Raw genomic sequence first — 46,712 nt, 5'->3', positions numbered from 1 at the left:
AGCGTGAGGGAAACGCCCGGTTACATTTCGAACCCGGAAGCTAAGCCTTACAGCGCCGATGGTACTGCAGGGGGGACCCTGTGGGAGAGTAGGACACCGCCGAACAAATCTTGAGAGAGAGCCCCAACTCCGGGTGGATACCCGTGAGTTGGGGCTCTTTCGCGTTCAAGCCATAGTCATGTCCATGTCGTCCAGGGGCTTCCCGGGTGTCAACTCTGCGTGTCACTGTCGTGACTCATGGTCCTGAAACGCAGAAGCAGACGCCGAGTTGTCACTGTGCTGGCTGGCACCGCAGTCCTCGCCACCGGAGCCGCCGTCGCCCTGGCCGCGGCCGGCGGACAGGGCACCGCAGGGTCGAAGGGGGACGGGACGGCCGTCACGCCGGTCGGATACAAGGTCACCCCGGCCGGGAAGCAGGCCCAGTTGGGCAATCTGCCCCTCAACGCGGTGCTGTCGCCCGACGCAAGCATGCTCCTGGTGGTCAACGCGGGACAGGGCACCCAGTCCCTCCAGGTGGTCGATCCCGGGAACTCGCAGGTCGTGCAGACGATCTCGTATCCGAGCCCGCAGGCCGTGTTCACCGGGCTGGCCTTCAGCCCCGACGGCAAGCGTGCCTACGCCAGCGGGGGCGGGCGCGAGATCATCCACACGTACGACGTGAGCGACGGGCGGCTGACCGAGACCAGCCCGATCAAGCTGCCCACGAGGAATCCCGACGGCAAGCCCGTGAACATGTACCCGTCCGGGATCGCCGTCACCCCGGACGGAGAGCGGCTCGTCGTCGCCGACCGGCTCGCCGACGCGGTGACCGTCGTCGACCTCGGCGACTCGTCGATGGCCACCGTGGCCGTCGGGCACGCTCCGTACGGCGTCGCCCTCGCCGACGACGGGAAGACCGCCTTCGTCACGAACCAGGGCGGCGACACCGTCAGCGTGCTCGACATCAGCGGCCCGGCGCCCGTCCAGCAGGCCGCCATCAAGGTCGGCACCCATCCCAACGCCGTCATCACCGACCCGGCGCGGCGGACCCTGTACGTGGCGGACGGCGACAGCGACCAGGTCAGCGTCATCGACGCGAGCAGCCGGAAGGTCACCCGCACTCTCGGTCTCGCGCCCTACCGGAACGCTCCCGTCGGCAGCAACCCCGACGCCCTCGCGCTCTCCGAGGACGGGCGCCGGCTCTACGTCGCGAACTCCGGGAACAACGATGTCGCGGTCGTCACCCTGAAGAGCGGGCGCATGGCCGGGCTCATCCCCACCGCCTGGTATCCGACGGCCGTCGTCCCGCACGACGGGAAGCTGTACGTCACCAACGCCAAGGGGCTCGGCGCCGGGCCCAACAACGGCCCCGGCTACCCGAATCCCACCTCCACCGCGCCCCAGTCCCCCGACCAGTACTCGGGGTCGATGATGAAGGGCACCCTGTCGACCATCCCGCTCGGCGGCGGAGACAGGCAGCTGCGACGCTGGACGTGGGCCGTCGTCGCCGACAACGGGTTCGGCGGGGGTGACGGTCCCCGGGCCACCGGAGCGGTCATACCGCGGCGCATCGGTGAGAGGTCGCCGATCGAGCACGTCATCTACGTCGTCAAGGAGAACCGGACCTACGACCAGGAGTTCGGTTCGCTGGGCAAGGGCAACGGGGACGCCTCGCTCAATCTGTTCGGGGACGACTCCGCGCCCAACGCCCGAGCGCTGCAGCGGCAGTTCGTGACCCTGGACAACTTCTACGCCGACGCCGAGGTGAGCGCGCAGGGCTGGAACTGGACGGTCGCGGCCAACTCCAACCCGTACAGCGAGGAGGGCTGGCCCGCCAACTACTCCGGCCGCAACCACAGCTACCCGTCGGAGAACCACGACCCGGCGATCGCGCCCAACAAGGACCCCGACCACGCCTACATCTGGCAGCGGCTCGCGGACAGGGGCGTGACCTTCCGCAACTACGGCTTCTATGCGAACGCCGACGCGCAGGGCGGCGCCCACGCCGACGACCCGGTCCTGGAGGCCGGCACCGACCACGACTTCGGGCCGTACGACCTGAGCTGCCCGGACTCGGCGAACACCTTCCCCGCCCGCGCCACGACCTGCGGCGGGCCGCGGATCGAGGAGTGGAAGAAGGAGTTCGCCCGGTACGAGAACGGCGGCGGGCTGCCCGCCTTCGAGATGGTGCGGCTGCCCAACGACCACACCTCCGGGACCAAGGCCGGCATGCCGACCCCGCAGGCGTACGTGGCCGACAACGACTGGGCGCTCGGGCAGCTCGTCGACACCGTCTCCCACTCGAGGTTCTGGAAGTCCACCGTGATCTTCGTGACCGAGGACGACGCCCAGAACGGCCCGGACCACGTGGACGCGCACCGGACGATCTCGCAGGTCATCAGCCCGTACACGCGGACCGGGCGGGTCGACTCCACCTTCTACAGCACCGCCTCCATGCTCCGCACGATGGAGCTGCTGCTGGGCCTGAAGCCGCTGACGCAGTTCGACGCGTACGCGACGCCGATGGTGAACTCCTTCACCGCGTGGCCGGACGCGAAGCCGTACGACGCGCTGAGGCCGACGTACGACATGACGGCCGTGAACACGGCGAAGTCGCCCCTGGCGGGGGTGTCGGCGAAGCAGGACCTCACCAAGGAGGACCAGATCGACGAACGCACCTTCAACGAGGCGATCTGGAAGAGCGTGCGCGGGGCGAAGAGCGTGATGCCCGAGCCGAAGCACGATCTGTACGGGGCGGTGCCCAACGACCAGGCGGAGAAATTGGACGACGGCGACTGAGCCCCATGTCGTACGGTGGCGGCCATGAGCAGCCCCGACAGCGATGAGAAGTACCTGGTCCGTGCCATACGGGCCGAGGAGTGGCCCGCCGCGAAGGCGTTGCGGCTCCTCGCGCTCCAGGACCCGGTGGCGCACCTGGCGTTCCTGCAGACGTACGACGATGCCGTGGCCGAGCCGGACTCCTTCTGGCAGGACCGGGCGGCCGGGTCCGCCGAGGGCGCGACCGGCGGACGGCAGTTCGTCGCCCAGGCGCCGGACGGCGAATGGGTCGGGACGGTCACCGTACTGGTGGAAGAGGCCGGTACGACGGACTGGGCCGGGTCCCCGGTCGAACGGCGGCAGGGTCATGTCGTCGGTGTGTTCGTGCGGCCGGAGCACCGGGGGTGCGGGCTGACCGAGGTGCTGTTCGAGGAGGCCCTGGACTGGGCCTGGGGGATCGGTGTGGAGCGGGTGCGGCTGATCGTGCACGAGGACAACGGGCGGGCGCAGCGCTTCTACCGCAGGGTGGGTTTCCTGCCGAGCGGTGTGACCGTGCCTCTCCCAGTGCCTGAACGGCCTGGGGGGACCCCCAAGGGCGGCTCGGCGGAGTCGGAGCTGGAGTACGTGCTCGAGCGTCCCTGAGCGTCCCTGAGCTGGTACCCGGTCTCAGACGGGGAGTTCGTCGTGCGGCCAGCGGGCGCGGCCCTGTTCCCTCGAGCGGAGCAGGGCCAGTGTGGGCAGGCCGCGGCCGGCTCCGGTGGCGAGCAGGGCGGGGAGCTGGGGGAGCGGAGCCACGGCGGCCACGTCGTCCAGGACGAGGGCGAGTGGTGGGTCGAGCCGACCGGAGGATGACCGTTCGGCCATGCGCCGGCCGCGCTCGACCACGCTTGAGGCGAGTCCCGTCAGGAGGGGCATCGCGCCCGGGTTGGTCCGGGGGTCCTCGATGGATTCCCCGACCACGTAAAGCGTGCCCCCTTCGTCCACGAAGGAATCCAGGGCGAGTGCATCAGTTCGGTTTGGAGTGCAGGCTTCGCGGATGTTGACCGTGAACAGCGAGGCCAGCGCGCGGCTTGTCAACTCCTGTGCGATGTCGCGGCGTTCGGGGTGCGAGGTGAGAGCGGCCTCGAGTTCGCCGGCCGCGCCCGCGGCGGCCTTGGGACTGGTGCGCAGGATACGTACGGCCTCCTGGACCTGGGTGCCCTGGGACCAGCGGTGGACGTGGCGGATCGTACGGCCGTCGACGGCGGCGGCGTGCAGGTAGCTGCGCAGGAGGGTTTCCGCGGTGTCGCTCATCGCCTGGTCGATCTTGGCGGTGGGGCGGACCGGGGCGAGGAGGGCGGCGGCCCGGTCCGCCGCCCTCTGCTTGTCCTCGCAGCCGGTGGTGGGGGACCAGTGGAGGCGGGCCGGGGTGTCGCAGAGGTGGGCGGGGTCGTAGAGGAGTACCGGGCCCAGTTTGGCCCTGGCGTCCTTGGTGTCCTGCCAGAGGGCGGGGTTGGAGGTGACCACGAGGGCGGGGCCCGCCGCGTCCTGGACGGCCTGGGCGGCGGCTGTCCGGCGGTCTTCCCTCGGGGCGACGAGCACTCTGGGCCGCTGGGCGGCCGGGAAGGGCTGCGGGGCTCCGGGGCCGGGCCGCTCGGCCGCCGCCAGGGGCTGTTCGGGCTCCGGGGCGGTCCGCTGGGTGGGGACCTCGTGGTGGGCGGGGACCTCGTGGTGGGCGGGGGGCTGCTCGTGCCGGGCCGGCGCCGGCATCTCCTCGGGTTCGGGCGACTGCTGGGGTCCGCAGACCCGCTGTGGCTCGGGCGCCTGCCGTGGCCCGGTGGCCGTCTCCCGCTCCGGGGCCAGCGCCGCTGCGCCCGCCGTGGCCACCGCCTGGGCCCGTCTTCCGGCTCTTCCCGCCCGCCATCTGGCCACCGTGCCCATCACGAACACGGTCAGCACGAACAGCACCATCAGCTGGCCGATGAACAGGCCCCAGAACAGCCCGTACCCGGAGAGCTGGGCGGACGGTGTGTCCGGCCAGGCTCCGGGGACGTCGTGCGGCCGGCCGATGAGGTGGCGCATGGCCAGGGGCGTACGGGTGAAGGTGACGCCGGACGGCCAGGAGCCGTGGGCGAACAGTCCGGCCAGCCCGGTGGCCGTCCACACCAGCAGGGTCATGCCGAGGAGGAAGGCGAGGATGCCGATCAGCAGGCCGTCGGGGATACCGCCCTGGCCCTCCCGACGGATCGCTCCGCCGTGCCCGCCCTGTCCGTGCCCGCCCTGCCCGTGGCTGCGGATGTCGTCCGGTCTCACGCGCGCCGTCTCCTAGGCCACCGTCGACTCGGACGAGTCGTTCAGGTCGGGGATGTGCTGCTCGACGAAGGCCGCCGCCCGTTCCTCGGCCTCCAGTTCGGCGGCGCGCAGGGCGTCGTCGGAGACGAGGTCGGCCGAGGACTCCGTCATGGCACGGTCGGTGAAGACCAGCGGGCGTTCGGTCTCGGTGACCAGGTGTTTGACCACCTGGACGTTGCCGTTGACGTCCCAGACCGCGATGCCCGGGGTGAGCGTCGGAATGATCTCCACCGCCCACCTGGGCAGGCCGAGCACCCGGCCGGTGGCCCTCGCCTCGTCCGCCTTCTGGGCGTAGATGGTCCTGGTGGAGGCCATCTTCAGGATCGCCGCCGCCTCCTTGGCCGCCGCTCCGTCCACCACGTCGGACAGGTGGTGGACGACGGCCACGAAGGACAGACCCAGTCGGCGGCCGAACTTCAGCAGCCGCTGGAACAGCTGTGCCACGAAGGGGCTGTTGATGATGTGCCAGGCCTCCTCGACCAGGAAGATGCGCTTCTTGCGGTCGGGGCGGATCCAGGTGTGCTCCAGCCACACGCCGACGATCGCCATGAGGATCGGCATGGCGATGGAGTTGCGGTCGATGTGGGACAGGTCGAAGACGATGAGCGGCGCGTCCAGGTCGATGCCCACGGTCGTGGGGCCGTCGAACATGCCGCGCAGGTCACCGTCGACCAGACGGTCCAGGACCAGCGCCACGTCCAGGCCCCAGGCCCGTACGTCGTCTATGGCGACGTTCATCGCCTCGGCCGACTCCGGTTCGGGGTGGCGCAGTTGCTCGACGATGTCGGACAGGACCGGCTGTCGTTCGACGATCGTCTCGTTGACGTAGGCGTGCGCGACCTTCAGCGCGAAGCCGGAGCGCTCGTCGAGGCCGTGTCCCATGGCGACCTCGATGATCGTCCGGAGCAGGGCGAGCTGCCCGGTCGTCGTGATCGCCGGGTCCAGCGGGTTGAGGCGGATGCCGTGGTTCAGGGCCGCCGTCGGGTCGAGCCGGATGGGAGTTATCCCCAGCTCCTCCGCGATCAGGTTCCACTCGCCGACCCCGTCCTCGCCCTGGGCGTCCAGGACGACCACCTGACGGTCGCGGAAGCGGAGCTGGCGCAGGACGTAGGTCTTCTCCAGGGCGGACTTGCCGTTGCCGGACTCGCCGAGGACCAGCCAGTGGGGCGCGGGGAGCTGCTGGCCGTACAGCTGGAAGGGGTCGTAGATGTAGCCCTTCCCGGAGTACACCTCGCGGCCGATGATGACGCCCGAGTCGCCGAGGCCGGGCGCGGCGGTCGGCAGGTAGACCGCCTGGGCCTGGCCCGTGGAGGTGCGCACCGGCAGCCGGGTCGTCTCGACCTTCCCGAACAGGAAGGACGTGAAGGCGTCCGTGAGCGCGGTCAGCGGGTCCCGCATCAGAGCATCAGCCCCTACCGTCGGATTCCGGTGGCGAACGGCAGCGTGTTGACGAACGCGCGGTGGTGCTCGCGGTCGCACCACTCCAGTTTCAGGTACGACTTTCCGGCCGACGCTCTTATCGTCCGCTTGTCGCGGGCCAGGGCCTCGGGGGTGCGGGAGGAGACGGTGATGTAGCCGACCAGGTTGACGCCGGCCGCGCCGCTGGCGAGGTCCTCGCCGCGCTGGTCGAGACGGGTGTGCGCGGCCACGTCGCGCGGGTCCACGGTGCGGTTCATCTTGGCGGCGCGGCTGGCCTCGGCGACGTCGTTGGTCTTCTCGGTCAGCATCCGCTCGATGGCGATCTCGGTGGGTTCGAGGTCCATCGTCACGGCGACGGTGCGGATGACGTCCGGGGTGTGGACGAGCAGGGGCGCGAGGAAGTTCACGCCCACCGGGGTCATCGGCCACTCCTTGACCCAGGCGGTGGCGTGGCACCACGGCTCGCGGGTGGACGACTCGCGGGTCTTGGCCTGGAGGTAGGTGGGTTCCATGGCGTCCAGCTCGGCCGGCCAGGCGTTGCGTTTGGTCATCGCCTGGATGTGGTCGATCGGGTGGTCCGGGTCGTACATGGAGTGGATCAGCGAGGCCAGCCGTCCCTGACCGAGCGGTTGCCGTACGCGGATGTCGGCCTCCTGGAGCCGGGAGCAGATGTCGGTCAGCTCACGGGCCATGACGACCGCGAGACCGGCGTCCCGGTCGATCCTGCGCCCCGCCTGGGGCCGGGTGGCCCGCGCCATGGCCTGGGCCTCGGCGGCCAGTTCGCGCGAGAAGTGCATGCAGGCGACGAGGTAGGCGCGGTGCTGCTCGCTGCTGGTGGACACCATGGACTGAAGCTGGTCGTACGAGCGCTGCAGCCACGCCGGTGCGCGCTCGTCCCCGCGCTGGGTGACGTCCTTGGCGTGGGCGTCGGGGTCGGCGGGAAGGGTGCGGGCGAGCATCTGCAGGCGGGTGACGAAGCCGTCGCCGTTGGCCACGTGCTTGAGCAGGGTGCCGAACCGGTCGACGAGGGCTTCCTGGTCCTCGGAGTCGCGCAGGCCGACCCCGGGGCCCTCGATCTCGATGGCGGCGGTGACCGTCTTGCGGTCGGCGTGCAGCAGTACGGCGATCTCGTCCGGGCCGAAGGGCGCGGCGAGCCAGGTGATCCGGCCGATGCCGGGCGGCGGCCCGATCTCGATCTCCCGGCCCTCGATGCGGGTGCCGGCCTCCATGACGCCCGAGCGGTACAGGGCGCCGCGCTTGACCGTGCGTTTGTAGGAGCGGTTGATCTCGAACCACTTGTAGAAGGTCCGGCGCCGGTAGGGCACGTAGACCGCGGCCAGGGCGAGCAGTGGAAAGCCGGTCAGCAGCACGATGCGCAGGGACAGCACGGGGACGAGGAGCCCGCACATCATGCCGATGAACGCGCCCGCGATGATCAGGGCGATCTCGCCGGTCTCGCGGTTGCGGCCGACGATCGCGTTCGGCCGGGCGCGGCCGATCAGATATGTCCGGCGGGGCGTGACCGTATGGGACATGTGGGACTCGGTCGTCAACGCCCTTCACCTCCCGTGCGGTTGGTACTGCTGTTGCGGGTGCTGCTGGCATGGGGAGTGTTCACCGGGCTGGGTGCGCGGGGAGCGGGTGCGGCGGAGGGGACGACTCCGCCGCCACCGTCCGGGACGCGCGCGCTGTGCGCGGCGACGCCACCGGAGGCGGGGTTGGCCGGGCGGGCGGACGACTGGCTGCCGCCGCCTGCTTGGCCGTTGCTGTCGGCGCGGGTGCTGTGGGTCTTGATGCCCTGGGCGACCAGGGTCGCCGGGGAGCTGATGACGGCGGCGGCCTTGCCCTCGGCGCCCTGCATGATGCGGTTGTTGCGGCCGGCCGCGATCTCGTCGCCGAAGCCGGGGACGAAGCGGTAGATCATCGCGCTGGCGAAGATCGCGAGCAGGATGATGGCGAGGCCGGAGACGACCGCGGAGAACGCGCCGGGGCCGTTGTCGCCGGAGGACAGTGCGCCGGCGAGGCCGAGCACGATCACGATGACCGGTTTCACCAGGATCACGGCGATCATGATCCCGGCCCAGCGGCGGACGTGACCCCACAGGTTCTTGTCGACGAGCCCGGCGTAGACGACGGTGCCGAGCAGCGCGCCCACGTAGAGCAGGGCGGCGCGGATGACCAGCTCCAGCCAGAGCACACCGGCGGCGAGGATGGAGACGAGTGAGACGACGATCAGCATGATCGGGCCGCCGCCGATGTTCTCGCCCTTGCCGAGCGCGGCGGAGAACGTGCCGAAGAACGTGTCCGCCTGGTCGCCGCTCGCCTTCGCGAGAACGTCGGAGACGCCGTCCGTCGCCGACACGACCGTGTAGAGGATCAGCGGTGTGAAGGCGGAGGCGAGCACGGTCAGCCAGAGGAAACCGACCGCCTCCGAGATCGCGGTGGTCAGCGGCACCCCGCGCACGGCCCGCTTGGCCACGGCCAGCAGCCACAGCAGCAGGGTGAGGATGGTCGAGGCGGCGAACACGACGGCGTACTGCTGCAGGAACTTCTGGTTGGTGAAGTCGACGTTCGCGGTCTCCTTCACGGCCTTGCTGAGCTTGCCGATCGTCCAGGACGCGGCGTCGGCGCAGCCCTTGGCCAGGGAGGAGAGGGGGTCGAGGGTGGAGGTGGGGTCGGAGGTGGATCCGTTGGACTTGGAGGAGCCGTTGCCCCGCTCGCAGTACTTCCTGGCCTCGCCGAAGATGAGGTCGCAGTTGTTCTTGCTCGCCGACGGCGAGGGCGTCGGGCTGGGCGTGGGTGTGGGCGCGGCGACGGCACGGGTGGCCAGTAGCACGACCGTCGTCTGCACGGCTGCCACGACACCGGTGAGCCCCAGCACGCGCTGCTTGCTACCGGGCATACGTGAACCCTCCGTACTCTTCGATGGCCTTGCGGATCTCGTCCGAGGTGGCGGCCTTGTCGTCGCCGGGGACCGGGGCGGGGCCGTCCCGCTGCGAGTCGGAGACGATCTTCCAGTCGCCACCCGTCCACTGCAGGTCGAACGTCCACGTCTTCCAGGACGAGGTGACCGGGTCCCTCGAGTTCTGCCCGGACATGCCGATGAGGCCCACGTACCACACCGCGACCTTGGCGCTGCTCTCGCCGTACTGCTGGACCGTGGTGCCCACCGGGGTCACGCGTGAGACGAACGTGTTGCCGGCGGGAGCGTCGCCGTTCGCGTCCAGGCCCATGGTGCTCAGGAAGCCGGTGGAGTAGGCCTGGTCCATCGGGCCCTGGAGTCTCGCTGCCGCGTCGCGGGTGTAGAGGAGGCCGACGATGGCGTGCCGACTGTCCTTCTTGAACATGCCGGTCGAGCCCAGCGTCACGGCGAAGTTCGCGGCCGCGCTCTGCGCGCCCTGCTCGTCGTGCGCGAATCCCGACGGGAGCCCCGCCGTCCTCGTCGTCACCGGCTGCTTCCCCGTCGCCGCAGTCGCTGCCGCCTTCGGCTTGGCGCTGTTGTCCTCCGCGGAGGAGGAGCCGCCGCCGGAGCGGTTCGCGAAGGCGATCGCGGCGATGAGCAGGACGACCACGGCGACCACCGTGACCAGGCCGCGTGAGGACGAGCGGGCGCCGCGCCGGGCACCGCCGTAGGGGTCGCCGGCGCGGTCGGGGAGGCGGGTGCGGGTCTGGCCGCCGCCCCCGTACAGTTCGTCGTCGGCGCGCGCGGAATCGCCGAATCCGTGCTCGTCTCCGAGACTCATGTCCCGTACGCCCCCTCGACCTCGACCTCGTACCGGAACGCGTAGGAGTACGACGGTAGCCGTGCTGGTTCCCGCGCGGGCGCGGTGTGGTGACTCGACATCAGGGAAACGCAACCTCAGCCGGTGGGCACGGTGGGTGGGTGGGGGTAGCGGGGGCACCGGGCGCGTCCGGAGGGGCCGGCCGGCGGCGCGGACGGAGCACCGTGCGCGGCATGCGCGGGTGTGCGCCGGTTACACGGCTTACACGGCCATGCCGTACACGATGGTGAAGAGCGTGCCGAGGGAACCGATGATGAAGACTCCCGTCAGACCTGCGATGATCAGGCCCTTGCCCTGTTCGGCGCTGAACGTGTCGCGCAGGGCGGTCGCGCCGATGCGCTGCTTCGCGGCGCCCCAGACGGCGATGCCCAGGCAGAGCAGGATGGCGACCGCCATCACCACCTCGATCATCACCTTCGCCTCGTTGCCCAGGCTGCCGAAGGGGCCCCAGTCCGGAGCGATCCCGCCGATGATGGTGTTGATGTCTCCCTTGTCGGCCGCAAAGAGCATGTAAGTCACCGCCCCTGGTGGGTTGTTCCGCGTCCCCTGCGGGAGCGCAGAGGTCAGGCCTCATTGTCGCTGACAATGACGTCCACGCATGTCGACTTGACGTCATTGCCTGGCGGGTTTTGTACGTATGGTCACTCTGTGTATCACGGCAGGTTACGCCGGGCAATGAAGTGCGACCGGAACCTGTCGTGTGGTTCCGTCGTTGACCCTTTTTACGTTCTGGCATGGTTTCTGACGGCCAGTCGAGTGAGTGGTCGCGTCGATGGTCTCACGCTTCACCATGCCGAACGGGCCGCGGCCGGCGTGCCGCGGTCCGTTCCCTTGCTGCCGCCCCGCGTCCCCACGTCCGGCGGTGGCGGCATGTTGACGGAGGGCCGGCCGGTGAAGGCGCCGGCCCCCTCCGGGGTGCCCCGGCCGGCCGGGCCGTCGTGGCCGGACCGGGCGGTGCGGAAGTGCGGCGCCGGGCAGCTGCCGTCGCTGCCCGACGATTTCTTGTTGAGTACGCGCCAACAAGGATGCACGGGGGATTCCTGACCCCCGCGTTACTGAAGGCGGCGGGCGGCTTACCCGTCGATGGCGGGAGGATGGTCGGGTGATGGCCCGGGCTTGACCCGTCGCTGCTCAGTGGTGCTGCTCAGTGGTGCGGCTCCGTGGTGCTGCTCGGGGCGCCGTTGGGGGCGCTACTCCGTACGGCCGCCGCGGGTGCCGGTGCGCAGGCGCGGGGCGGGGGGTGCACAGTACGGTGGTTCCGTGTCGGACCGGATCACGGGCGCGGCCGACTGGTACGCCGTCGCGCGGGTATCAGTGCTGGTGGTCGTCGGCTCCTGCCGGCACGGCAAAGACAGACGACGAAAAGGGCGATGCGGGACAAGTCGTGCGGCGAACGGGGGTTTCACGGAAAAATCTCAGTGAAGTCGTAATGCGATTCTCACCTTCATGAGACAAAGTGGGGCCTGATGAAGCGCACCTCAGGTACCAGCAGCCCCGCACATCACGCTCTTCCCCGGGCCGCCACCCGGCAGTACGCGCTGTTCTCGGCCCTGGTGCTGCTGGCCGCCACTTCGGCCTCCGTCGCGGCCGCGGACGACGGGCCGGGCCCGCTCGGGGTCACCGCGGTGGCCGCCTCCACCGCGCAGAGCGAGCGGATCGGGGCGCTGTTCGGGGCGGACAAGACCGGCGACCTCTCCGACAACCACTTCTGCACCGCCTCCGTGGTGGACGGCCCCAACCGGAACCTCATCGTCACCGCCGCCCACTGTCTGAGCGGTGACACCGACCTGGTGTTCGCGCCCGGGTACCGGGACGGCAAGGCGCCCTACGGGCTGTGGAGGGTCAAAAGACGCTTCATGCCGGACGGCTGGTCCAAGGACCAGGACGAGGACAGCGACCTGGGCTTCGGTGTGATCGAACCGCAGGACGGCAAGGGCATCGAGGACGTCGTGGGCGGCAACCGCTTCGTCACCGGCGCGACGACCGGCGCGACCGCCGTGACGCTCACCGGCTACCCGGACACCCGTGACGAGCCCATCGTCTGCACCAACAAGCCGCAGCCGCACAGCAGCACCCAGCAGCGCATCGACTGCCCGGAGTTCGCCGCGGGCACCAGCGGCAGCCCGTGGATCAACGGGGACCACGAGGTCGTCGGAGTGCTCGGCGGGCACGAGGAGGGCGGCCTCACCCCGGACACCTCCTACAGCGTCGTCCTCGGCGCCGAGGCGGCGGAGCTGTACAAGGACGCGGCCGCCGATCCGTGATCCGCGTCCCCGTCCCGGGCCCGGGCGGAGCCGCGGCCGGCGTGTAATCGCCGTGCTGCCGTGCGCCCGTGTGTGATCACCCCAAAAGTTCGAGGGGCGCCCCTAAACTGTCGTGGGCGGACTCCCGGGCGGCGAGGGGCGGTTGACGGTGCGTAAGGCATGGGTCGTGGCGATCGCCGCCGTCGGTTCCGCGCTCACCTTCGTCATGCTGCTCGTCATCGGCGTCTACGTCGTCGCCGGGAACCTCGCGGGCGGGGCGGCCGGAGGAGCCGTCGGACTGGCCAAGGGCGCCGTGCCGGCCGCGTACAAGTCCCTCGTGCAGAAGTGGGGCAATCTCTGCCCCGCCCTCAACCCCGCTCTGCTGGCGGCCCAGTTGTACCAGGAGAGCGGCTTCAACCCGAACGCCAGGTCCCCGGCCGCCGCGGAGGGGATGGCGCAGTTCATCCCGGGCACCTGGGCCACGCACGGCGTCGACGGCAACGGCGACGGCAGGCGCGACGTCTGGGACCCGAACGACGCGATTCCGTCGGCCGCTTCCTACGACTGCGAGCTCGCGAAGTACGTGCGGACCGTGCCCGGGAACGCCACGCACAACATGCTCGCCGCCTACAACGCGGGGGCGGACGCGGTCATCCGGTACGGGGGCGTGCCACCGTACGCGGAGACCCAGAACTACGTGAAGACGATCACCACCCTGGAGAAGAGCTTCGCCGCGCCCGTCACCCGGCTGGACCCCTCCAGGCAGGCCGCCGCGGCCATCTCCTACGCGCAGAGCAAGCTCGGCACGCCCTATCTGTGGGGTGGGGACGGCACCGCCGACCAGGGCGGACGGTTCGACTGCTCGGGGCTGACCAAGGCTGCGTACGAGAACGTGGGTGTCACCCTGCCGCGGGTCGCCAACGACCAGTACAACGCGGGGCCGCACCCCAAGCGGGAGGAACTGCTGCCGGGCGATCTGGTGTTCTTCTCGGACGACCTCACCAACTCGCGGGCCATCCGCCACGTGGGCATCTACGTCGGCGGCGGCTACATGATCGACGCGCCGAGAACGGGGGCCGTGATCCGGTTCGACCCGATAGACACACCGGACTACTTCGGGGCCACCCGGGTCACCGAGGATGGCGCGAAAGCACTCCCCACCGCGGTGTGAACCGAGCGTGAACCCACCCGCTGAGCTGCGGCGATGAGTCTCTCTTCGATAACGTCTGCGTGATCATTCGGTGGAGTGTGGAACGTATGCATCAGGGTCGTGCGTTCCTGTTGACGTAGCCAAGCGGAAGCAAGCGGCCGTCGGACGGAGCGCGTGTCGCACACGCGTGCAGCGGAAGCGGATCTACGACCACGGGGGTGGCAGGAGCGGCGCACACAGGGTGCGCCCGGAACGACACGACGAAGGGGCCGCAGCACCATGGCTGGACTCGCCGAATCCGGGTCGAACCCCGACGTCGACCTCCTTTACGACATCAATGGCCTGGCCAAGGACGCGCCGCACTGGTTCGACCGCGTCATGGAGTACGTCGGTGAGTACGGGCTGCTGCTCGCCATGGTGCTGCTGGTGCTCTGGTGCTGGTGGTCCGTGCGGCGGCGGGGTGGGGAACAGGCCGCGCCGTCGGTCGCCGCGCTGGTGTGGGCGCCGCTCGCGGCCGGCATCGCGGTGCTGGTGAACGTTCCGATACGGGGTTTCGTGCAGCGGCCCCGCCCCTTCCTCGACCATCAGGGCCTGGACGTCCTGGTGTCCGGGAAGACCGACTTCTCGTTCGTGAGCGACCACGCGACGATCACCATGGCGATGGGGGTGGCGCTGTTCGTCGCCGACCGTCGGTTCGGGCTGGTGGGGATCGGGCTGGCGCTGCTCGAAGGGTTCTGCCGGGTGTACATGGGCGTGCACTATCCGACGGACGTGGTCGGAGGGTTCGCGCTGGGGACGGCTGTCGCGCTGCTGCTGTCGCCTTTGGCCATGCTGCTGCTGACGCCGCTGCTGCGCGCCGTCGAGGCCTCCGCGTGGGGTGGGTGGCTGGTTCGGGCACGGGCGGCGCGTACCGGCCGGGACACGGAGGTCTCCTCCGGCCGGGCCGGGAAGCGCGCGTCGGCGCAGGAGCGTGACCTGGCGGCGTAGCCGGCGCCCGTCCTGCCGGCTGCGGCCCACCCGGGCTCCTACAGCCCCTGCGGGTAGGAGAAGAACCGCTCGGGGTCGTACTGCTGCTTCAGCTTGGCCAGGCGGGTCGCCGCGTCGCCGTAGTACGCCGTGCGCCAGTTCTTCAAGGTGGGGTCGGTGTAGTTCTGGTAGGCGGCGCCGGAGGCGTACGGCCGCATCGCGTCGTGGGCCGAGGTGAGCCAGGACTGGGCCGTCGTACCGGTCGTGCCGGCGCCCCAGGACGCTATGTACTGGGCCAGCATCCGTGAGCGGCGGTGCACGAAGGCCGTCGCCGTGGGGGAGACCCGGTTGACCGCCCCGCCCAGCGCGGTGAACGCGATGCTGCCCGCGCCGCCCCGCACCGACCGCATCTGTGCCAGCAGCGTCTGGATGCCGGCCGCCGGGATCGAGCGGTCGAAGAAGTCCGAGCGGGCCGCGTAGGTCTCCCGGCCGAGCCTGCCCTGTGGGGAGCGGCCCGGGGTCGAGCCCGGCAGATGGCACTGGGCGTCCGCCGGGAAGGACGAGCAGCCGGCGTAAGCCTCCATGGCCTCTTCGTAGGTGTGGCGCTTGAGGGACACGCTCGACGCCGCGCCGATCTTCGCGGCCAGGCGGTCCACGGCGTTCTGGAGTTCGCCGTAGGTGCCGAGCGAGAAGGCGGCGACGGACACCGTGGGGGTGCCGCCCGGCGTGTTCGCCAGGTGCAGGGACGACCAGATCTCGTCCGGCTGGCCCGGGCCCCACTCCTGCCAGGCGTTCAGTACCGCGGCCGCCTTCACCCACGGCCAGGTCAGGTACGCCGACACGGCCTGCGGCGCGGGATGGGTCGTGAACCGCAGTTCGGTCACCACGCCGAAGTTGCCGTTGCCGGCGCCGCGCAGTGCCCAGAACAGGTCCTTGTTCTCGGTGGCGTTGGCGATCAGCTGCCTGCCGTCCGCCGTGATGAGGGTGGCCTGGGTCAGGCTGTCGCAGGTCAGGCCGTAGGCGCGGGAGACGACGCCGTGGCCGCCGCCGAGGACCAGGCCGGAGACGCCGACGGTCGGGCAGGAGCCCGCGGGTATCGTCACGCCCTTCGCGGTGAGCGCGCGGTAGACGTCGATCAGCTTGGCGCCGGCGCCGACCACCGCCGAGGTGCCGCTCGCCCGGACCTGGTTGAGTTTGGAGACGTCGACGATCAGGCGGCCGTCGCCGGAGGACCAGCCCGCGTAGGAGTGGCCGCCGTTGCGGATGGCCACGCGGATGCGGTGGGCGCGGGCGTAGGACAGGGCCGTCCGGATGTCGCCGGCGTGCGCCACGTACGCGACCGCCGCGGGTTTCAGCCCGTCGAAGCGGGTGTTGTAGAGCTGGTGGGCCGTCGTCCAGGAGGTGTCGCCGGGGCGGAGCAGGGCGCCGTCCAGCTCGCGGGCGAGCGCGGCCCAGTTGGCGGCGGCCGCGGCGCCGGTGGTCCTCATCGACGTGCCGGAGGACGCCGCGGCGGAGGACGTCCCCGTGGCGGTCGTCCGGGCGGACCCCGACGACACCCCGTTCCCGCCGGCGCTGCACGCGGCCGTCGCGACCGCCGCGATCGCGGCCGCGCCGCCTGCCATGAACGCACGACGTTCCATACCTGCGCCTCCTGTCGGTTCCCGTGGATCGAGACGACCGCCCGGCCCGGCGGGTTCCAAGGGGTCGAAAGTCTGCCAGGGGGGCGAAGGTGTGTTCGGTGTTCGTTCGGCATCCGATCGGCATCCGATCGGCATCCGGTCTGCATCCGGTCTGCATCCGGGAATCCGGACGGCCGTAACCCCCTCGTCGGTACCTGCACGTGCCCTCCCCGTGAGCATTCCGTGACCTCACCGCACCGACGGCAGGGGTTCACCCCGCGTTCACTTCCGGCCATCGGCGGCTTCACCTCTTCTGCCTAATTTCGGCCTTACCCGGTGCTGATGCGCATGTCGGCGCATCGGTGTCGCCCACACTTCGCACGCCGCCGATCAGGACGGCGGCTCCTGGAAGGAACTCCCTCAAGTGAAGCTTCAGCGCAAGAACCGGCGGGCTCTCGCTCTCGGCGCTCTCGCCGTCTCCGGCGCCCTGGCCCTCACGGCGTGCGGCTCCGACAACAACAGCGGCGGCAGCGGGAACGGCGGGGGCAGTTCCTCCGCGGCCGCCGCGCCCGGCTCCATCAAGTGCGACAGCGCCAAGGGCCAGCTGCAGGCGTCCGGTTCCTCCGCGCAGAAGAACGCCATCGACGCGTGGGTCAAGCAGTACAGCCAGGCCTGCAAGGACGTGCAGATCAACTACAACCCGACCGGCTCGGGTGCGGGTATCACCGCCTTCCTGCAGGGTCAGACGGCGTTCGCCGGCTCGGACTCCCCGCTGAAGCCGGAGGAGATCACCCAGTCCGGCAAGGTCTGCTCCGGCGGCCAGGCCATCGACCTGCCCATGGTCGGCGGCCCCATCGCGGTCGGCTTCAACGTGCCGGGCGTGGACAGCCTCACCCTGGACCCGTCCACCATCGCCAAGATCTTCAACGGCAAGATCACCAACTGGAACGACGCGGCGATCAAGAAGCTGAACCCGAGCGCCAAGCTGCCCGACCTCAAGATCCAGGCGTTCCACCGCTCCGACGAGTCCGGCACCACGGACAACTTCACCAAGTACCTGATCGCCACGGCCAAGAGCGACTGGCCGTACTCGGGCGGCAAGGCCTGGCAGGCCAAGGGCGGCCAGTCCGCGCAGGGTTCCTCCGGCCTCGCGGCGCAGGTCAAGCAGACCTCCGGCGCGATCTCCTACTTCGAGCTCTCCTACGCCGCCGACGGCGTCAAGACCGTCGACCTGAAGACGGGCGCCGCCAACCCGGCCAAGGCCACCGTGGAGAACGCCACCAAGGCGATCGCCTCCGCCAAGGTCGTCGGCACCGGCAAGGACCTCGCGCTCAAGCTGAACTACCAGCCGACCGAGGACGGTGCCTACCCGCTGACCCTGGTCACCTACGAGATCGCCTGCGACAAGGGCAACAAGGCCGCCACCCTGCCGGCCGTGAAGTCCTTCCTCACCTACGTCGCGTCCGAGGACGGCCAGAAGCAGCTGACCGGCGCCTCCTACGCGCCGATCCCCGAAGAGATCGTCACCAAGGTCCGCACCACCATCGCGGGCCTGAGCTGATCTGAGCGTGCGGCCCGGTCCCGCCCTGATCGGGACCGGGCCGCACCGTCCGGTGCACCGCCGCCAGGAGCCGTACGCGCGTACGGCTCCGCAGACCGGAGAACCCGATGGACATATCCACACAGCAAACAGACGCTCGCGCGCCCCTCGGCCCGCCGGACCCGGCCGGGCACAGGCGCGCCGCCCGGGGCGCCACCCGACCCGGTGACCGCATCTTCCTCGGCCTGTCCCGCGGGTCGGGCATCGTGCTGCTGGTGATCATGGCCGCGATCGCGGTCTTCCTCACCTACCGTGCCGCCCTCGCCATCAGCAAGGACCACGGGAACTTCCTGACCACCTTCGAGTGGAACACCGGCATCCTGCCGCCCCAGTTCGGCATCGCCGTGCTGGCCTTCGGCACTGTCGTCTCGTCGATCATCGCCATGGCCCTCGCGGTCCCGGTGGCGGTCGGCATCGCGCTGTTCCTCACGCACTACTCCCCGCGCAGGCTCAGCGGCCCGATCGCCTACGTGATCGACCTGCTGGCCGCCGTGCCCTCCATCGTCTACGGCCTGTGGGGCGCCCTGGTCCTCGTGCCGCACCTGAACGGCCTGTACGGCTGGCTGGACGACTACCTCGGCTGGACCGGCATCTTCTCCTGGCAGGGCGGTGCGCCCCGCTCGCTGCTCACCGTGGGCATCCTGCTGGCGATCATGATCCTGCCGATCATCACCAACGTCAGCCGTGAGGTCTTCCGCCAGGTCCCGCGCATGCACGAGGAGGCCGCCCTGGCCCTCGGCGCCACGCGCTGGGAGGTCATCCGCATGTCGGTGCTGCCCTTCGGCCGCTCCGGCGTGATCTCCGCCTCGATGCTCGGCCTCGGCCGCGCGCTCGGCGAGACGATGGCCGTCGCCACCGTGCTCTCCCCGACCTTCGACATCCAGGCCAGCCTGCTCGACCCGGGCGGCGGCACCTTCGCCCAGAACATCGCGAGCAAGTTCAACGAGGCCACCGAGTTCGGCCAGGACGCGCTGATCGCCTCCGGTCTCGTCCTGTTCGTGATCACCCTGCTGGTCAACGGCGCGGCCCGCATGATCATCAACCGCCGCAAGGAGTACTCGGGGGCCAACGCATGACCACGCCAGCCGTCACCCACAAGCGCCGCAGCTCGCTGCGCGGTGCCAGCCTGCCGAAGTGGTTCCCGCTCGCCGTCATCGCGGCCTCGATCGCCGTGGCCGTGGCCATCGGGCTGGGCGCCGGCCTGCAGAGCAAGGTCCAGTGGGGCCTGATCGCGGCCGTCCTCGCCGTCCTCGGCACGTACGTGATCGCGGCCCGCGTCGAGGGCCGCAGGCAGGCCAGGGACCGCATCGCCACCAGCCTGGTCTGGGTCTGCTTCCTCGTCGCCGTCGTCCCGCTGGCCTCCCTGATCTGGGCCACCGCCAAGCGCGGTGCGAAGGTCTTCGACGTCTACTTCCTGAGCCACTCCATGGCGGGTGTCGCCGACACCGAGCCGGGCGGTGGCATCTACCACGCCCTGCTGGGCACCCTGGAGCAGGTGGGCCTGGCCACCCTGATCGCGGTGCCGATCGGGGTGCTCACGGCGATCTACCTGGTCGAGTACGGCCGCGGCCGGCTCGCCAAGGCCGTCACCTTCTTCGTCGACGTCATGACCGGCATTCCGTCGATCGTCGCCGGTCTCTTCGTCCTCAGTTTCTGGATCCTCATCCTCAAGATGGGCTACTCCGGCTTCGCCGGTTCGCTCGCCCTGGCGATCCTGATGATGCCCGTGGTGGTCCGCTCCACCGAGGAGATGCTCAAGCTCGTACCCAACGAGCTGCGCGAGGCCTCCCTCGCGCTCGGCGTCCCGAAGTGGCGCACCATCCTCAAGGTGGTCCTGCCGACATCCATCGGCGGCATCGCCACCGGTGTGATGCTGGCCATCGCGCGCATCACCGGTGAGACCGCTCCCGTGCTGCTGCTGGTCTGGGGTACGAACTTCATCAACAACAACCCCTTCAAGGACCCGCAGGCCTCGCTGCCGCTGTTCATCTACCAGCAGTACGCGAACAGCTCGGGCTCCGGCGCGGCCTACGACCGTGCCTGGGCGGCGGCCCTCACCCTCATCGCCTTCGTGATGATCCTCAACCTGGTGGCCCGCGGCATCGCCCGCTGGAAGGCACCCAAGACAGGTCGCTGACGCGGCCACAGCGACTGAGACGACTGGAAGTGAAGAAGTAGTCATGGCCAAGCGAATCGACGTGAGCGGGCTCACCGCCTACTACGGCTCCCACAAGGCGATCGAGGACATCTCGATGACCGTCGAGCCGCGTTCGGTGACGGCGTTCATCGGCCCCTCCGGCTGCGGCAAGTCGACGTTCCTGCGCACCCTCAACCGGATGCACGAGGTCACCCCGGGCGGCCGGGTCGAGGGCAAGGTGCTGCTCGACGACGAGGACCTGTACGGCACCGGGGTCGACCCGGTCTCCGTCCGCCGCGAGGTGGGCATGGTCTTCCAGCGGCCGAACCCCTTCCCCACCATGTCGATCTTCGACAACGTGGCGGCGGGCCTGCGACTGAACGGCGGCTACAAGAAGAGCGAGCTGAGCGACGTCGTCGAGAAGTCGCTCAAGGGCGCCAACCTCTGGAACGAGGTCAAGGACCGCCTCAACAAGCCGGGCTCCGGCCTCTCCGGCGGTCAGCAGCAGCGGCTGTGCATCGCCCGCGCGATCGCGGTCGAGCCGAAGGTGCTGCTCATGGACGAGCCCTGCTCCGCCCTGGACCCGATCTCGACCCTCGCCATCGAGGACCTGATCGGCGAGCTGAAGGAGCGCTTCACGATCGTCATCGTGACGCACAACATGCAGCAGGCGGCGCGGGTCTCGGACCGTACGGCGTTCTTCAACCTGGCGGCGGTGGGCCAGCCGGGCCGGCTGATCGAGATCGACGACACCGAGCGGATCTTCTCCAACCCGTCCGTCCAGGCGACCGAGGACTACATCTCGGGCCGCTTCGGCTGATCCCCAGGACCCCTCGCGGTGCTGCATGGCGGTGCCACCGCGAGGACGCAGAAGGGCCCGCCCCTGGCTCCCGGGGGCGGGCCCGTGCTGTTCTCTGGTCACGCGGTGGTGCGGTTTTCCTGGTCCCGCGGTGGTGCGGTGGGCCGCTCACTCGGCGACTTCGGTCCGCTCCCACCACCGGTAGACGGTGACCGGGCCCTCCTTGCTGTCCTGGTGGCGCGTGGTGACCTTGTAGTGCTCGTATCCCCCGAGGTGCGGGATCTTCAGTTCCTGCCCCGGAGGAACCACCGGCACCACCGTGCCCGCGAGATCCTCCGGTCCGCCTTCGAGGAGTGCCTTGGTAGTCATGCTTCCAGTGTCACCGCACTGGCCCGGGCGGCTACAGGAGCGCCAGGTTGATCAGCCAGAAGGCGCAGGCCGCGACGATCGCCGCCGCCGGCATGGTGATGAACCAGCCCATCACGATGTTCTTGGCGACGCCCCAGCGCACGGCGTTGACACGCTTGGTCGCGCCCACGCCCATGATCGCCGAGGTGATCACATGGGTGGTGGAGATGGGGGCCTTGAACAGGAACGCCGTCGCGAACATGATCGACGCGCCGGTGGTCTCGGCGGCGAAGCCCTGCGGCGGGTCCAGTTCGATGATCTTGCGGCCCAGGGTGCGCATGATGCGCCAGCCGCCCGCGTAGGTGCCCAGTGACAGCATGAGGGCGGAGATCAGCTTCACCCATACCGGGATCGGGTCGCCGTACTTCTCGACGTCGGCGATGACCAGCGCCATCACCACGACACCCATGGTCTTCTGGGCGTCCTGCAGGCCGTGCCCGAGCGCCATGCCGGCCGCCGACACCGTCTGCGCTATCCGGAAGCCGCGCTTGGCCTTGTGCGGGTTGGCCCGGCGGAAGATCCACATGATCGCCGTCATGACCAGGTAGCCGACGATGATGCCGACGATCGGGGACAGGAACATCGGAGTGACGATCTTGTCCAGCACGCCGGACCAGTACACCGTCGTACCGCCCGCCAGTGCCGCGCCCACCATGCCGCCGAACAGCGCGTGCGAGGAGGACGAGGGAAGGCCGAAGTACCAGGTGACCAGGTTCCAGACGATGGCTCCGAGCAGCGCCGCGAAGAGGATGGCCATCCCCTTGCCGCCGGTGGGCGTCTGGATCAGGCCCTCGCTGACCGTCTTGGCCACCCCGCTGCCCAGGAAGGCGCCGGCGAGGTTCATGACGGCGGCCATCGCCAGCGCGGCCCGCGGGGTGAGCGCGCGCGTCGAGACCGAGGTGGCGATGGCGTTTGCGGAGTCGTGGAAACCGTTGGTGTAGGCGAAGCCGAGTGCGACCAGGATGGTCAGTATCAGAGCGAAGGTGTCCATGGACGCCTCAGGACTCCTTGACCGCGATGGTCTCCACCGTGTTCGCCACGTGCTCGAAGGCGTCCGCCGCCTCCTCCAGTACGTCCACGATCTGCTTCAGCTTCAGCACCTCGATCGCGTCGTACTTGCCGTTGAACAGGTGTGCGAGGAGCTTGCGGTGGATCTGGTCCGCCTGGTTCTCCAGACGGTTCACCTCGATCCAGTACTCGGTGAGGTTGTCCATGGTCCGCAGGTGCGGCATGGCCTCCGCCGTGAGCTCCGCCGCCCGCGCCAGGACCTCGATCTGCTGCTCGACGCCCTTGGGCAGTTCCTCGACGTTGTAGAGGACGACCAGGTCGACGGCCTCCTCCATGAAGTCCATGATGTCGTCGAGGGACGACGCGAGGGAGTAGATGTCCTCGCGGTCGAAGGGCGTGATGAACGAGGAGTTCAGCTGGTGGAAGATCGCGTGCGTGGCGTCGTCACCTGCGTGTTCCGCGGCCCGCATACGCTCTGCGATCTCGGCCCGGGCGGAAGTGTCCGCCCCGAGCAGTTCCATCAGGAGTTTCGAGCCGGTGACGATGTTGTCCGCGGACGCGGCGAACATGTCGTAGAAGCTCGTCTCCCTGGGGGTCAGACGAAAGCGCACGTGGGGTCCTCGGGGTGCTTCGGTTTCGGTCAGGGTGATGCTAGGCGCATCATCCGGATACGGCTAAGGGGCCGTCCCCCAGTGTCGCCCATCAGGCACAGTGCTCGGCACGGGGGCACATGCCAAGGCTCCTCTACCCGGCGAAATTCGTTACCATATACCCGCCAGGGGTATGTCTTGAGTTCGTTTCCGAACTCCACGACGAGAGGGAGGCCGCGATGACGACCACCGAGGCCGGCGCGGTGGCGCCCTCCGGTACCACCGCCCAGGACAACGGCGCGCCCGAGCACGCCACGCACGGCTACCACAAGCAGAAGGACGAGCACCTCAAGCGGCTGCGCCGGATCGAGGGCCAGATCCGCGGGCTGCAGCGGATGGTCGACGAGGACGTCTACTGCATCGACATACTCACCCAGGTCTCCGCCTCCACCAAGGCCCTGCAGTCCTTCGCGCTGCAGCTGCTGGAGGAGCACCTGCGCCACTGCGTGGCGGACGCGGCCGTCAAGGGCGGTTCGGAGATCGACGCCAAGGTGGAGGAGGCCACGAAGGCGATCGGGCGGCTGCTGCGCACCTGAGGTTCACCGGGCGGTGCCGGACTCACGCTCCTCGGCCACCCGCAGCACCTCGTCGATGCTCTCCAGGCTGAGCCGCTCGCGGGCCGCCGAGGCCGCGATGATCAGCTCTCCGCACAGCTCGATCTCGGCGAGGGCCACGTGGTCCTGAACTGCCGTACCGCCGACCGGAGCCACGTGCGTCACCTCTTCTCTGCCGTCACCGACTTCCTAGGGTAGGGAGCGGCGCACACACCGCGCATGGCACGGAAGGGCTAGTTCGCCGGTCATTTCCGGCCCCCGGTGCCGGCCCCGGGGGCCGTTCATCTCTCGGCGATCAGCCCGGCGTAGATGTCCTTCGGGCGCGGCAGCGTCACGGCGACCGGGGTGCCGAAGGCGTAGAGCAGCGTCGTGGAGAAGACGGCCACGGTGCCCTGGCGCTGTCCGTTGACGAAGACGAAGCGCTGCCGGAGCTTGCGGATGCGTCCCTGCTCGTCGAGGTAGACGTCGAACGGGACGTCGGTCGTGGCGAACCCTTTCGCCGCCGCCTTCAGCGCCGCCGCGCCGGCCGCCGTGGCACTCCTCGCCGCGAGGGCGAGATCGGCGGTGCCCCGGTAGTGCAGCACCGCCGCCCCCGCCACCTCCGTCCGGCCCACGTACGTCGCCGTGCGCGTCCCGCGCAGCACCTCGGCGGCGGCGAACGGGTCGGTGGCGCCGCCGGTGACGAGGTTGCCGTCCGAGAGCGTGGCCGTGTCGACCCGCACCCACTTGTCGGCCGGCACACCCGCTCCCCGGTTCTTCATGTACAGGGCGCCCGGGGCGAGGAGTTCGGTGATCGGCCGGTGCTCGACGGACCCGGCCGGGTCCTGCGGCAGCACCACCGTCAGCTTCCCGAGCTGCCCGCGGAAGTCGTAGCCGCCCTCGCCGCGGATGGTCACCCGGGTGCCGCCGGTGGCCATCTCCATCGCCGTACGGGCCTTGGAGCTGGCCGCCCGCAACAGCGCGTCGGGGGCCTCGCGCAGGGTCCGCACCGGATCGCCGGCGGCCCGCGCGTCCTCGGCGGCCGCGCCGCTGCCGGAGCACCCCGTGGCGCACGCGCAGAGCACGAGCCCCGCCGCGAGCACCGCCCGGCCCGTCTGCCACTCCCGCCGCTGAGCCATCGCCTGCCTACCCCCGGTACGTCCGTCACGGGCCCCCTGTCGTCCGGTTAACGACGAGTAGGTGGCCCCGTCACGCGCCCGGAGGTGCCACAGGAAGCCGCAACCGTCCGTTCACCCGGCGTGGGTAGCGTTGTCGTCGTGGCGCTGCCGGAGGAACACCGTACGACCACTGCCGAACAGGGCCGGTTCTGTCTGGCCCGCTGCACCTGCGGCTGGCGCGGTCCCGCGCGCCGGGCCCGCAGCCTGGCCCGCACGGACGCGGAGGGGCACGCCCGGGAGCCGGACGCGGGGCCGGTGCGGTTCAGGTGAGACGCAGGACCGCCAGCAGCTCGTCGACCAGTTCGCGGTCGCGGAACTGGGTCAGGCGCTCACGGGCGGCGGCCGGGGAGAGCCAACGGAGGCGATCCACCTCCTTGTTGGGGGTGAAGCGGCCCGCCGTGGCCTCGGCGGCCCAGTAACGCACCTGCTTGGGGCGGCCGCCCGCCATGTAGGTCACCCTGCTCAGCTCCGGCCCGGGCACGGCGCTGCAGCCCGTCTCCTCCTCGACCTCGCGCAGGGCTCCGGCGAGCGGGTCCTCGCCGCGCTTGAGCTTGCCCTTGGGCCACGACCAGTCGTCGTACTTCGGCCGGTGGACGAGGCACAGTTCGAGAGCCCCGTCCCGCGGCGAGCGGCGCCACAGGACGCAGCCGGCCGCCCGGACGACCGTGCCCTCCGTCGCCGGCGTCCGTGCCGTCCGCCTGGTCCTTCCCGTCTCCCTCGTGCCCTTGGAGTCGTTGGCGTCCTTCGCGTCCTTCGCGTCCTTCGCGTCCTTCGGGTCCTTCGGGTCCCTTCGCAACGTCACCGGTGTTCACCGCCTCCTCAGTTGGCGCCGACCGCCTGCTTCTGCCACGACTGCTGGAAGGCGAACCTGGCCGCCTCCACCTCGTGCCGCTGGTCCGCGTGGAGCACGCCGAGCGCGTACGCCGTCGCCGGGGCGATGCGTGGGGTGCGGGCCGCCGAGGCCGCCGCCGCCGCGGCCTCCGAGGCGTCGCGGTGCCGGTTGAGGGCCTGACCGGCCGTCAGCAGACGTACGTCGACCGGGGCGCCGGAGGCGTCGGTGCCGTGCAGGGCCTCACGTGCGTAGCGGTGCAGACGCAGCAGCAGGCGGACCTGGTGCCAGGGCGCGTCCTGCGGATGCGGGGCCGGGTCCGGGGAGAGGCCGTGGATCAGCGCCTCCGCGTTGTACGGGCTGCCGGCGGTGACCAGGGGCAGCGCGGCGACGGCGTCCGTCAGGCGTTCCTCGGCCGCGGTGGCCAGGGGGCGCAGATTCGCGGCGGCGGCGGTGGAGGTGAGGGGGACGTCGCTGGCGAGTAAGGCGACTTTGTCCGCGACCGCGTGGAAGCGGCTCGACCCCAGGGCCTGCAGGGCCGTCGAGTGGGCCCGGGTGCGGGCGAGGGTGAGCTGGCGGTCGAGCAGGGCGCCCGCCTTGGCCGCGCCCACGGTGAGGTTGCCGCGGTCGGGGACTGCCGGGTGGGACGGGGAGCCGGCGCTGCCCCCCGGCACCGCCTCGACCACCGGCTGTGCGGGAAGTGCCACGGACCCCGACAGCCTGTGCAGCGCCAGCAACAGCCGCTCCAGCCGTGCCTGGTAGGCGTGCTCACGCGCCAGCGTGCCCGACAGCCAGGCCAGTTCCGGGCGCATCTCCTCCGACCAGGTCTCCTCCAGCAGAGGGCGGAAGGTGTGCAGGCTGCCGCTGATGCGGCGGGCCGAGCGGCGCAGGGCGCGCGCCGCGTCGACGGACTCCACCGTGCCGTTGCCCGTGCCGCCGCCGCTCTCGCGGTGCAGGCGCAGCGCCCGGAGGAACTCCGTGGCCTGGGCCCGCAGATAGCCCGCCAGGGCGCCGGCCGTGGGGGCACCTCCCTGCTCGAGCGAAGTCGGGAGCTTGGGGGACGGCCCGGTCGAGGGGTCCGTCGGGTCAAGGTGTTGCTGTGCCACGCCGGCGCCTCCGGGCGTCTATGAGCATCTCCTGGATGTTGCGCAGGGGTTGGCCGTCCGCGTCGGTCGCGTGCCGGGTCCAGTCGCCGTCCGGGCCGAGGTGCCAGGAGGCGGTGGTGTCGGACATGCCGGTTTCGAGGAGCCGGTTGAGCGCGGCTCGGTGGGCCGGGTCGGTGACCCGGACCAGGGCCTCGATACGGCGGTCGAGGTTGCGGTGCATCATGTCGGCGCTGCCGATCCACACCTCGGGCTCGCCGCCGTTGCCGAAGCCGAAGACCCGGGAGTGTTCGAGGAACCGGCCGAGGATCGAGCGGACGCGGATGTTCTCGGACAGGCCGGTGACGCCGGGGCGCAGGGCACAGATCCCGCGCACCCACACGTCGACCGGCACCCCGGCCTGGGAGGCCCGGTACAGCGCGTCGACGACCGCCTCGTCGACCATCGAGTTGACCTTGATCCGGATGAAGGCCGGGCGCCCCGCACGGTGGTGCTGGGCCTCCTTGTTGATCCGCGCGATCAGGCCGTCCCGCAGGGACTTGGGGGCGACCAGCAGCCGGCGGTAGGTCTCGCGGCGGGAGTAGCCGGAGAGCCGGTTGAAGAGATCCGAGAGGTCCGCGCCGACCTGCGGGTCGGCGGTGAGCAGGCCGAGGTCCTCGTACAGGCGGGCCGTCTTCGGGTGGTAGTTGCCGGTGCCGACGTGGCTGTAGCGCCGCAGGGTCTCGCCCTCCTGGCGGACCACCAGCGACAGCTTGCAGTGGGTCTTCAGACCGACCAGGCCGTACACGACATGGCAGCCGGCCTCCTCCAGCTTGCGCGCCCACTTGATGTTGGCGTGCTCGTCGAAGCGGGCCTTGATCTCGACCAGGACGAGGACCTGCTTGCCGGACTCGGCGGCGTCGATGAGCGCGTCGACTATGGGGGAGTCGCCCGAGGTCCGGTACAGGGTCTGCTTGATCGCGAGGACGTCCGGGTCGGCGGCGGCCTGCTCCAGGAAGGCCTGGACGGAGGTCGAGAAGGAGTCGTAGGGGTGGTGCAGCAGCACGTCCCGGCTGCGCAGCGCGGCGAATATGTCGGGGGCGGAGGCGGACTCCACCTCCGCCAGGTCCCGGTGGGTGCCGGCGACGAACTTGGGGTACTTCAGCTCGGGCCGGTCGAGGCTGTGGATGCGGAAGAGGCCGGTGAGGTCCAGGGGGCCCGGCAGCGGGTACACCTCGGCCTCGCTGATCTTCAGCTCCCGGACGAGCAGGTCGAGCACCTCGCGGTCGATGGACTCCTCGACCTCCAGACGCACCGGCGGCCCGAAGCGGCGCCGCATGAGCTCCTTCTCCAGGGCCTGGAGCAGGTTCTCGGCGTCGTCCTCCTCGACTTCGAGGTCCTCGTTGCGGGTGAGCCGGAAGGCGTGGTGCTCGAGCACCTCCATGCCCGGGAACAGCTCTTCGAGGTGGGCGGCGATGACGTCCTCGACCGGGACGTAGCGCCCGGGGGAGCTCTCCAGGAAGCGGGACAGCAGCGGCGGCACCTTGACGCGGGCGAAGTGGCGGTGGCCGGTGACCGGGTTGCGCACGACGACGGCCAGGTTCAGCGAGAGGCCGGAGATGTACGGGAACGGGTGCGCCGGGTCGACCGCCAGCGGGGTCAGCACCGGGAAGATCCGGTGTCTGAAGAGCGTGAACAGGCCGGCCTGTTCCTTCTCCGTGAGCTCGCTCCAGCGGACCAGGTGGATGCCCTCCTCCGCGAGGGCGGGTGCGACGTCCTCGTGGTAGCAGGCGGCGTGCCGGGCCATGATTTCGCGCGAGCGCGACCAGATCATCTCCAGCACCTCGCGGGGCTGGAGGCCGGAGGCGGACCGGGTGGCGACACCGGTGGCGATACGGCGCTTCAGACCGGCGACCCGGACCATGAAGAACTCGTCCAGGTTGCTGGCGAAGATCGCGAGGAAGTTGGCCCGCTCGAGCAGCGGGGTGTTCGGATCCTCGGCGAGTTCGAGGACGCGCTCGTTGAAGGCGAGCCAGCTGCGCTCCCGGTCGAGGAAACGGCCCTGCGGCAGCTGGACCCCGTCTGCCGGCGACTCCTCGTAGCCGTCGAGGTCGGCATCGATGTCGGGTTCCAGGTCGGAGACCGCGGCCGCCACGGTGTGCGGGCGGTGCGCGGCGATGGAGCCCACCGAGGGCTGTGCGTGCTGGACCTGTGCCTGGGTGTCTGGCTGGCTCATGGACCCATTCTTCCGCGCCAGGAGCGAGACAGGCGCGTCGGAGAGCGCGAGCGGGAGCACGGCGGCGATTCCCGCGGGGGGCGGCGAAGGCTCTGGCGCGGCGGGCTTCATTGCTGGAGCGTCGCAAGCCCGTCTGAATCACCGGTTACGGAGACATGACGTGCGGGATAGCGGGGGGCGGCCCGCAGGGACCGCCATGGCTCTCCGGGCCGGCCCCGTTCGGCCCGGGTCGGCGGGGACTGCCCTGGCTTTCCTGGGGCGGCTGCGCACGGTCGGCGGGGACTGCCCTGGCTCTCCGGGACCGCCTCCGGTCGGCGGGGGACCGCCCCCGCTCTCCCATGCCGCCGGCCGCCCCTGGTCGGCGGGTGCTGCCTGCGGCCGGCGGGTGCTGCCCGGCTCTCCCGGCTCTCCCGGCTCTCGGGGCTCCCCTGGCTGGCACCCCCGGTTCTCCGGGACCGCCGCTCTCCGGGGACGCTCGGCCCCCACTCTCACACGCTGCCCCGGGCCTCGGCGCCCGCTTCCTGCCTGCGACCGCCCTCCGGCCTCCGAGGCGCTCCCCGCTCTCAGGCCGTGCGGCGGCGCAGCAGTGTGAAGGCGGCGGCGGTGGCCAGGGCGGCGATCGTGAGGACGAGGGCGGTGGTGGTCAGCTGGAGGGGCCAGTAGTGGGAGTAGGGGTGGTACTCGGTGTAGAAGGCGGTGGCGTCCAGCTTGGCGTAGAGCGTGCGGCACTCGGGGACGATCGTCGAGCCGCAGCCGGGGTCGTGGATGTGCGCGCCGGTGGAGGTGACCAGTCCGGAGCCGACCTCGAGTCCGTCGAACGAGTAGCCCTCCCTGAGACCGGTGACGTGGGTGACGGCCGGCCACAGATGGGGCATGACCCAGGTCGCCGCGCCCCGCACGGCGCCGGCCACGCAGAGGGTCAGCGCCAGCGCGGGGAGTGTGCGCCGCGACAGCAGGCCCACCAGCGCGCCCGTGGCGAGGCCGGCCAGGGCGAAGGCGACCGTGGTCGGGCCGTTCGCGTGCAGGGTGATGTCGTCGGTCCAGGGCTTGGCGGTGTCGATCTTCCCGTGCCCCGCGGACCAGGCCAGGTGGTGCAGCGCGACCAGCAGACCGGTGCCCGTGGTGACCAGCGCGGCCGGGAGGGCCAGCTTGGCGGCCAGCCAGCGGGTCGGGGAGAGGGACTGGACCCAGGCGAGGTGCGCGGTGCCGTTCTCCAGTTCGCGGCCGAACAGTGCGGCGCCGGACCAGGCGGCCACCACGAACGGCAGGGCGGTGACACCGAGCGTCGTGTAGTTGTAGACGTCCTTGTAGCGCAGGATCGCGTCCTGGTCGTAGGAGCAGCGGGTGTTCATGTCGCAGGCGTCGTACTGCCGCCAGGCCGCCGCCGCGGCGTCGGTGAGCGGGCCCCACAGCCACAGCAGCGCGGCGGCCAGGACGAGGACGAGCCCGGCCCAGACGCACAGTGCGGGGCGGTGCAGGCGCAGCAGCCACGGGACGAGGCGCGGCCGTGCGGTGGGGCGCCGGGTGTCCGCGGGAACGGGCGCGGGGGCGGTCGAGGTGGTCGGGGCGGTCATGCGTGGGTCTCCTGGGACTCGGCCGGGGTGGTCATGCGACGGTCTCCCGGGACGTGGTCCGGGCGGGCGTGAGGGCCGGAGCCCCGGGGTTGCGCAGGTGGGCGAGGACAAGTTCCTCGAGGGAGGGCGCGAAGGCGCGCCAGCCGTCGGGGAGCGGGCCGCCGGGGCGGATCAGCGCCGTGAGCCCGCGGCCGGTCGTACGGGACTCCACGACGGTGTGGCCGGTCAGGTCGGCGCCGGCGGCAGCCGGGGTGGTCACGCGGGTGTGGGCGGCCAGCAGGTCGTCGATGTCGCCGGCCAGGCGGACCCGGCCGCCGCCGAGCAGCAGCAGGTGGTCGCAGGAGTCCTCGAGTTCGGCGACCACGTGCGAGGACAGCACGATCGTGGTGCCGTACTGCGCCGCCTGTCCCATGAGGGCGCCCATCAGGTCGTGCCGGGCGAGCGGGTCGAGGTCGGCCATCGGCTCGTCGAGCAGCAGCAGTTCGGGCCGCTTGCCCAGGGTCAGGGCGAGCGCGACCCGGGTGCGCTGACCGCCGGATAGGGTGCGGATGCGGGCCCGCGGGTCCAGGTCCCCCGCGGCCACTATCCGCTCGGCCCCGGCCGCGTCCCAGCGCCCGGGGTTGAGGTCGGCGCCCAGGCGCAGCATCTCGGCGACGGTGAGCTGCGGGTAGAGCGGCTTGTCCTGGGCGACGTAGCCCACGCGCGCGCGTGCCGTGGCCGGCTGGGTGCCGAGGACGGTGATCCGGCCCCCGGTGGGCGCGAGCAGCCCGGCGGCGAGGGCGAGGAGGGTGGACTTGCCGGCCCCGTTGGGGCCGACCAGGGCGCAGACGCGGCCGGCGGGCAGCCGGAAGGTGCAGTCGTGCAGTGCCCGGCGTGCTGTGCGCCGGCCGAATCGCCTGGCCAGCTCGGCTGCCTCCAGGGCCGTGCCGGTGTCGGTCATGACGGGTCTCCCTGCGAATGGGCTTCGCGCACGGCGAAGTGTCGGTCGAGTACGGCGGTGAAGAGTGCGGCCACGTCGTCCCGGTCCAGCCCGGCCCGGCTGGCCCGCTCGGCCCAGCCGTCCAGCTCCGCGCGCAGTGGGGAGTCGTCGGCGGGCGCGGTGCCCAGGGAGCGCCGTACGAAGGTGCCGAGCCCGCGCCGGGCTTCGACCAGCCCCTCGCGCTCCAGCTCGCGGTAGGCCTTCAGCACGGTGTTCGGGTTGATGGCGGTGGCCTCCACGACCTCGCGGGCGGTGGGCAGCTTGTCGCCGGGCTCCAGCAGCCCCAGGCGCAGGGCCTGTTTGGTCTGCTGGACGATCTGGACGTAGGTGGCCACGCCGCTGTGCCGGTCGATGCGGTACTCGAGCACCCGGTCCACCACCCTTTCACTAATTGAGTAGTGAAAGGGTGGTGGAATAGGTCCTGGAAAGTCAAGCGCCGGCGGGTGAACCGAACGGCCCCGCCCGTCCGATGAGGAGACGTGAGCACAACAAGAAGCGACGGGGAGCTGCTGCGGGCCATCGCGGCGGACGGGGACCGGCGCGCCTTCGAGGAGCTGTACCGGCGGTACGCCCCGTGGCTGACCGCCCGGCTGCGCGGCCGCTGTGCCGATCCCGCGCTGGTCGACGACGTCGTCCAGGAGACCTTCCTCGCCATCTGGCGGGGCAAGGCCCGCTACCGCGAGGTGGGCGACGCCCAGGACGCGGCGGGCTGGTTGTGGCGCATCGGCGCGCGGCGGCTGATCGACGCGCTGCGCGGCGACGGGGCGCGCGGCCGGCTGCGGCAGGCGCTGGCGCGGCTGCGGCACCGCGACGAGGCGTCCGCGGAGGAACGCGTGCTCGCCGGGGTTGAGCACGGGGACCTCGCGGGCGCCCTCACCCGGCTCTCGCCGGAGCTGCGGGCGGTCCTGCAGGCGACGGTGATCGACGGGCTCACCACCCGGGAGGCGGCCGTCCTGCTCGGCATTCCGGCCGGCACGGTCAAGACGCGGGCCCTGCGCGCCCGCAAGCAACTGCGGGAGGCGCTGGCATGAGCGGCGGGACGGATCCTCGTAGGGCCTGGCACGTGACCGAGGAGGACCTGCGGGCGTACGACCGCGGGCAGCTGGCCCCACCGCTGCTGTGGTCCGCCGACACGCACCTCGCCGGGTGCGCCGGGTGCCGGGCCCGGCTCGCCGCGCTCGCCGACCCGACGGCGCTGGACGCGGGCTGGGAGCGGCTGGACGCCGAGCTGGACGCGCCGCGTCCCGGGCTGCTCGAAGGGCTGCTGGTGCGGCTGGGGATGGCCGAACACACCGCGCGGCTGCTGGCCGCCACGCCGCTGCTGCGCCGGTCCTGGCTGCTGGCGGTGACCGCGGTGCTGGTGATGACCGCGGCGGCCGCCGACACGCTGCGCGCGCCGCACTCGCCCACCCTGTTCCTCGCCCTGGCCCCGCTGCTGCCGCTCGCGGGGGTGGCGCTGGCGTACGGGCCCACGCTCGACCCGACGTACGAGACGGCCGTGGTCGCCCCGCTGCACGGGTTCCGGCTGGTGCTGCTGCGTACGGTCGCCGTGCTGGTGGTCGGGCTCGGCCTGAACGGCCTGGCGACCCTCGCGCTGCCCGGCTACGGGCTGCGGGCGCTGGCCTGGCTGCTGCCCGCGCTCGCCCTCACCGCGACCGGGCTCGCGCTCATGCCCCGGCTCGGTCCCGTCCTCGCGCCCGCCCTGACCGGCGCGGGGTGGGCCGGGTTCCTGCTGGCCGCGGCCGCGACCGGGCACGGGGACGCGCCGCTGCCACCGTTCACCGCGGCCGGCCAGGCCGCCGCGGCCGCGGTGGCCGCTCTCGCCACGGGCCTGCTGTTCGTGCTGCGCGACCGCTTCGACTCGGCACCGGCGTCCTTCACCGGCTACTCCCCGGGGAGCCCGTCGTGAACCGCACGGCCTCTGCCCGCGCCGATCAGCCGCCCGGGAGGCTCCCCGTGCCGGCCGCCCCTTTCGTCCCCCCGTTCCTCTTCGACCCCTCGTACGGGAGCACCTCGTGACCGTCACCGTCTCCGCCTCCGGAATCACCCTTCGCTACGGGGGCACGCCCGCCCTCGACGACGTGTCGTTGCGGCTGGAGGAGGGCATCACCGCGCTGCTCGGGCCCAACGGGGCGGGCAAGACCACCCTGTTGCGGGTGCTGGCCACCGCCGTGCCCGCCGACCGGGGCGCCTTCACCGTGCTGGGCCACGACCCGGGCACGGCCGCGGGCCGCCTGGCGGTGCGCCGGGCGCTCGGCTACCTGCCGCAGAATCCCGGCTTCCACCCGGACTTCACCGCGTTCGAGTTCGTCGACTACGTGGCGATCCTCAAGGAGCTCACCGACCGCGCCGCCCGCCACCGCGAGGTGCGGCGCGTGCTGGCGGCGACCGACCTCGCCGACGTACGCGGCAGGCGCCTCAAGCGGCTCTCCGGCGGTATGCGGCAGCGGGTCGCCCTGGCCACCGCGCTCGTCGGCGACCCCCGCTTCCTCGTCCTGGACGAACCCACCGCGGGCCTCGACCCCGAGCAGCGGATGCGCTTTCGCGACCTGATCAGCCGCACCGGTGAGGGCCGCACCGTGCTGCTGTCCACCCACCAGACCGAGGACGTCGCGATGCTCTGCCACCGCGTGGTCGTCATGGCGCACGGCCGCGTCCGCTTCGAGGGCACCCCCGCCGAACTGACCGCCCGGGCAGCCGGCCGGGTCTGGAGCAGCACCGAACGCGACCCCGGGGCGCGCGCCTGCTGGCGTACCGGCACGGGCGTCTTCCGCAACGTCGGCGACCCGCCCGAAGGTGCCGACCTCCTGGAACCCACCCTGGAGGACGGCTACTTGCTCACCCTCGACGGCAGCGGGGCGGAGGTGGCGGCCCGATGAAGACGAACACGACGATCGTGCCCGCGGCCGCCCCGGTGGTCACCGTGGCGGCCCCCGAGGGCCCCCGGGCGCGGGCCGTTCTCGCCCTGGCCCGCTTCGAGGCCCGTGAACTGCTCCAGCAGATCCTGGTGCTGGTCTTCTTCCTGGTGTACACGGCCGCGACGGCCTGGCGGATGTTCTCCGGCCACCCGGGCTGGCACGAGCTCACCGGCCACGAGGGCATGGACGACTTTCCGGCCCTCCAGGACGCCGACCGGGCCACCCAGAGCGGTGCCATGCTCCTCGGCCTCGCCATGTTCGTCTGCGCCAACAGGGCCGCCCGCCGCTCCCGCCGCCGGGGCACCGAGCCCTACTTCGCCACCCTGGTCATGGAACCGTGGCGGCGCACGCTGGCGCACACGCTCTCGGTCGTCCCGTTCGCGCTGCTCACCGGCCTGGTCGTCGCCGTCCGCTTCGGCTGGGCGGCGCTGAAGCCCGGCGCGGTCGGCCACGGCTCCTTCTTCGAACTCGCCGTGGCCCCGCTGACGGTGCTGCTGTGCGGCGTCGCGGGCGTACTGCTGGCCCGCCTGATCCCCTCGGCCTTCGCCGCCCCGCTCTTCACGGTCGCCCTGTACGTGGCCACCATGTACTTCTGGGTGTTCGCGGACAACGTCCACTGGTCGCGCTGGCTGGCCCCGGTCGTGACGGAGGCCGGTGCCGACCCGGTCCCCTCCGCCCTGGTGGGCCGCCCGGCCGCCTGGCACGCCCTCTACCTGACCGGCCTCGTCGTCACCCTCGTGTGCGCCGCGCTGCTGCGCAGCGGCGGCCGCACCGCCCGCATCAAGGCGGTGACCGCCGTTGCGCTCGCCGCCACGGCCGCCGGGATCGCCGGCCAGTCCCCGGACCCGTCCGCCGCCCTCCAGCCGGCCCGCGTCCGGCTGTCCGACACCCCGGAGCAGCTCGAGTCCTGCACCGCACGCGGCGCCACGACGTACTGCGCCCTGCCCGAGTGGACCGGCCGCACCGGCGCCTGGGCGCGGACCACCGAGCGCGTCCGCTCCCTCGCGGGCGGCACCGCCACCGGCCGCCGGCTGACCGTACGGCAGCGCGTCGAGGCGCGCTACGGCCTCGACTCCGACTCCTCCACCGACCCGCTGACCACGCCGGACACCGTCACCGTCGGCACCCGCTGGGGCGGCAACCGCATCCCGGAGTACGCGGTCGGTCTCGCCTCCGTGCTGGTGGCGGGTGACGAGAAGGCGGGCGCGAAGGTGTGCGACGGCCGGGCCGTCACCATCATGTGGCTCGTCCTGGGCGCGGACCCCCGGCCCATGACCACCCTGCGCGACGTCCGGCTCGACGACAGCACCGAGGGCGGCGCGTACGTGCTGAGCCCCACCTCCGGCCTGATGATGAGCGCCGAACAGACGAACGTCGTGCGTGAGCTGCTGAACCGTCCCCGGCCGTCCGTCACGGCGGCGGTGAAGGCGCACTGGCCGGAGCTGACCGCTCCCGGCATCTCCACGGCACAGGCCGCCCGGGTACTGGGCGTACCGGCCGCGGCGAAGGGGACGGGCGGTGAGGACTCGTGCGGCGAGTGACCCCGGGGGCCGGCAGCGGTATGTGGACGGTGACCGCGGCTCTGCTGCGGCCGGTGTGGCGCTCGCTGCCGTGGCGGGCGCTCGGCGCGGCGGGCGGGCTGGGACTGCTGGTCGCCGGGGGCTCCCGGCTGCTGCCCGGCCAGGCGCGGGAGGCGGCCCTCGGCCTGGTGCTGCTGCGGCTGGTGGCGCTCGTCGGCGGGCTGGGGCTCGCGTTCCTGCTGGACGACCCGGCCCGGCCCACCACGGAGGCGGTACCGGTGCGGCGGCCCGTGCGGGCCGGGCTGCGCCTGGCGCTGGTCGCGCCCCTGCTGGCGGCGTGGTGGACGGCCACGCTGCTCCTGCTGCCGGCGGCGGCCCGCCCCCCGCTCGGCGCGGTCACCCTGGAGGCCGCCGCGACCGCGGGGGCCGCACTTGCCCTGGCTGCGTCCTCGGTGCGCTTCCGAGCGGAGCCCTCGCCCGGCACCGGCATGGCGGTCGCGCTGCTCACCCTGACGGTCGCCGTGCTGCTCCTGCCGCGCCGGTGGAGCCTGCTGGTACCGCCGAACGACCCGAACTGGGCGGTGGCGCACCAGTGGTGGGCGGTGATCCTGGGGGTGGCCGGGCTCGTGTGGGTGACCTGCACGCCGGAGCCCCTGAGCCGCCGGCCCCTGAAGGCCCGCCCCCCGGTCACGTCTCCGTGCGGTACATCAGGTCCGTCTCGTACGTCGTGAAGCCCAGCCGCTCGTAGACCGACACCGCCGCCTTGTTGTCGGCGTCGACGTACAGCATCGCCGTCGGCAGGCCCTGCCCGGCGAGGTGCCGCAGGCCGATCAGGGTGAGGGCCTTGCCGAGGCCGCCGCCCTGGGCGCCGGGGCGCACACCGAGGACGTACACCTCGCCCAGGTGCTCCTCCCGGTGAACCTTGGTCCAGTGGAAGCCGATCAGCCGCCCCTCGCGCTCGGCCAGGAAGAAGCCGCGCGGATCGAACCACGGTTCGGCCTTGCGGTCGTCGAGGTCCCGCTGGGTGAGGGAGCCCTGTTCGGGGTGGTGGGCGAAGGCCTCCGCGTTCACGGCGAGCCACGCGGCATCGTCCTGGCCGGGGACGAAGGCTCGTACCGTCACGTCCTCGGGCAGCGTCGGCTCGGGCAGGTCGAGGTCCGTCAACGGCCGCCGCATCTGGCGCAGTTCACGGAAGAGGGTGAGCCCGAGGACCTGGGCGAGATGCCGGGCGGCGGAGTGCCCGCCGTGCGCCCAGACGCGCAGCCGCTTGCCGGAGGCGGCCAGCAGCGCCGAGCCGAGCGCCCGCCCGTGTCCGTGCCCCCGGCGCGCCGGGTGGACGACCAGCTCCGCGGCGGGCGCCTCCACCGGGTCGGTGTCCTCCAGTTGGGCATAGCCGACGAGTTCGCCGTCGACGCTGAGCAGCAGATGGGACACGCCCTCGCGGGCGCCCCCGCGCAGTTGCAGCCGGCCCTGCTCGGACACCGCCTGCTGGCCGTCCTCGCGGGCGGCCTCCGCCAGCAGGTCGAGCACGGCCTGGGCCTGGTCCGGGGAGAGCTGGGAGCGAGTCTCGAGGGAGCGGGCGATCGGTGCGGTGTCGTCGCTGGTCATGCGTATGAGCGTACCGTGCCTTTCCCTGAATGAATTCCGGGTGGGACGCGTAATAAATTCTGCATGAATACGCCTTCGATTCCGCGAACTTCCCGAGAATTCATTTCGCTCCCAATCGATCGGGATCCGGGCGGAATTTGCGTTCCTGACCCCTGGGGCCCGGCAATTTTCTCCATGCCGAGAAGCGAACGACGCGGCCGGCGACGGCCCGGGCCGCCGCCGGCACCTGCTGCCCCGAGCCGAGTTGACGGCAAGGTCGCGAGAGCCGTTGCGACCGACGGCTGAGATCGCGGGGACCATGTGCGACCGGCCGCTGATCTCGCGTGCAAAGTCACCACTGACCTCGGGCGCCCGTTCCGTACGGCCCCTCCGGTGGTGGTGTGGTCGCGCCCGGCAGTCGTACCGTCGCCACCGTGCCGCCTTCCTCGGCCGCGGAGAGGAACACCTCGCCGCCGGCCTGCTGGACGGTGCGGGCGACGATGGACAGACCGAGGCCCGAGCCGGGCAGGGCGCGGGCGCTGGGGGAGCGCCAGAAGCGGTCGAAGACGTGGGGGAGTTCGTCGGCGGGGATGCCGGGGCCGTGGTCGCGGACGGTGAGGACGCCCTGGTCGAGGACGACCTCGATGGTGCCGGCCTCGGGGCTGAACTTCACCGCGTTGTCGAGGATGTTGACGATCGCCCGCTCCAGGGCGGACGGCTCCGCCCGTACGTACCAGGGGCCCACGTCCGCCGTGATGGTCAGCTCCGGACCGCGCAGCCGGGCGCGGCGCAGCGCCGCCTCCACGGCGTCGTGCAGCGCGACCACCTGGAGCCGCTCGCCCCGCTGCCCCTCCGAACGAGACAGCTCCTGCAGGTCGCCGATGAGCGCGGCCAGTTCCGTCACCTGGGCCTTGACCGAGGCCAGCAGCGCCTTGCGGTCCGCCTCCGGGAGCGGACGGCCGGTCTCCTCGCTGCGGGTGAGCAGTTCGATGTTCGTGAGCAAAGAGGTGAGCGGGGTGCGCAGTTCGTGGCCCGCGTCCGCGATCAGCTGCTGCTGCAGCTCGCGGGAGCTGGCCAGGGCGGAGGTCATGGAGTTGAAGGAGCGGGAGAGCCGGGCGATCTCGTCCTCGCTGTCGTCCTCCACGGGGATGCGGATACCGAGGTCCTCGGTGCGGGCCACGTGTTCGACCGCCTCGGTGAGCCGGTCGACGGGGCGCAGACCGGCGCGGGCCACCGCGAGACCGGCGGCGCCGGCGCCGAGGACCCCTATGCCTGAGACGAGGAGGAGCAGCAACGCAAGGTCGTTCAGGGTCTTCTCGGTGTCCTTGAGGGAGAGGCCGAGCATGAAGGCGATGCCCGGGTAGGCCTCCGCGGCGGGGCCGGGGCCCAGCGGGACGGCGACCGTCATCACCCGGACGCTGTGGCCCTGCGTGTCGGTGGTGGTGTGGAAGGTGCGCTCGCGCACATCGGGGGCGGCGGCCACCTTCTTGTCCAGGCCAGTGACCTTGATCGCGCCCTCGGACCGGGGGTCCACGCAGAACTTGCCCTGCGACGTCACCAACTGCAGGTAGAGGAACGAGCGCTGCATGTCGCCCGCCGAGCCGTCCGTCGTCTGCGTGCAGTTGGCGGCCAGCTGCGTCGCCGTGGCGGCGGTGGTCACCCTGCCGTAACTCGCGAGCCGGCCGTCGATCTCGTCGTACAGCCTCCCCCGCACGATGAACCAGCAAGTGACGGAGACCGCAGCCACGGCGAAGGCCACCGCCGCCGCCACCAGCAGGGCCAGCCGTGACCGGATCGGCAGGGAGCGGAACCGGCGTACGACCTTGTTCACTCCGTGCCGCCCTGTCGCAGGACGTACCCCACCCCGCGCACGGTGTGCACCAGACGCGGCTCTCCACCGGCCTCGGTCTTGCGGCGCAGGTACATGACGTAGACGTCCAGGGAGTTGGAGGAGGGCTCGAAGTCGAAGCCCCAGACCGCCTTGAGGATCTGCTCACGGGTGAGCACCTGGCGCGGGTGCGCCATGAACATCTCCAGGAGGGTGAACTCGGTGCGGGTCAGCTCCACCTGCCGCCCGCCCCGCGTCACCTCGCGCGTGGCCAGGTCCATCCGCAGGTCGGCGAAGGCGAGTGCCTCGTCCTCCTGGGCCGCGCCCGCCACGGCGGCCGCGTAGGAGCTGCGGCGCAGCAGGGCCCGGATACGCGCGAACAGCTCGTCCAGCTCGAAGGGCTTGACCAGGTAGTCGTCGGCGCCGGCGTCCAGACCCGTGACCCGGTCGCCGACCGTGTCGCGGGCCGTCAGCATGAGGATCGGGGTGGTCTCGCCGGCGCCGCGGATGCGGCGGGCGGCCGTCAGGCCGTCCATGCGCGGCATCTGGATGTCGAGGACGAGCAGGTCCGGCCGGTAGGCCGTCGCCTTCTCCAGGGCGTCCGCGCCGTCCACGGCGACCTCGGTGTCGTATCCCTCGAAGGCGAGGCTGCGCTGGAGTGCTTCGCGCACCGCGGGCTCGTCGTCGACGATCAGGATGCGCTGGGGGTCACGGTCGCCATCGGCGGGGCTCATCGCTCGTTGTTCCTCGGGTTCCTCGGGGGCCGGCCGGTCCCGGTCGGGACGCTCTCAGCGTCGCACGTTTGCGGCTGCGGGGTGGAGACCGCCAGTGCTCACGTGGCCATCGCCGTCAGCCGCTTCAGCGGCACCCTGTGGCGGTGGGGACGCTCGGCGGAGGTGCGCAGGCCCATCAGCTGGGGGGCGGTGTCGACATCCCGGGGACGGTCTGCCGGGCCGTTCGCCGGGCTGTGGAGTTCCCCGGCGACGGCCAGGGGCGGGGCGACGCCCGCGGGCAGCGTCGCGTCGACGGTCCCGGACCTCTCGTGCACAACCTGCTGGATCATGACGTACTCCTTCTTCCTTGCCGCCTCTTGCCCGTCGTCTGCTGCTGCCTGTCGTCGCCTGTCGTCGCTTCGGCCGTCGCCCGATGCCCCTGGGGTCGCCCGCCCGTCCGGTGGCGGGTCTCAGCTCTGGGAGCCGGAGCGCAGCTTGGCCAGGTCGGCCTTGACGGTGTTGATCGGGATGGCGAAGCCGAGGCCGACGCTGCCGGCGCCGGACGAGTCCGAGCTCGAAGTGGCCGAGTACATCGCCGAGTTGATGCCGACGATGTTGCCGTTCCCGTCGATCAGCGCGCCGCCGGAGTTGCCCGGGTTGAGGGAGGCGTCGGTCTGGATCGCCTTGTAGGTGGTGGTGGAGGAGCCGGTGTCGCCGTTGAAGTGGCGGCCGCCGAACTGGAACGGCCACTGGCCGTCCCCGCCCTGGCCCTGTCCCTGGCTCTCGTCGGTGGACACGGTCACGTCCCGGTCGAGCGCGGAGACGATTCCGCTGGTGACGGTGCCGGTCAGGCCCTCGGGGGAGCCGATCGCGACGACCTGGTCGCCGACCGCCACACCGTCGGAGTTGCCGAGGGCCGCCGTCTTCAGGCCGGAGGCGCCCTCCAGCTTGATCAGGGCGAGATCCTTGGAGCTGTCGGTGCCGACGACGCGCGCGGTGTACGACTTGCCGTCGCTGGTCCGCGCCTTGATCGACGAGGCGCCCGCTATCACGTGGTTGTTGGTGACGATCTCGCCGCCGCTGGTGATGACCACACCGGAGCCGGTGGACGTGCCGTTGCCGAGGGCGGCGGTGATCTCGACGACGCTCGGGCTGACCGCCTTGGCGATCGCGGCGACGCTGCCCCGCTGGCTGGAGGGCACCACGTTGGTGCTGGTGCTGCTGGAGGCGACCGTGTCCTTGCCGGTCAGCTCCTGGAACGCGAACGCCGTGCCGCCGCCCACGGCCGCGGCGGCGATCGCCACGGCGGCGAGCAGCGCGATCGGTCCCTTGGCCCGCTTGTCCTGCGCGGGCGCCGGCTGGGGGGCGGGCTCGGCCGGGAGCGCCGGCAGCAGAGCGGTGCCGCCGCCGGTGCCGCCACCCCCGATGCCGGCGCCGTCGCCGTATCCGTATCCGCCCCGCCCGCCGCCGTACGTGCCCGGCTGCGCGGCGAAGGGCTGTGCGGGAGCGTACGCCGGCGGGGGCGGCCACTCCGGGTTCACCGGGGTCGAGGCATGCTGCTGATCCGCGGGCTGCGCGGGAAAAGCAGCCGGGGTCTGTCCGTCACCCTGGGGGTACTGGTAGTCGCCGCTGCGGCGGATGCTCTCGGTCATGACAGAGAGAGTGTCCCGCGATCATGAGAGCTTCCTGAGTCCCCGCTGAGAAGCCCGACAGAACCTCGTATGCCCGATATAAAGAGCCGCCCGGGGGCCAGGGAGCCGCCCGGGAAGGGGAGGCTACGCGCAGCCGCAGGACTTGCGGACCACCAGCCGGGACGGGAACACCTTCAGCCGCTCCCGCCGCGACCCGGCGACCCGCAGCCCGTCGTCCAGGACCAGGTCCACGGCCGCCCGGGCCATCGCCGACCGGTCGGAGGCGACCGTCGTCAGCGGCGGATCCGCGAGCGCCGCCTCCTTGATGTCGTCGAAGCCGGCCACCGCCAGCTCGCCCGGTACGTCGATGCGCAGCTCCCGCGCGGCCCGCAGCAGGCCGAGCGCCTGGTCGTCGGTGGAGCAGAAGACGGCCGGCGGGCGGTTCGGGCCGGAGAGGATCTCCAGGCCGACCTGGTAGGCGTCGTAGCGGTTGTACGGCGCCTCGAACAGCCGGCCCTCCGTGGAGATGCCGGCCTCGGCCATCGCGCGCCGCCAGCCCTCGACGTGGTCGGAGACCGGGTCGCCCACGGCGGGCGTGTCGGCGGTGCCGCCCACACAGGCGACGTACTCGTAGCCGTGTTCCAGCAGATGCCGCACGGCGAGCTGGGCGCCGCCGAGGTCGTCGGTGACCACGGCCACGTCGTCGATGGCCTCGGGCCGCTCGTGCAGCAGCACCACCCGGGCGTCCCAGGCCTCGATCTCGGCGGCCGCCAGGTCGTTCAGCGCGTGACTGACCAGGATCAGGCCGGAGACCCGCATCCCGAGGAAGGCGCGCAGGTAGTGGACCTCGCGCTCGCCGACGTAGTCGGAGTTGCCGACGAGAACCATCTTTCCGCGCTCGGCCGCGGCCCACTCGACCGCGTGCGCCATCTCCCCGAAGAAGGGCTGGCGGGCGTCCGGGACGATCAGGCCTATCAGGTCCGTGCGCCGCGACGCCATGGCCTGGGCGACCCGGTCGGGCCGGTACCCCAGCTCCTTGATCGCGGCGAGGACACGCTCGCGCGTGGCCGGGGCGACCGGCCGGGGTCCGTTGTTGATGACATAGCTGACGACGGCAGTGGAAGTCCCTGCCAGTCGCGCGACGTCGTCCCGAGTCACCTTGGCCACGCGCGGAGTCTACGCGGATGGACCCGCTCCGGGCAGGGCGTATCAGAGCTTGGATGGGCGCTCGGATGTGCGGACGCAATGACTACTGAGCGTCCGCACGCCCCGTCGGCCCGTCCTAGGCCTCCGCTCGGGCCTCGGCCCGGGTCTCGGTCGCGGCAGGAGGGGCCGCGGTGTCCGCATCGTCCGGCTTTGGCCGGGCCGCCTTGGCCTTCGCCTCGTCCGCGGCACGCTCCACCTTTTCAGGAGTAACGAATCGATAACCGACGTTCCGGACGGTTCCGATCAGCGACTCGTGCTCGGGGCCGAGCTTGGCGCGCAGCCGCCGTACATGGACGTCCACGGTCCGGGTGCCGCCGAAGTAGTCGTAGCCCCAGACCTCCTGCAGCAGCTGGGCGCGGGTGAAGACGCGGCCCGGGTGCTGCGCGAGGTACTTCAGGAGCTCGAACTCCTTGAAGGTGAGGTCCAGCACCCGGCCCTTGAGCTTGGCGCTGTAGGTCGCCTCGTCCACCGACAGGTCGCCGTTGCGGATCTCCATGGGGGAGTCGTCGTTGACGATCTGCTGCCGGCCCATGGCCAGGCGGAGGCGGGCCTCCACCTCGGCGGGTCCGGCCGTGTCGAGCAGCACGTCGTCGATGCCCCAGTCGGCGGTGACGGCCGCGAGGCCGCCCTCCGTCACCACGAGGATCAGCGGACAGCCCGGTCCGGTGGAGCGCAGCAGCTGGCACAGGCTGCGCACCTGCGGCAGATCGCGCCGCCCGTCGACCAGGATGACGTCGGCACCCGGGGTGTCGACCAGTGCTGGTCCCTCCGCCGGAGCCACCCGCACGTTGTGCAGCAGCAGGCCGAGGGCGGGAAGCACCTCCGTCGACGGCTGGAGGGCGTTGGTCAGGAGCAGCAGAGAACTCATCGCGCCCCACCTGCCTGGGTCGTCGTCATACGTTCGTGCACGGTTCGCTCGCCCATAACGTCTGGTTCCTCCTCGGTCCCTGCGAGGACGTTTGCGGCACTGCCTCGTACGGTGGTGCGAATCCCGCGCCCCTGGGACCCGCTGCGGCCCCGGGGCCTCCAAAGAGCCCCCACGAGCCACTATGCGGTCGACTGCGCCGTACACCTGCGGTTCCCCGCGTCGTATACAACGCTTCCGAAAGCACAAAAGGACCCGGGGGCTTCGCTGCCCGAGTCCTCTTCACAGCAGAATAGCCGACATGAGCTCGGGTTCGGCAGGTCGTGTGACGCGTTCGGCGATCGTCCCGGAGTCTGAGACGGCTCCACGTACACGTGTCAGGGCCTTCCTCCGCACGGCGGACGGGGTTGCGATCGACGCCGTATACGAACCTGCCGCGGCCGTATACGAGCCGGGCGCGGCCGCACCCGGCCACGGCCGTCACCAAGGCCACGACCGTGACCACGATCACGATCACGACTTCGTATTCGTGATCGCACACGGTTTCACCGGGGACCTGGACAGGCCGCACGTGCGCCGGGTGGCACAGGTGTTCGCCCGGTACGGGGCCGTGGTCACGTTCTCCTTCCGCGGCCACGGGGCCGCCGGCGGGCGCTCCACGGTCGGCGACCGGGAGGTGCTCGACCTGGCGGCGGCGGTGGCGTGGGCACGTGGCTTCGGGCACGCGCGCGTGGCGACCGTCGGCTTCTCCATGGGCGGCTCGGTGGTGCTGCGGCACGGGGCCCTCCACGGCGCGGAGGGCACGGCCGCCGGTTCCGTCGACGGCGCCGCTGCCGGCGTGGAGGGCGTGGAGGGCGTGGAGGGCGCCGGGGTCTCCGAGGGCGAGGGGCGCGCGGAAGCGCTGACGGACGCCGTCGTCTCCGTGAGCGCCCCGGCCCGCTGGTACTACCGGGGCACGGCCCCCATGCGCCGGCTCCACTGGCTCGTCATGCGCCCCGAGGGCCGCCTGCTGAGCCGCTACGGGCTGCGCACCCGGATCCACCACCGGGAGTGGGACCCCGTCCCCCTCTCCCCGGTGGAGGCGGTCCCGCGCATCGCCCCGACGCCCCTGCTGATCGTGCACGGCGACCGGGACGGCTACTTCCCCCTCGACCACCCCCGGATGCTGGCCGAGGCCGCGGGTGACCACGGCGAACTCTGGCTGGAGCCCGGCATGGGCCACGCCGAGAACGCCGCCGCGGACGAGCTGCTGCACCGCATCGCGCGCTGGGTCCTCGCACGGGCGGGCTAGCCTGAACCTGTTCATTGCCGAGTCGACTCGAGGAACGGGATGGCAAAGGTCACGGTGCGCTACTGGGCGGCGGCGAAGGCCGCGGCCGGGGTCGCCGAGGAGCCGTACGAGGCCGAGACGCTCGCCGAGGCGCTCGACGCGGCGCGCGAGCGCCACCCCGGCGAACTCGTCCGCGTCCTGCGGCGCTGCTCGTTCCTCATCGACGGTGACCCCGTCGGGACGCGCGGACATGAGACGGTACGGCTGACCGAGGGCGGCACGGTCGAGGTGCTCCCGCCGTTCGCAGGAGGGTGAGCGATGTCCGACCGGCCGTATGAGGGGTCTTCGTACCAGGGTCCGTACCAGGGCCAGTACGAAGGCTCGTACGAGGCTCCCGGCGCGGCGCCCGAAGGGACTCCCTACGAGGGGTACGACCCGTACGCGCAGCAGTACCCGCAGGCGCACGCCCAGCAGCACCCGCAGGCGTACGCCCAGCAGCAGTACCCGCATGCCGGGCCCGAGGCGCAGCCCCAGTCGCAGCAGCAGGCGTGGCCCGGGCAGCAGCAGGCGTACGACGATCCGCACGCCGCCCAGCAGTACACGCAGCAGTGGCAGGGGCAGACCTGGGAGACCCAGACCCACGCCCACACCACCCACGCGCCGCGGCCCGGGCCGGCCGCGGAGACGGCGTACCCGACCCCGCTGAGCCATCGGGAGCCGGCGGGGGCCTACGGTGCTCAGGCCGCCGCCGGCCACGGCGCGGTCCCCACCGCCCCCGCGGCCCCCTACGCGCCGCCGGTCCCGGACCAGACCTCGAACCCGGCCGCGAACGCGGCCCCGGGCCCGGCCGGCCGCCCGGCCCCGCACGCCGGTCCCGCCTCCGCTCCGGCCCCGGCGGACCCCGCGGGCGGTGAGCCGGGCTACGGCCCCGCCACCCTCGTCGGCAACGCCCGCGTCACCGACGCCCAGCGGGCGCGTGCCGAGGGGCGCTCGCCGATCATCGAGCCCGGGATGCAGCCGGCCGCGCTCACCGCGCTGCTGGGGCTGCTGCTGGCCGGCACGGCGCAGATCGGCACGTACGCGCTGCTCGTCCCACTGGTGCTGCTCCAGGCCGTGACGGCTGCGGGCTGGTTCCGGCTGAACGGCATGTGGCCCGCCCGGCAGGGCATCGCCCTGGGCTTCGCGGGCGCGCTCGCCGCGGACGCCGCCGTGCTGGGAGCGGGCCGTGAGAACGCGCCGGCCGCGATCCTCGGCACGCTCGGCGTGTGGGTGCTGCTCTCCCTGGCCCTCCAGCTGCGGTCGCACGCCGACCCGGACGAGCGGATGTACGGACTGATGGCGACGGTCGCCTCGGCGGCGCTGTCGATCATCGCGACCGGCTACCTGGCGGCCGGGGCGGACGCGGTCACGGTCGGTGCGGCGGCGGTCGCGGTGGCGGTCCTGGCGCGTGCGCTGCCGCTGCCGACGGCGGCCTCGGTGGTCGTGTCGGTGCTCGCGGCGGCGGGCGCGGGCATCGCGGCCGGCGGCATGACCGGCCTGGGCGCGAAGGGCGCGCTGCTCGGCGCGGGCGCGGCGGTGTGCGCCCTGATCGGCCATCGCGTGGCCAGCTACGACTATCCCTCCCGCTTCGTGCACTTCACGGCCGGTGTCGCCCTGCCGCTGTCGGCAGCGGCGCCGTTGGTGTGGGTGCTGGGGCGGGCGCTCGGGTAACCGCGGGGGCGGCGTCCGCCTGTCACAGACGATCAACAGTTTCCCGGTCGGGCTTCCCATGAGGGTTACGCTCGCGCGTGACGGCCACCCGGTCGTCGAGGACCGTCGAGGTGGGGGAAACACCGCATGCGCGCGCTGCGAATACTTCTGATCGTCGCCGTGATCCTGGGCGTGCTGTTCGCGG

The 46,712-nt window shown here is 71.7% G+C and carries 44 protein-coding genes, 1 rRNA gene and 1 pseudogene (1 of these 46 running past the window's edge); 21 read left to right on the top strand and 25 right to left on the bottom strand.

Annotation, left to right across the window (positions count from 1 at the left end; genetic code table 11):
- The 3 genes from rrf to ACH4UM_RS21260 form a co-directional block, all read left to right on the top strand.
- Positions 1-105: ribosomal RNA gene (rrf, locus tag ACH4UM_RS21270) — 5S ribosomal RNA — on the top strand; the annotation flags it as partial.
- Between the two features lie 171 nt (positions 106-276).
- Positions 277-2,778, top strand: coding sequence for a beta-propeller fold lactonase family protein (locus ACH4UM_RS21265; protein WP_398181375.1), 2,502 nt, complete (start codon positions 277-279; stop codon positions 2,776-2,778).
- Positions 2,779-2,802: 24 nt separating this feature from the next.
- The gene (locus ACH4UM_RS21260; protein WP_398181372.1) at positions 2,803-3,399 is read left to right on the top strand and encodes a GNAT family N-acetyltransferase; all 597 of its coding nucleotides are present in this window, start codon (positions 2,803-2,805) and stop codon (positions 3,397-3,399) included.
- 24 nt (positions 3,400-3,423) lie between these two features.
- On the opposite strand, the gene ACH4UM_RS21255 is transcribed toward ACH4UM_RS21260, so the two are convergent.
- The 6 genes from ACH4UM_RS21255 to ACH4UM_RS21230 form a co-directional block, all read right to left on the bottom strand.
- The gene (locus ACH4UM_RS21255; protein ID WP_398181369.1) at positions 3,424-5,049 is read right to left on the bottom strand and encodes a TraM recognition domain-containing protein; all 1,626 of its coding nucleotides are present in this window, start codon (positions 5,047-5,049) and stop codon (positions 3,424-3,426) included.
- Positions 5,050-5,061: 12 nt separating this feature from the next.
- Positions 5,062-6,486, bottom strand: coding sequence for an ATP-binding protein (locus tag ACH4UM_RS21250; RefSeq protein WP_398181366.1), 1,425 nt, complete (start codon positions 6,484-6,486; stop codon positions 5,062-5,064).
- 14 nt (positions 6,487-6,500) lie between these two features.
- Positions 6,501-8,042, bottom strand: a complete 1,542-nt coding sequence (locus ACH4UM_RS21245) for an SCO6880 family protein (RefSeq protein WP_398181444.1) — start codon at positions 8,040-8,042, stop codon at positions 6,501-6,503.
- A 14-nt stretch (positions 8,043-8,056) separates the two neighbouring features.
- On the bottom strand, positions 8,057-9,409 hold the full coding sequence (locus tag ACH4UM_RS21240) for a hypothetical protein (protein WP_398181363.1): 1,353 nt from the start codon (positions 9,407-9,409) through the stop codon (positions 8,057-8,059).
- Positions 9,399-10,250, bottom strand: a complete 852-nt coding sequence (locus tag ACH4UM_RS21235) for a hypothetical protein (protein ID WP_398181360.1) — start codon at positions 10,248-10,250, stop codon at positions 9,399-9,401. The genes ACH4UM_RS21240 and ACH4UM_RS21235 overlap by 11 nt, the downstream gene beginning before the upstream one ends.
- Positions 10,251-10,490: 240 nt before the next feature.
- On the bottom strand, positions 10,491-10,799 hold the full coding sequence (locus ACH4UM_RS21230; RefSeq protein ID WP_014673544.1) for a hypothetical protein: 309 nt from the start codon (positions 10,797-10,799) through the stop codon (positions 10,491-10,493).
- A gap of 956 nt (positions 10,800-11,755) precedes the next feature.
- Here ACH4UM_RS21230 and ACH4UM_RS21225 point away from each other — a divergent pair.
- The 3 genes from ACH4UM_RS21225 (at position 11,756) to ACH4UM_RS21215 (ending at position 14,669) form a co-directional block, all read left to right on the top strand.
- Positions 11,756-12,553, top strand: coding sequence for a trypsin-like serine peptidase (locus ACH4UM_RS21225; protein ID WP_398181357.1), 798 nt, complete (start codon positions 11,756-11,758; stop codon positions 12,551-12,553).
- Between the two features lie 148 nt (positions 12,554-12,701).
- Positions 12,702-13,703, top strand: a complete 1,002-nt coding sequence (locus tag ACH4UM_RS21220; RefSeq protein WP_398181354.1) for an NlpC/P60 family protein — start codon at positions 12,702-12,704, stop codon at positions 13,701-13,703.
- Positions 13,704-13,961: 258 nt separating this feature from the next.
- A complete protein-coding gene (locus ACH4UM_RS21215) occupies positions 13,962-14,669 on the top strand; it encodes a phosphatase PAP2 family protein (protein WP_398181351.1) in 708 nt (235 codons plus the stop codon).
- Positions 14,670-14,707: 38 nt separating this feature from the next.
- On the opposite strand, the gene ACH4UM_RS21210 is transcribed toward ACH4UM_RS21215, so the two are convergent.
- Entirely contained in the window at positions 14,708-16,288 is a 1,581-nt protein-coding gene (locus tag ACH4UM_RS21210; protein WP_398181348.1) for an FAD-binding oxidoreductase, read from the bottom strand.
- A 403-nt stretch (positions 16,289-16,691) separates the two neighbouring features.
- Here ACH4UM_RS21210 and pstS point away from each other — a divergent pair, with 403 nt between their 5' ends.
- From pstS to pstB, 4 genes are all read left to right on the top strand, one after another.
- Positions 16,692-17,828 (top strand): phosphate ABC transporter substrate-binding protein PstS, encoded by a 1,137-nt coding sequence (gene pstS, locus ACH4UM_RS21205; RefSeq protein ID WP_398181345.1) that lies wholly within the window; start codon positions 16,692-16,694, stop codon positions 17,826-17,828.
- 107 nt (positions 17,829-17,935) lie between these two features.
- Entirely contained in the window at positions 17,936-18,943 is a 1,008-nt protein-coding gene (pstC, locus tag ACH4UM_RS21200; protein ID WP_398181343.1) for a phosphate ABC transporter permease subunit PstC, read from the top strand.
- Complete coding sequence (gene pstA, locus ACH4UM_RS21195; RefSeq protein ID WP_398181340.1) at positions 18,940-20,004, top strand: phosphate ABC transporter permease PstA; 1,065 nt, start codon at positions 18,940-18,942, stop codon at positions 20,002-20,004. Before pstC ends, pstA begins: the two co-directional genes overlap by 4 nt.
- 43 nt (positions 20,005-20,047) lie before the next feature.
- Positions 20,048-20,824 carry a phosphate ABC transporter ATP-binding protein PstB gene (gene pstB / locus ACH4UM_RS21190; protein WP_398181337.1) on the top strand — a complete coding sequence of 259 codons (777 nt, stop codon included), beginning with the start codon at positions 20,048-20,050 and terminating at the stop codon, positions 20,822-20,824.
- 147 nt (positions 20,825-20,971) lie between these two features.
- Here pstB and ACH4UM_RS21185 read toward each other — a convergent pair whose 3' ends face one another.
- Genes ACH4UM_RS21185 through ACH4UM_RS21175 form a run of 3 tightly spaced genes read right to left on the bottom strand, consistent with a single transcriptional unit; the run spans position 20,972 to position 22,830 of the window.
- Entirely contained in the window at positions 20,972-21,172 is a 201-nt protein-coding gene (locus tag ACH4UM_RS21185; RefSeq protein ID WP_398181335.1) for a DUF5988 family protein, read from the bottom strand.
- Positions 21,173-21,203: 31 nt separating this feature from the next.
- A complete protein-coding gene (locus ACH4UM_RS21180) occupies positions 21,204-22,202 on the bottom strand; it encodes an anion permease (RefSeq protein WP_398181332.1) in 999 nt (332 codons plus the stop codon).
- 7 nt (positions 22,203-22,209) lie between these two features.
- On the bottom strand, positions 22,210-22,830 hold the full coding sequence (locus ACH4UM_RS21175) for a DUF47 domain-containing protein (protein ID WP_031154207.1): 621 nt from the start codon (positions 22,828-22,830) through the stop codon (positions 22,210-22,212).
- 218 nt (positions 22,831-23,048) lie between these two features.
- Here ACH4UM_RS21175 and ACH4UM_RS21170 point away from each other — a divergent pair, with 218 nt between their 5' ends.
- Positions 23,049-23,405, top strand: coding sequence for a metal-sensitive transcriptional regulator (locus ACH4UM_RS21170; protein WP_398181329.1), 357 nt, complete (start codon positions 23,049-23,051; stop codon positions 23,403-23,405).
- Positions 23,406-23,408: 3 nt separating this feature from the next.
- On the opposite strand, the gene ACH4UM_RS21165 is transcribed toward ACH4UM_RS21170, so the two are convergent.
- Together ACH4UM_RS21165 and ACH4UM_RS21160 are read right to left on the bottom strand one after the other, a co-directional pair.
- Positions 23,409-23,588: a hypothetical protein gene (locus ACH4UM_RS21165; protein ID WP_398181326.1), complete on the bottom strand. Its 180-nt coding sequence runs from the start codon at positions 23,586-23,588 to the stop codon at positions 23,409-23,411.
- A gap of 116 nt (positions 23,589-23,704) precedes the next feature.
- A complete protein-coding gene (locus ACH4UM_RS21160; RefSeq protein ID WP_398181324.1) occupies positions 23,705-24,541 on the bottom strand; it encodes a hypothetical protein in 837 nt (278 codons plus the stop codon).
- A gap of 138 nt (positions 24,542-24,679) precedes the next feature.
- Between ACH4UM_RS21160 and ACH4UM_RS21155 the strand changes: the two genes are divergently transcribed.
- Positions 24,680-24,850, top strand: a complete 171-nt coding sequence (locus ACH4UM_RS21155) for a hypothetical protein (RefSeq protein WP_398181322.1) — start codon at positions 24,680-24,682, stop codon at positions 24,848-24,850.
- On the opposite strand, the pseudogene ACH4UM_RS21150 reads toward ACH4UM_RS21155, so the two are convergent.
- From ACH4UM_RS21150 to ACH4UM_RS21125, 6 genes and pseudogenes are all read right to left on the bottom strand, one after another.
- Positions 24,843-25,244 (bottom strand): annotated as a pseudogene (locus tag ACH4UM_RS21150) (NUDIX hydrolase); the annotation flags it as partial. The gene ACH4UM_RS21155 and the pseudogene ACH4UM_RS21150 overlap by 8 nt on opposite strands.
- A gap of 155 nt (positions 25,245-25,399) precedes the next feature.
- Positions 25,400-26,515 (bottom strand): CHAD domain-containing protein, encoded by a 1,116-nt coding sequence (locus ACH4UM_RS21145; RefSeq protein ID WP_398181319.1) that lies wholly within the window; start codon positions 26,513-26,515, stop codon positions 25,400-25,402.
- A complete protein-coding gene (locus ACH4UM_RS21140) occupies positions 26,496-28,838 on the bottom strand; it encodes an RNA degradosome polyphosphate kinase (protein WP_398181316.1) in 2,343 nt (780 codons plus the stop codon). The genes ACH4UM_RS21145 and ACH4UM_RS21140 overlap by 20 nt, the downstream gene beginning before the upstream one ends.
- Before the next feature lie 452 nt (positions 28,839-29,290).
- Positions 29,291-30,301 (bottom strand): ABC transporter permease, encoded by a 1,011-nt coding sequence (locus ACH4UM_RS21135; protein WP_398181313.1) that lies wholly within the window; start codon positions 30,299-30,301, stop codon positions 29,291-29,293.
- 31 nt (positions 30,302-30,332) lie between these two features.
- Positions 30,333-31,241 (bottom strand): ABC transporter ATP-binding protein, encoded by a 909-nt coding sequence (locus tag ACH4UM_RS21130; protein ID WP_398181310.1) that lies wholly within the window; start codon positions 31,239-31,241, stop codon positions 30,333-30,335.
- A complete protein-coding gene (locus ACH4UM_RS21125) occupies positions 31,238-31,648 on the bottom strand; it encodes a GntR family transcriptional regulator (protein WP_398181442.1) in 411 nt (136 codons plus the stop codon). Before ACH4UM_RS21125 ends, ACH4UM_RS21130 begins: the two co-directional genes overlap by 4 nt.
- A gap of 111 nt (positions 31,649-31,759) precedes the next feature.
- Between ACH4UM_RS21125 and ACH4UM_RS21120 the strand changes: the two genes are divergently transcribed.
- From ACH4UM_RS21120 to ACH4UM_RS21100, 5 genes are all read left to right on the top strand, one after another.
- The gene (locus ACH4UM_RS21120; RefSeq protein WP_398181307.1) at positions 31,760-32,311 is read left to right on the top strand and encodes an RNA polymerase sigma factor; all 552 of its coding nucleotides are present in this window, start codon (positions 31,760-31,762) and stop codon (positions 32,309-32,311) included.
- Positions 32,308-33,189 carry a zf-HC2 domain-containing protein gene (locus ACH4UM_RS21115; protein WP_398181304.1) on the top strand — a complete coding sequence of 294 codons (882 nt, stop codon included), beginning with the start codon at positions 32,308-32,310 and terminating at the stop codon, positions 33,187-33,189. The genes ACH4UM_RS21120 and ACH4UM_RS21115 overlap by 4 nt, the downstream gene beginning before the upstream one ends.
- A gap of 106 nt (positions 33,190-33,295) precedes the next feature.
- A complete protein-coding gene (locus ACH4UM_RS21110) occupies positions 33,296-34,159 on the top strand; it encodes an ABC transporter ATP-binding protein (protein WP_398181302.1) in 864 nt (287 codons plus the stop codon).
- Complete coding sequence (locus tag ACH4UM_RS21105; protein WP_398181299.1) at positions 34,156-35,739, top strand: ABC transporter permease; 1,584 nt, start codon at positions 34,156-34,158, stop codon at positions 35,737-35,739. Before ACH4UM_RS21110 ends, ACH4UM_RS21105 begins: the two co-directional genes overlap by 4 nt.
- Before the next feature lie 20 nt (positions 35,740-35,759).
- Positions 35,760-36,449 (top strand): ABC transporter, encoded by a 690-nt coding sequence (locus tag ACH4UM_RS21100; RefSeq protein WP_398181439.1) that lies wholly within the window; start codon positions 35,760-35,762, stop codon positions 36,447-36,449.
- On the opposite strand, the gene mshD is transcribed toward ACH4UM_RS21100, so the two are convergent.
- The 7 genes from mshD to ACH4UM_RS21065 form a co-directional block, all read right to left on the bottom strand.
- On the bottom strand, positions 36,406-37,326 hold the full coding sequence (gene mshD / locus ACH4UM_RS21095) for a mycothiol synthase (RefSeq protein ID WP_398181296.1): 921 nt from the start codon (positions 37,324-37,326) through the stop codon (positions 36,406-36,408). The genes ACH4UM_RS21100 and mshD overlap by 44 nt on opposite strands.
- Positions 37,327-37,657: 331 nt before the next feature.
- Positions 37,658-39,136, bottom strand: coding sequence for an ATP-binding protein (locus ACH4UM_RS21090; protein ID WP_398181293.1), 1,479 nt, complete (start codon positions 39,134-39,136; stop codon positions 37,658-37,660).
- Positions 39,133-39,867, bottom strand: a complete 735-nt coding sequence (locus tag ACH4UM_RS21085; RefSeq protein WP_398181290.1) for a response regulator transcription factor — start codon at positions 39,865-39,867, stop codon at positions 39,133-39,135. Before ACH4UM_RS21085 ends, ACH4UM_RS21090 begins: the two co-directional genes overlap by 4 nt.
- 98 nt (positions 39,868-39,965) lie before the next feature.
- The gene (locus tag ACH4UM_RS21080; RefSeq protein WP_398181287.1) at positions 39,966-40,196 is read right to left on the bottom strand and encodes a hypothetical protein; all 231 of its coding nucleotides are present in this window, start codon (positions 40,194-40,196) and stop codon (positions 39,966-39,968) included.
- A 120-nt stretch (positions 40,197-40,316) separates the two neighbouring features.
- Positions 40,317-41,498 carry a S1C family serine protease gene (locus tag ACH4UM_RS21075; RefSeq protein WP_398181285.1) on the bottom strand — a complete coding sequence of 394 codons (1,182 nt, stop codon included), beginning with the start codon at positions 41,496-41,498 and terminating at the stop codon, positions 40,317-40,319.
- Positions 41,499-41,621: 123 nt separating this feature from the next.
- Positions 41,622-42,644, bottom strand: a complete 1,023-nt coding sequence (locus ACH4UM_RS21070) for a LacI family DNA-binding transcriptional regulator (RefSeq protein ID WP_398181282.1) — start codon at positions 42,642-42,644, stop codon at positions 41,622-41,624.
- A 115-nt stretch (positions 42,645-42,759) separates the two neighbouring features.
- Positions 42,760-43,551, bottom strand: coding sequence for a response regulator transcription factor (locus tag ACH4UM_RS21065; RefSeq protein ID WP_398181279.1), 792 nt, complete (start codon positions 43,549-43,551; stop codon positions 42,760-42,762).
- A 298-nt stretch (positions 43,552-43,849) separates the two neighbouring features.
- Here ACH4UM_RS21065 and ACH4UM_RS21060 point away from each other — a divergent pair, with 298 nt between their 5' ends.
- From ACH4UM_RS21060 to ACH4UM_RS21045, 4 genes are all read left to right on the top strand, one after another.
- Positions 43,850-44,839 carry an alpha/beta hydrolase gene (locus tag ACH4UM_RS21060; protein ID WP_398181275.1) on the top strand — a complete coding sequence of 330 codons (990 nt, stop codon included), beginning with the start codon at positions 43,850-43,852 and terminating at the stop codon, positions 44,837-44,839.
- A 39-nt stretch (positions 44,840-44,878) separates the two neighbouring features.
- Entirely contained in the window at positions 44,879-45,133 is a 255-nt protein-coding gene (locus tag ACH4UM_RS21055) for a MoaD/ThiS family protein (RefSeq protein WP_398181272.1), read from the top strand.
- Between the two features lie 3 nt (positions 45,134-45,136).
- Positions 45,137-46,528 carry a hypothetical protein gene (locus ACH4UM_RS21050; protein WP_398181269.1) on the top strand — a complete coding sequence of 464 codons (1,392 nt, stop codon included), beginning with the start codon at positions 45,137-45,139 and terminating at the stop codon, positions 46,526-46,528.
- A 126-nt stretch (positions 46,529-46,654) separates the two neighbouring features.
- Positions 46,655-46,712, top strand: the 5' end (the start) of a protein-coding gene (locus tag ACH4UM_RS21045; RefSeq protein WP_398181266.1) for a DUF2993 domain-containing protein. The gene runs 668 nt beyond the window's last position; only the first 58 of its 726 coding nucleotides appear in the window; the start codon lies at positions 46,655-46,657; the stop codon falls past the right edge of the window.

The sequence above is a fragment of the Streptomyces sp. NPDC020801 genome (assembly GCF_044334385.1).
Lineage (GTDB): Bacteria > Actinomycetota > Actinomycetes > Streptomycetales > Streptomycetaceae > Streptomyces.
Note: the sequence above shows the minus strand (reverse complement) of the source record. Positions and strands in the feature narration are given on the sequence as shown.

Bases quoted from the DNA above. Each gene is read 5' to 3' on its own strand.
- ACH4UM_RS21260 (WP_398181372.1), top strand. From the start codon at position 2,803: ATGAGCAGCCCCGACAGCGATGAGAAGTACCTGGTCCGTGCCATACGG.
- ACH4UM_RS21250 (WP_398181366.1), bottom strand. From the start codon at position 6,486: ATGCGGGACCCGCTGACCGCGCTCACGGACGCCTTCACGTCCTTCCTG.
- ACH4UM_RS21245 (WP_398181444.1), bottom strand. From the start codon at position 8,042: ATGTCCCATACGGTCACGCCCCGCCGGACATATCTGATCGGCCGCGCC.
- ACH4UM_RS21240 (WP_398181363.1), bottom strand. From the start codon at position 9,409: ATGCCCGGTAGCAAGCAGCGCGTGCTGGGGCTCACCGGTGTCGTGGCA.
- ACH4UM_RS21235 (WP_398181360.1), bottom strand. From the start codon at position 10,250: ATGAGTCTCGGAGACGAGCACGGATTCGGCGATTCCGCGCGCGCCGAC.
- ACH4UM_RS21230 (WP_014673544.1), bottom strand. From the start codon at position 10,799: ATGCTCTTTGCGGCCGACAAGGGAGACATCAACACCATCATCGGCGGG.
- ACH4UM_RS21225 (WP_398181357.1), top strand. From the start codon at position 11,756: ATGAAGCGCACCTCAGGTACCAGCAGCCCCGCACATCACGCTCTTCCC.
- ACH4UM_RS21215 (WP_398181351.1), top strand. From the start codon at position 13,962: ATGGCTGGACTCGCCGAATCCGGGTCGAACCCCGACGTCGACCTCCTT.
- ACH4UM_RS21210 (WP_398181348.1), bottom strand. From the start codon at position 16,288: ATGGAACGTCGTGCGTTCATGGCAGGCGGCGCGGCCGCGATCGCGGCG.
- pstC (WP_398181343.1), top strand. From the start codon at position 17,936: ATGGACATATCCACACAGCAAACAGACGCTCGCGCGCCCCTCGGCCCG.
- pstA (WP_398181340.1), top strand. From the start codon at position 18,940: ATGACCACGCCAGCCGTCACCCACAAGCGCCGCAGCTCGCTGCGCGGT.
- pstB (WP_398181337.1), top strand. From the start codon at position 20,048: ATGGCCAAGCGAATCGACGTGAGCGGGCTCACCGCCTACTACGGCTCC.
- ACH4UM_RS21185 (WP_398181335.1), bottom strand. From the start codon at position 21,172: ATGACTACCAAGGCACTCCTCGAAGGCGGACCGGAGGATCTCGCGGGC.
- ACH4UM_RS21180 (WP_398181332.1), bottom strand. From the start codon at position 22,202: ATGGACACCTTCGCTCTGATACTGACCATCCTGGTCGCACTCGGCTTC.
- ACH4UM_RS21170 (WP_398181329.1), top strand. From the start codon at position 23,049: ATGACGACCACCGAGGCCGGCGCGGTGGCGCCCTCCGGTACCACCGCC.
- ACH4UM_RS21160 (WP_398181324.1), bottom strand. From the start codon at position 24,541: ATGGCTCAGCGGCGGGAGTGGCAGACGGGCCGGGCGGTGCTCGCGGCG.
- ACH4UM_RS21140 (WP_398181316.1), bottom strand. From the start codon at position 28,838: ATGAAGCCCGCCGCGCCAGAGCCTTCGCCGCCCCCCGCGGGAATCGCC.
- ACH4UM_RS21135 (WP_398181313.1), bottom strand. From the start codon at position 30,301: ATGACCGCCCCGACCACCTCGACCGCCCCCGCGCCCGTTCCCGCGGAC.
- ACH4UM_RS21130 (WP_398181310.1), bottom strand. From the start codon at position 31,241: ATGACCGACACCGGCACGGCCCTGGAGGCAGCCGAGCTGGCCAGGCGA.
- ACH4UM_RS21115 (WP_398181304.1), top strand. From the start codon at position 32,308: ATGAGCGGCGGGACGGATCCTCGTAGGGCCTGGCACGTGACCGAGGAG.
- ACH4UM_RS21105 (WP_398181299.1), top strand. From the start codon at position 34,156: ATGAAGACGAACACGACGATCGTGCCCGCGGCCGCCCCGGTGGTCACC.
- ACH4UM_RS21100 (WP_398181439.1), top strand. From the start codon at position 35,760: ATGTGGACGGTGACCGCGGCTCTGCTGCGGCCGGTGTGGCGCTCGCTG.
- mshD (WP_398181296.1), bottom strand. From the start codon at position 37,326: ATGACCAGCGACGACACCGCACCGATCGCCCGCTCCCTCGAGACTCGC.
- ACH4UM_RS21085 (WP_398181290.1), bottom strand. From the start codon at position 39,867: ATGAGCCCCGCCGATGGCGACCGTGACCCCCAGCGCATCCTGATCGTC.
- ACH4UM_RS21080 (WP_398181287.1), bottom strand. From the start codon at position 40,196: ATGATCCAGCAGGTTGTGCACGAGAGGTCCGGGACCGTCGACGCGACG.
- ACH4UM_RS21075 (WP_398181285.1), bottom strand. From the start codon at position 41,498: ATGACCGAGAGCATCCGCCGCAGCGGCGACTACCAGTACCCCCAGGGT.
- ACH4UM_RS21065 (WP_398181279.1), bottom strand. From the start codon at position 43,551: ATGAGTTCTCTGCTGCTCCTGACCAACGCCCTCCAGCCGTCGACGGAG.
- ACH4UM_RS21060 (WP_398181275.1), top strand. From the start codon at position 43,850: ATGAGCTCGGGTTCGGCAGGTCGTGTGACGCGTTCGGCGATCGTCCCG.
- ACH4UM_RS21055 (WP_398181272.1), top strand. From the start codon at position 44,879: ATGGCAAAGGTCACGGTGCGCTACTGGGCGGCGGCGAAGGCCGCGGCC.
- ACH4UM_RS21050 (WP_398181269.1), top strand. From the start codon at position 45,137: ATGTCCGACCGGCCGTATGAGGGGTCTTCGTACCAGGGTCCGTACCAG.